At 65.1% G+C, this 55887-nt stretch carries 57 protein-coding genes and 1 tRNA gene (1 of these 58 only partly in view); 23 read left to right on the top strand and 35 right to left on the bottom strand.

Annotation, left to right across the window (positions count from 1 at the left end):
- Positions 1-769 carry the 5' portion of a fumarylacetoacetate hydrolase family protein gene (locus ACQR1D_RS07510; RefSeq protein ID WP_315803737.1) on the bottom strand. 26 nt of this gene lie to the left of the window's left edge, so the window shows 769 of its 795 coding nt (coding positions 1-769); the start codon lies at positions 767-769; its stop codon lies off the left edge, out of view.
- 950 nt (positions 770-1719) lie between these two features.
- On the opposite strand from ACQR1D_RS07510, the gene ACQR1D_RS07505 reads away from it, so the two are divergent.
- Entirely contained in the window at positions 1720-2331 is a 612-nt protein-coding gene (locus ACQR1D_RS07505) for an SOUL family heme-binding protein (RefSeq protein ID WP_434893860.1), read from the top strand.
- A 20-nt stretch (positions 2332-2351) separates the two neighbouring features.
- Here ACQR1D_RS07505 and ACQR1D_RS07500 read toward each other — a convergent pair whose 3' ends face one another.
- From ACQR1D_RS07500 to ACQR1D_RS07440, 13 genes are all read right to left on the bottom strand, one after another.
- Positions 2352-3128, bottom strand: a complete 777-nt coding sequence (locus ACQR1D_RS07500) for a cyclase family protein (protein ID WP_434837698.1) — start codon at positions 3126-3128, stop codon at positions 2352-2354.
- Complete coding sequence (locus ACQR1D_RS07495) at positions 3113-3358, bottom strand: fumarylacetoacetate hydrolase family protein (RefSeq protein ID WP_410051426.1); 246 nt, start codon at positions 3356-3358, stop codon at positions 3113-3115. The genes ACQR1D_RS07500 and ACQR1D_RS07495 overlap by 16 nt, the downstream gene beginning before the upstream one ends.
- 206 nt (positions 3359-3564) lie before the next feature.
- Entirely contained in the window at positions 3565-3912 is a 348-nt protein-coding gene (locus ACQR1D_RS07490) for a hypothetical protein (RefSeq protein ID WP_434837697.1), read from the bottom strand.
- 347 nt (positions 3913-4259) lie between these two features.
- Positions 4260-5651 carry a M20/M25/M40 family metallo-hydrolase gene (locus ACQR1D_RS07485; RefSeq protein WP_434837696.1) on the bottom strand — a complete coding sequence of 464 codons (1392 nt, stop codon included), beginning with the start codon at positions 5649-5651 and terminating at the stop codon, positions 4260-4262.
- A gap of 128 nt (positions 5652-5779) precedes the next feature.
- Positions 5780-6127 (bottom strand): RidA family protein, encoded by a 348-nt coding sequence (locus tag ACQR1D_RS07480; protein WP_434837931.1) that lies wholly within the window; start codon positions 6125-6127, stop codon positions 5780-5782.
- A 7-nt stretch (positions 6128-6134) separates the two neighbouring features.
- Positions 6135-7268 carry an NAD(P)/FAD-dependent oxidoreductase gene (locus ACQR1D_RS07475; protein ID WP_316179891.1) on the bottom strand — a complete coding sequence of 378 codons (1134 nt, stop codon included), beginning with the start codon at positions 7266-7268 and terminating at the stop codon, positions 6135-6137.
- On the bottom strand, positions 7265-8671 hold the full coding sequence (locus ACQR1D_RS07470) for an FAD-dependent oxidoreductase (RefSeq protein ID WP_434837695.1): 1407 nt from the start codon (positions 8669-8671) through the stop codon (positions 7265-7267). Before ACQR1D_RS07470 ends, ACQR1D_RS07475 begins: the two co-directional genes overlap by 4 nt.
- Positions 8668-8964 (bottom strand): (2Fe-2S)-binding protein, encoded by a 297-nt coding sequence (locus tag ACQR1D_RS07465; protein WP_315803744.1) that lies wholly within the window; start codon positions 8962-8964, stop codon positions 8668-8670. The genes ACQR1D_RS07470 and ACQR1D_RS07465 overlap by 4 nt, the downstream gene beginning before the upstream one ends.
- 33 nt (positions 8965-8997) lie before the next feature.
- Entirely contained in the window at positions 8998-10137 is a 1140-nt protein-coding gene (locus ACQR1D_RS07460; RefSeq protein ID WP_434837694.1) for an NAD(P)/FAD-dependent oxidoreductase, read from the bottom strand.
- An 8-nt stretch (positions 10138-10145) separates the two neighbouring features.
- Complete coding sequence (locus tag ACQR1D_RS07455) at positions 10146-10955, bottom strand: ABC transporter permease (RefSeq protein ID WP_315803746.1); 810 nt, start codon at positions 10953-10955, stop codon at positions 10146-10148.
- On the bottom strand, positions 10952-11833 hold the full coding sequence (locus tag ACQR1D_RS07450; protein WP_434837693.1) for an ABC transporter permease: 882 nt from the start codon (positions 11831-11833) through the stop codon (positions 10952-10954). Before ACQR1D_RS07450 ends, ACQR1D_RS07455 begins: the two co-directional genes overlap by 4 nt.
- Positions 11830-12873 (bottom strand): ABC transporter ATP-binding protein, encoded by a 1044-nt coding sequence (locus ACQR1D_RS07445; protein ID WP_434837692.1) that lies wholly within the window; start codon positions 12871-12873, stop codon positions 11830-11832. The genes ACQR1D_RS07450 and ACQR1D_RS07445 overlap by 4 nt, the downstream gene beginning before the upstream one ends.
- 117 nt (positions 12874-12990) lie before the next feature.
- On the bottom strand, positions 12991-14022 hold the full coding sequence (locus ACQR1D_RS07440) for an ABC transporter substrate-binding protein (protein WP_315803749.1): 1032 nt from the start codon (positions 14020-14022) through the stop codon (positions 12991-12993).
- A 221-nt stretch (positions 14023-14243) separates the two neighbouring features.
- Here ACQR1D_RS07440 and ACQR1D_RS07435 point away from each other — a divergent pair, with 221 nt between their 5' ends.
- The 10 genes from ACQR1D_RS07435 (at position 14244) to ACQR1D_RS07390 (ending at position 21908) form a co-directional block, all read left to right on the top strand.
- Positions 14244-15167 carry a LysR substrate-binding domain-containing protein gene (locus ACQR1D_RS07435; protein ID WP_434837691.1) on the top strand — a complete coding sequence of 308 codons (924 nt, stop codon included), beginning with the start codon at positions 14244-14246 and terminating at the stop codon, positions 15165-15167.
- 255 nt (positions 15168-15422) lie between these two features.
- A complete protein-coding gene (atpD, locus tag ACQR1D_RS07430; RefSeq protein WP_316179885.1) occupies positions 15423-16850 on the top strand; it encodes a F0F1 ATP synthase subunit beta in 1428 nt (475 codons plus the stop codon).
- A complete protein-coding gene (locus tag ACQR1D_RS07425) occupies positions 16847-17269 on the top strand; it encodes a F0F1 ATP synthase subunit epsilon (RefSeq protein WP_316179884.1) in 423 nt (140 codons plus the stop codon). The genes atpD and ACQR1D_RS07425 overlap by 4 nt, the downstream gene beginning before the upstream one ends.
- Complete coding sequence (locus ACQR1D_RS07420; protein WP_315803805.1) at positions 17269-17565, top strand: AtpZ/AtpI family protein; 297 nt, start codon at positions 17269-17271, stop codon at positions 17563-17565. Before ACQR1D_RS07425 ends, ACQR1D_RS07420 begins: the two co-directional genes overlap by 1 nt.
- Entirely contained in the window at positions 17562-17852 is a 291-nt protein-coding gene (locus tag ACQR1D_RS07415) for an N-ATPase subunit AtpR (RefSeq protein WP_315803753.1), read from the top strand. Before ACQR1D_RS07420 ends, ACQR1D_RS07415 begins: the two co-directional genes overlap by 4 nt.
- Complete coding sequence (locus tag ACQR1D_RS07410) at positions 17852-18538, top strand: F0F1 ATP synthase subunit A (protein WP_434837930.1); 687 nt, start codon at positions 17852-17854, stop codon at positions 18536-18538. Before ACQR1D_RS07415 ends, ACQR1D_RS07410 begins: the two co-directional genes overlap by 1 nt.
- Entirely contained in the window at positions 18535-18780 is a 246-nt protein-coding gene (locus tag ACQR1D_RS07405) for a F0F1 ATP synthase subunit C (protein ID WP_315803755.1), read from the top strand. The genes ACQR1D_RS07410 and ACQR1D_RS07405 overlap by 4 nt, the downstream gene beginning before the upstream one ends.
- Before the next feature lie 27 nt (positions 18781-18807).
- Positions 18808-19524: an ATP synthase F0 subunit B gene (locus ACQR1D_RS07400; protein WP_315803756.1), complete on the top strand. Its 717-nt coding sequence runs from the start codon at positions 18808-18810 to the stop codon at positions 19522-19524.
- The gene (locus tag ACQR1D_RS07395) at positions 19521-21053 is read left to right on the top strand and encodes a F0F1 ATP synthase subunit alpha (RefSeq protein WP_315803757.1); all 1533 of its coding nucleotides are present in this window, start codon (positions 19521-19523) and stop codon (positions 21051-21053) included. The genes ACQR1D_RS07400 and ACQR1D_RS07395 overlap by 4 nt, the downstream gene beginning before the upstream one ends.
- Before the next feature lie 3 nt (positions 21054-21056).
- A complete protein-coding gene (locus ACQR1D_RS07390) occupies positions 21057-21908 on the top strand; it encodes a F0F1 ATP synthase subunit gamma (RefSeq protein WP_434837690.1) in 852 nt (283 codons plus the stop codon).
- Positions 21909-22067: 159 nt separating this feature from the next.
- Here ACQR1D_RS07390 and ACQR1D_RS07385 read toward each other — a convergent pair whose 3' ends face one another.
- The 4 genes from ACQR1D_RS07385 to ACQR1D_RS07370 form a co-directional block, all read right to left on the bottom strand.
- Positions 22068-23075 carry an FAD:protein FMN transferase gene (locus ACQR1D_RS07385; protein ID WP_434837689.1) on the bottom strand — a complete coding sequence of 336 codons (1008 nt, stop codon included), beginning with the start codon at positions 23073-23075 and terminating at the stop codon, positions 22068-22070.
- Positions 23056-25260, bottom strand: coding sequence for a PepSY domain-containing protein (locus tag ACQR1D_RS07380; protein WP_434837688.1), 2205 nt, complete (start codon positions 25258-25260; stop codon positions 23056-23058). Before ACQR1D_RS07380 ends, ACQR1D_RS07385 begins: the two co-directional genes overlap by 20 nt.
- Positions 25261-25276: 16 nt before the next feature.
- Complete coding sequence (locus ACQR1D_RS07375) at positions 25277-25747, bottom strand: DUF2271 domain-containing protein (RefSeq protein WP_315803761.1); 471 nt, start codon at positions 25745-25747, stop codon at positions 25277-25279.
- A 238-nt stretch (positions 25748-25985) separates the two neighbouring features.
- Positions 25986-26402, bottom strand: a complete 417-nt coding sequence (locus tag ACQR1D_RS07370; RefSeq protein WP_434837687.1) for a PepSY domain-containing protein — start codon at positions 26400-26402, stop codon at positions 25986-25988.
- A gap of 156 nt (positions 26403-26558) precedes the next feature.
- Here ACQR1D_RS07370 and ACQR1D_RS07365 point away from each other — a divergent pair, with 156 nt between their 5' ends.
- Both ACQR1D_RS07365 and ACQR1D_RS07360 read left to right on the top strand, forming a co-directional pair.
- On the top strand, positions 26559-27221 hold the full coding sequence (locus tag ACQR1D_RS07365) for a response regulator (protein ID WP_434837686.1): 663 nt from the start codon (positions 26559-26561) through the stop codon (positions 27219-27221).
- Entirely contained in the window at positions 27218-28543 is a 1326-nt protein-coding gene (locus tag ACQR1D_RS07360; RefSeq protein ID WP_434837685.1) for an ATP-binding protein, read from the top strand. The genes ACQR1D_RS07365 and ACQR1D_RS07360 overlap by 4 nt, the downstream gene beginning before the upstream one ends.
- A gap of 159 nt (positions 28544-28702) precedes the next feature.
- On the opposite strand, the gene ACQR1D_RS07355 is transcribed toward ACQR1D_RS07360, so the two are convergent.
- From ACQR1D_RS07355 to ACQR1D_RS07320, 8 genes are all read right to left on the bottom strand, one after another.
- The gene (locus ACQR1D_RS07355; protein WP_434837684.1) at positions 28703-29215 is read right to left on the bottom strand and encodes a glycosyltransferase; all 513 of its coding nucleotides are present in this window, start codon (positions 29213-29215) and stop codon (positions 28703-28705) included.
- Between the two features lie 906 nt (positions 29216-30121).
- Positions 30122-30197 (bottom strand) — tRNA-Lys (locus ACQR1D_RS07350).
- 165 nt (positions 30198-30362) lie between these two features.
- Positions 30363-30962: a Spy/CpxP family protein refolding chaperone gene (locus tag ACQR1D_RS07345; RefSeq protein WP_434837683.1), complete on the bottom strand. Its 600-nt coding sequence runs from the start codon at positions 30960-30962 to the stop codon at positions 30363-30365.
- Positions 30963-31111: 149 nt separating this feature from the next.
- Positions 31112-32437, bottom strand: a complete 1326-nt coding sequence (locus ACQR1D_RS07340; RefSeq protein WP_315756319.1) for a TRAP transporter large permease — start codon at positions 32435-32437, stop codon at positions 31112-31114.
- Complete coding sequence (locus ACQR1D_RS07335) at positions 32434-33000, bottom strand: TRAP transporter small permease (RefSeq protein ID WP_315752772.1); 567 nt, start codon at positions 32998-33000, stop codon at positions 32434-32436. The genes ACQR1D_RS07340 and ACQR1D_RS07335 overlap by 4 nt, the downstream gene beginning before the upstream one ends.
- Positions 33001-33121: 121 nt before the next feature.
- Positions 33122-34138 (bottom strand): TRAP transporter substrate-binding protein, encoded by a 1017-nt coding sequence (locus ACQR1D_RS07330; protein WP_315803767.1) that lies wholly within the window; start codon positions 34136-34138, stop codon positions 33122-33124.
- Positions 34139-34428: 290 nt separating this feature from the next.
- A complete protein-coding gene (locus ACQR1D_RS07325) occupies positions 34429-36003 on the bottom strand; it encodes a 2-isopropylmalate synthase (protein ID WP_434837682.1) in 1575 nt (524 codons plus the stop codon).
- Between the two features lie 126 nt (positions 36004-36129).
- Positions 36130-36255: a hypothetical protein gene (locus ACQR1D_RS07320; protein WP_315803769.1), complete on the bottom strand. Its 126-nt coding sequence runs from the start codon at positions 36253-36255 to the stop codon at positions 36130-36132.
- An 882-nt stretch (positions 36256-37137) separates the two neighbouring features.
- Here ACQR1D_RS07320 and ACQR1D_RS07315 point away from each other — a divergent pair.
- Positions 37138-37872 (top strand): alpha/beta fold hydrolase, encoded by a 735-nt coding sequence (locus ACQR1D_RS07315; RefSeq protein ID WP_434837681.1) that lies wholly within the window; start codon positions 37138-37140, stop codon positions 37870-37872.
- Positions 37873-37881: 9 nt separating this feature from the next.
- On the opposite strand, the gene ACQR1D_RS07310 is transcribed toward ACQR1D_RS07315, so the two are convergent.
- Positions 37882-38376, bottom strand: a complete 495-nt coding sequence (locus ACQR1D_RS07310; protein ID WP_434837680.1) for a hypothetical protein — start codon at positions 38374-38376, stop codon at positions 37882-37884.
- A 140-nt stretch (positions 38377-38516) separates the two neighbouring features.
- On the opposite strand from ACQR1D_RS07310, the gene ACQR1D_RS07305 reads away from it, so the two are divergent.
- The 3 genes from ACQR1D_RS07305 to ACQR1D_RS07295 all read left to right on the top strand — a co-directional run bounded on the left by ACQR1D_RS07305 (position 38517) and on the right by ACQR1D_RS07295 (position 42142).
- Positions 38517-40076, top strand: coding sequence for a serine hydrolase domain-containing protein (locus tag ACQR1D_RS07305; protein WP_434837679.1), 1560 nt, complete (start codon positions 38517-38519; stop codon positions 40074-40076).
- A 235-nt stretch (positions 40077-40311) separates the two neighbouring features.
- Complete coding sequence (locus tag ACQR1D_RS07300) at positions 40312-41763, top strand: sensor histidine kinase (protein ID WP_434837678.1); 1452 nt, start codon at positions 40312-40314, stop codon at positions 41761-41763.
- A gap of 163 nt (positions 41764-41926) precedes the next feature.
- On the top strand, positions 41927-42142 hold the full coding sequence (locus ACQR1D_RS07295) for a hypothetical protein (RefSeq protein ID WP_434837677.1): 216 nt from the start codon (positions 41927-41929) through the stop codon (positions 42140-42142).
- A gap of 132 nt (positions 42143-42274) precedes the next feature.
- Here the strand turns inward: ACQR1D_RS07295 and ACQR1D_RS07290 are convergent, their stop codons facing one another.
- Together ACQR1D_RS07290 and ACQR1D_RS07285 are read right to left on the bottom strand one after the other, a co-directional pair.
- Positions 42275-42841, bottom strand: coding sequence for an HXXEE domain-containing protein (locus ACQR1D_RS07290; RefSeq protein WP_315803775.1), 567 nt, complete (start codon positions 42839-42841; stop codon positions 42275-42277).
- A gap of 127 nt (positions 42842-42968) precedes the next feature.
- Positions 42969-43259, bottom strand: a complete 291-nt coding sequence (locus ACQR1D_RS07285; protein WP_434837676.1) for a hypothetical protein — start codon at positions 43257-43259, stop codon at positions 42969-42971.
- A gap of 199 nt (positions 43260-43458) precedes the next feature.
- Here ACQR1D_RS07285 and ACQR1D_RS07280 point away from each other — a divergent pair, with 199 nt between their 5' ends.
- Entirely contained in the window at positions 43459-44046 is a 588-nt protein-coding gene (locus tag ACQR1D_RS07280) for a TetR/AcrR family transcriptional regulator (protein ID WP_315803777.1), read from the top strand.
- A gap of 6 nt (positions 44047-44052) precedes the next feature.
- Here ACQR1D_RS07280 and ACQR1D_RS07275 read toward each other — a convergent pair whose 3' ends face one another.
- The gene (locus ACQR1D_RS07275; protein WP_315803778.1) at positions 44053-44289 is read right to left on the bottom strand and encodes a hypothetical protein; all 237 of its coding nucleotides are present in this window, start codon (positions 44287-44289) and stop codon (positions 44053-44055) included.
- 123 nt (positions 44290-44412) lie between these two features.
- On the opposite strand from ACQR1D_RS07275, the gene ACQR1D_RS07270 reads away from it, so the two are divergent.
- Positions 44413-45138: a Crp/Fnr family transcriptional regulator gene (locus ACQR1D_RS07270; RefSeq protein WP_315803779.1), complete on the top strand. Its 726-nt coding sequence runs from the start codon at positions 44413-44415 to the stop codon at positions 45136-45138.
- A gap of 64 nt (positions 45139-45202) precedes the next feature.
- On the opposite strand, the gene ACQR1D_RS07265 is transcribed toward ACQR1D_RS07270, so the two are convergent.
- The 3 genes from ACQR1D_RS07265 to ACQR1D_RS07255 form a co-directional block, all read right to left on the bottom strand.
- On the bottom strand, positions 45203-45562 hold the full coding sequence (locus ACQR1D_RS07265; RefSeq protein WP_434837675.1) for a hypothetical protein: 360 nt from the start codon (positions 45560-45562) through the stop codon (positions 45203-45205).
- Positions 45563-45730: 168 nt separating this feature from the next.
- Positions 45731-46366: a CAP domain-containing protein gene (locus tag ACQR1D_RS07260; RefSeq protein WP_315803781.1), complete on the bottom strand. Its 636-nt coding sequence runs from the start codon at positions 46364-46366 to the stop codon at positions 45731-45733.
- 1 nt (position 46367) lies between these two features.
- A complete protein-coding gene (locus ACQR1D_RS07255; RefSeq protein WP_315803782.1) occupies positions 46368-46688 on the bottom strand; it encodes a hypothetical protein in 321 nt (106 codons plus the stop codon).
- Positions 46689-46893: 205 nt separating this feature from the next.
- On the opposite strand from ACQR1D_RS07255, the gene ACQR1D_RS07250 reads away from it, so the two are divergent.
- Together ACQR1D_RS07250 and ACQR1D_RS07245 are read left to right on the top strand one after the other, a co-directional pair.
- A complete protein-coding gene (locus tag ACQR1D_RS07250) occupies positions 46894-48141 on the top strand; it encodes a multidrug effflux MFS transporter (RefSeq protein ID WP_316179852.1) in 1248 nt (415 codons plus the stop codon).
- Positions 48142-48152: 11 nt separating this feature from the next.
- A complete protein-coding gene (locus ACQR1D_RS07245; protein ID WP_316217039.1) occupies positions 48153-48665 on the top strand; it encodes a DUF1833 family protein in 513 nt (170 codons plus the stop codon).
- Here ACQR1D_RS07245 and ACQR1D_RS07240 read toward each other — a convergent pair whose 3' ends face one another.
- Together ACQR1D_RS07240 and ACQR1D_RS07235 are read right to left on the bottom strand one after the other, a co-directional pair.
- Positions 48666-49061, bottom strand: coding sequence for a hypothetical protein (locus ACQR1D_RS07240; RefSeq protein WP_316217040.1), 396 nt, complete (start codon positions 49059-49061; stop codon positions 48666-48668).
- Between the two features lie 512 nt (positions 49062-49573).
- Positions 49574-51370, bottom strand: coding sequence for a ShlB/FhaC/HecB family hemolysin secretion/activation protein (locus tag ACQR1D_RS07235; RefSeq protein ID WP_434837674.1), 1797 nt, complete (start codon positions 51368-51370; stop codon positions 49574-49576).
- Positions 51371-51497: 127 nt separating this feature from the next.
- Between ACQR1D_RS07235 and ACQR1D_RS07230 the strand changes: the two genes are divergently transcribed.
- Together ACQR1D_RS07230 and ACQR1D_RS07225 are read left to right on the top strand one after the other, a co-directional pair.
- Entirely contained in the window at positions 51498-52751 is a 1254-nt protein-coding gene (locus ACQR1D_RS07230) for a FecR family protein (protein WP_434837673.1), read from the top strand.
- A gap of 149 nt (positions 52752-52900) precedes the next feature.
- Complete coding sequence (locus ACQR1D_RS07225; protein ID WP_434837672.1) at positions 52901-55666, top strand: EAL domain-containing protein; 2766 nt, start codon at positions 52901-52903, stop codon at positions 55664-55666.
- Positions 55667-55887 lie beyond the last annotated feature (221 nt).

Genomic DNA, 55887 nt, shown 5'->3' with positions numbered 1-55887 from the left:
GCAGGCCTTCGAGCTTGCACAAGAGCACGTCGCCCTTCACCACCGGGCCGACATTCTCCGGCGTGCCGGAATAGATGATGTCACCGGCCTTCAGCTCGAACGCCTCGGACAGTTTCGCGATCTGCTCGGCGACGTTCCAGATCATCTTGGTCAGGTCGGAGTTCTGCCGGACCGTGCCGTTGACCGCAAGCGAGATCGCGCCCTTGGTGAAGTGGCCGACCTTCGAGACCGGATGGATCGGGCCGAGCACGGCGGCATGATCAAAGCTCTTGCCGATCTCCCATGGCTTCTTCTCGGCGGCCATGCCGTTCTGCAGGTCACGGCGAGTCATGTCGAGGCCGAGCGCGTAGCCATAGACATGATCGAGCGCGGACTCGGCGGGAATGTTGGTGCCGCCGGATTTCAGCGCCGCCACCAGCTCGACCTCGTGATGATAGTTCTTGGTCAGCGACGGATAGGGATGATCGGCGACCTCGCCGATCGCGACGTTCTGGATCGCGTCGGTCGGCTTCTGGAAGAAGAACGGCGGCTCGCGGTTCGGATCGGAGCCGCGCTCGATCGCATGCGCCGCGTAGTTGCGGCCGATGCAATAGATGCGGCGGACCGGAAAAACGCCCTGCTCGCCGGCGATCGGAATCGTGGTCGCCGGCACGGCGAAGATCGGCTTCGGTCCGGCCTGAGCCGCAGCCGGATGAGTATCCGTCATGATCGCGGCCGCTGCAGCGGCGCTGCCGGCAACGAGAAGATTGCGGCGTGAGGTGTCTGCCATTGGGGTCCTCCTGGGGTCAGCCGTCGCGACTGGCGGCCTGTTGTTCTTGAGCGCTATCGGCGCCCCAACTGATAAGCATATCCAGTATGCCAGCGCCACCATGCGCGCACGCGCGGTCGCTCTCGCGACGCAACACGCGCCCGAAGCGATGCTCGAGACCCTCGCCGGAAGCGCGACGGCGCAGGGAAGGCCGGACCTCGACTGAGGCCCGTGGCCCGCCTGCGAAAAAAATGCAGGCGGCAGGAACCACAGGTTCAGCCGGACAGACCCGGCCTTCCCTGCGCGGTGGGTTGAACGTCTGCTCCGCGCTCTCCCCGGGGACCGGCTTGTTTGCCCCCGTCACCTGCGCAACCCGTCAGGTCGGCATCAGGCTTGGCGCCAGCATCGGGGCGCCAGGACCACACGGCTTGAACGTCCGCGAGTTGCCAATCGTCCAGCGCAACAGCACCTGACAGGCTCGCGGCCACCGCTCCCCGCCTCAACGTATCGTGACGACGCGTACGCCCCTCAGCATGAGGACGGGATGGAGGGAGGAGAGCATGTATTCCGATAAAACGAAAGAAGGAAATTTTTACGCCGAGATCTGGACAGAGGTGATCGTGTTGAACGCGCGGGCGATTTTTCGTTTTGGGCGCACACGCGATCTTCGATCATGAGAGGCGTTGCGGGCAGCGCTCTTGGCGGCGCCCGGGTCCGAGTCGCCCGACGGGCACGCATTGCCGGCAGCCCAGGCGCAGCACGGACGAGCGCAGCGTCACCCGGGGCGCTCCCCCACAACGCGTGTGATCCCAGATATCGCTGATCCGGATCCGCAGGCAGGGGTCGCGAAGGATCGCCCGCAGGCAAGCACCCGGCACGTGATCTGCCGAACCTTTGCTCGCGTTCCCTCGTTACTCAAACCTGACGGCGCAACCGCCATGACCGAAACGACACCACCAAGGAGGCGCCGCATGCTGATTGGGCTCACCAGCCTCCTCGTGCTCGTCCTGGCCGGCGCCGCCATTGCCGCGGGGCCGATCATGAGCCGGGTCGAACATCCCAAGTATGACGTGGTGAAGCGCGACGGCGAGTTCGAGATCCGCGCCTATGCGCCGATGATCATTGCGCAGGCCGAGGTGCAGGGTGCGCGCAAGCCGGCGATCGAGGAAGGCTTTCGCATCATCGCCGGCTACATCTTCGGCGCCAACCAGGCCAAGGCGAAGATCGCGATGACGGCGCCGGTGCAGCAGCAGGCCAGCGGCACACCACCGACGGATGGCGGGAACAGCGACCGGTGGAGCGTCAGCTTCGTGATGCCGTCGAGTTGGTCGCTGGAAACGCTGCCGCCGCCGGCCGACCGCAGGATCAAGCTGACGCCCGTCCCGGCACAGCGCATGGTCGCGTTGACCTTCTCGGGCTCCTATTCCGACGGCATCCTGGCCGAGAAAACCCGCGTGCTGCGCGACTACGCGCAACGGAAGGGACTGGCCGTGTCCGGCGCACCGCTGCTCGCCTTCTACAATCCGCCTTGGACCTTGCCCATGCTGCGGCGGAACGAGGTGATGCTGGCGTGTATTTGTTAGCTCTTCCCGATCGCCTCTCCTCACCCCTCGATGATCGCCACCGCCCGCGTCCATCCGGCCGAGGCGCGCTCGATCTTGACCGGGAAGCACGACACGGTGAACCCCGTGGACGGCAGTTGCTCCAGATTGTGCAGCTTCTCCAGGTGGCAATAGCCGATGTGGCGGCCGGCCTTGTGGCCTTCCCAGATCAGCGAGGCGTCGTGGGTCTCGGCATATTTCTGCGCGGTGAACACGAACGGCGCGTCCCAGCTCCAGCCGTCGGTGCCGGTCAGGCGCACGCCGCGCTCGAGCAGATACATGGTCGCCTCATAGCCCATGCCGCAGCCGGAATTGACGTAGTTGGCCTGTCCGAAGCGCGCGCCGGCCGAGGTATTGACGACGACGATCTCCAGCGGCGACAGCGTGTGGCCGATGCGCTCGAGCTCATCCTCGACATCCCTCGCGGTCACCACATAGCCGTCGGGGAAATGACGGAAGTCGAGCTTCACGCCCGGCTGCAGGCACCACTCCAGGGGCACCTCGTCGATGGTCCAGGCGCGCTCGCCGCGATTCATCGTCGGATGAAAATGCCAGGGCGCATCGAGATGCGTGCCGTTGTGGGTCGAAAGATTCACCTGCTCCACCGCCCAGCCCTGCCCATCCGGCAGGTCCTCGGCCTTCAGCCCGTCGAAGAACTGCAGCATGCGCGGCAGCCCCTGCTGATGGTCGATATAGGTGATGGTCGGATGATTGCCGGGCGGATCGGCGGGCACATCGTTCTGCAAGGGCACGGAGATGTCGATCAGCTTGCGGGCCATGGGCGGTCCTCTCTGATTGTCATTATTGGTTGTCGTCGTCGGCAACCGCAGCCATTGCCGACCGTGCCCGAGCCGATGAACTCGCCGGGCATCAGGGTCTCGTCCTTGCTGGTATAGGCGATCAGCTCCTCGAACGAAAACAGCATGCCGGCCGAGCGCGGCCGCGGTGAGCCGTTGCGGAGCCAGCTCAAACTGTTGAACGGCTGGGACGATCTGGACGGAACACCCATGGGGCCGATTGCGGGGCCAGAGCACCCGACCAGCCCCTGAAAGAAAGAGGCCGCCGACACAAGAAGTGCAGGCGGCCCAAGTCCAGGGAGGAAACGCCCCAAGAAGGGCTAGGTTTTACTTACTAGATCAGGAGAGTCGTGGGTATCCGGATGATACCGGAGGTTGTCATCGCGCTGCCGGGTTCCATATCCCTACCGAGATACCGTTAGACTACGCCGCCTGACGCTCCCGCACGCACGAATTCCGTGACCTTCCCGACATTGGAGTGGACCCACTCTGCCATCCGTTGCTCCAGCTGCGGCGACTGCTCGAGCGGCGCGGCGCAACGCGAGCAGCGACTTGTAGGTGGCGATCTCAAATAGTGGGCGATCTCAAACTGATCGAATGCGTCGGTGGCGAAGGTGTTCTTCAGGAACTCGTCGCCGAACGGCGCAAGTTCGATCTCCGCCAAGAACGGAACCTTCTCAACGCCACATCGTCGGTGTGACAAGATGCGCGCCATCGGACCGTTTCCGACCGAGAGCACCAGGGCTTTGTGCAGCCTGATCGACATTGGGCTCAGGTTCGATGGCGGGCGCGTGGTCGAGCTGGATCACAGCAACCGCGGCGGGGTGTTCCGGAGCGCTGCGCTGATCGCGCGCGCATGGCGAAGCGGAACTTGCCGAATCACTCGGCTGGTCAACGGGGTCGTGCATGTGGCAGCTCCGAGCCCTGAAGCGGCGTTTACTAATCCCTTCCGAGACTAGGCGATATCAACTGCGTTAATCCATGCGCGATCTCGCCGCGTGCGGCCGATTCGCCCGCAACGCGACGGACCAGCGTGTGCTTGCCATCCGTTCGTGGCCGCGCGATGACGTCTCCCGCACTGCACGCGGGATCGTGATGGACGTTCCGCCGGCATCAGCGCTCGCGCGCGCCGACGCGGTCGAGCAGTGCCGCACCGGTGCGGATGCCATTGTAGAAGCAGTCGATCGTCATGTTCTCGTTCGGCGCGTGATTGGCCTCATCGGCATTCGCATAGGGAACGACGAAGGCGGGAACGCCGAGGATCTTGGTGAAGACGTAGTCCGGCAGACTGCCGCCGGTGCACGGAAATTCGAGCGGTGTGACGCCCTGCGCGAGCGCGATGGCATCACGCACGATCGCGCCAAAGGGCGAATCGAGCGGCACGCGCGACGGCAGCATGCCGCCGCGCCGGATGAACTCCACCTCCGGCGCGTGGCGCTTCACATGCGCCTCCACCTTCGCCAGCACGTCGTCCGGCGTCATCGCCTCGACCAGGCGGATGTCGCATTTGACGAACGCCTCGCAGGGCAGCACCGTCTTGCTGCCCGGTCCGCCATAGCCGCCGTGCAAGCCGTTGATGGTCAGCGTCGGATGGAACATCAGGCGTTCGTAGTAGCCGCGATCGGGCGGCGCATCGAGATGGCTGAGACCGAGGCTCGCCTTGGCGGCATCGAGATCCAGCGGCAGGCGTTTCACGGCCGCAATGTCCAGCTCGCTCGGCGGCACGATCGCATCGTGCAGACCGTCGATGGTGATCTCGCCCGCGGCATTCTTCATCGTCCCGAGCAGGTGGACCAACGTCCAGATCGGATTCGGCACGATGCCGCCGAGATTGCCGGAATGCACGTCGCGGCTGGCGTGCCTGGCGCGCAGCTCGAACGAGCACATGCCGCGCACGCCATAGGTCATGGTCGGCCGCCCCGAAGGGTGCATCGGCCCGTCCGCGGTGACGACGAAGTCGGCTTTCAGCCGGTCCCTGTTGGCGGCGACGAAATCGGCGATGCGCGGGCTGCCGATCTCCTCCTCGCCTTCGAGCAGAAAGATCACATTGCAGGGCAGCTCGCCATGCACTCGGAGATGAGATTCGATCGCCATGAGCTGCGCGAAATGCTGGCCCTTGTTGTCGCCGATGCCGCGCGCATAGATGCGGCCGTCGCGAATGGTCGGCTCGAACGGCGGGCTCAGCCACAGCTCCAGCGGATCCGGTGGCTGCACGTCGTAGTGGCCGTAGAGCAGCACGGTCGGTGCGCCCGGCTTCTTCTGCCAGCGTCCGAGCACCATCGGATGTCCTGCCGTCGGCACCGTCTCGGCGTCGAGCCCGAGCTCCCGCAGCATCCTCACCAGCAGCGCGGCGACCTCGGCGATGCCGACATTGTGAGCGCTGATCGAGGGATGCCGGACATAGTCCATCACGCGAGCCAGGAAATCCTGCTTTTGATTCTCGATGTGAGCGAACACCGCCTTCAGGCCAGCAGATGGACGCGGCAGGCTACGCTCTTCATTCATGATGTCGGCTTTCGGCGCGTGCAATGGAAGGACAGGCTCATGTTCGGTCGAATTGGACCGAAAAGCAAATCACGCGCGGAGCGAGCCCCGCGCGCGTGATCGATTGACCGCTCGATGCGGCGCGATGCTCAACCCTTGACGGCCGTGACCACGATCTCGATCAGCGCGCCGCCGCCGAGATCGGAGACGCCGACCGTGGCGCGGACCGGCAGGTCGTCACCGAAGAACGCGGTCCAGGCCGCATCCATCTCCTTCTTCTTCGACAGGTCGGTGACGAAGATCTGGCCGGAGACGACGCGCGTCTTGTCGGTGCCGGCCTCCTTCAGGAAGCCGTCGATCTTGCCGAGGATGTTGCGGGTCTGCTCGCCCATCGACACCGAGGTATCGTCGGCGATGGTGCCGCCGATGAAGACGAAGCCGTTGGCCTCGACGATGCGGTGATGAATGGCGGAGCGGATCTTGCGGGTGATCGTCATCATGTCCTCATGTCGTTGATGAAAGAGTGGACGTCTGAAAGCGCGCGATGCTGAGACCGCCGATGCGCGTCTGCGTGCCGCCATGGGCGATCAGCTCGGCCATCACGGCGCCGGCGCCGGGGCCGAGCTGGAAGCCGTGCGCGGAGAAGCCGAACTGGTGATACAGCCCGTCGTGAACGGCGCTCGGCCCGAACACCGGAATGTCGTCGCGCATGCGTGCCTCGATGCCGGCCCAGGCGCGCACGATGGTCGCGCTGCGCATGACAGCGAACAGCTCCGCGACGGTGCGCGCGCTCTCCGACAGCTTGCGCCAGTCGAGCACGGTCTCGTTGCGGTCCTGATCGGGGATGGCGAGGTGTCCACCGCCGATCAGCACCGTGCCGTTGGGGAACTGCTTGAACGACAGCTTGCGGCCGCGCAGGATCACGACGGGATCGATGAAGTGCGCCACCGGCGAGGTGATCATCAGCATCGGCGCGATGGTCTCGACCGGCACCGGCTCGCCGAATTGCGCGGCGATCCGTCCGGCCCAGGCGCCGGCGGCGTTGACCAGCACCGGGGCGGCAAACGTCTCGGAGCCGACGTCGACAAGCCAGAGCTTGCCGTCCTTGCGGATGTTCGCCGCAGCCACGCCCTCGCGAATGAGCGCGCCGAGCTGCTCCGCCTTGCGGCGGAACGCCGTCGTGGTGCGCGCAGGCTGCGCCGCGCCGTCCCGGCGAGATACAACGCCGCCCGGACAGCTCTCCGCCACGGCAGGCACGAGGCGACGCAATTCCGAGCCGTCGATCAGCTCCTCATGGCTGAAGCCGCGTGCGTTGAGATCGGCGACGCGGACGCGGCAGGCGTCGAGCTCCGAATCGTTCTCGGCGACCAGCACCTGGCCAAAACTCTCGAAACCGCAATCATCGTCGACGAGGTCGCTGATGGTCTCCCAGATGCCCATCGAGCGGATCGACAGCGGAATCTCCGCGACGTCGCGCGCGAGCTGCCGCACGCCGCCGGCGTTGACACCGGAGGCGTGGCGGCCGGCATAATCCTTCTCGATCAGCACCGGCTTCAGCCCGGCGAGACACAGATGCAGCGCGGTGGAGCAGCCGTGGATGCCGCCACCCACGATGATGGCATCCGTCTTCACGGTCATCCGCGCACCACGGCCTTGGTCGCCTCTTCGGTCTTCGGTAGGCCTGCCAGCTCGGACAGCATGATCGGCTTCACCGGCGCGCGCAGCCGGTAGTAGCCGATCTCCTGCGGGGTCTTGCCGCGCGCCTGCGCCATCAGCTCGGTGACCGTGAGGCCACACAGCCGGCCCTGGCACGGCCCCATGCCGGTGCGGCGATAGGCCTTGAGCTGGTTCGGTCCGGTGGCGCCGATCGCGACGGAGTCGAGCACATCTCTGGCGGTGATCTCCTCGCAGCGGCACACGATGGTGTCGCCTTGAGGAATACGGAACTGCTTTGCCGGCTGGAATAGAACGTCGAGGAAGGCGCGAGCGCGCTCGGCACGTTTCAACTGCGCTGAATGGTCCAGAACCTGTGCCTGGGGCCGCAGCGCCTTGATGGCGCTTGCTGCCGCGATACGGCCCCGCCACAGCGCCGCCTGCGCGCCGCCGATGCCGGCGCCATCCCCGGCAATGGCGATGCCGGGAATGGAGCTGTTACCAAGGGCATCCAGCACCGGAGTCCAGCACAGTTGCAGCTCGTTCCAGCGATGCTCCACGCCGGCGGCCATCGCGAGATTCACATTGGGGACCACGCCCTGATGCAGCAGCAGCAACTCGGCCGCCAGCGTCTCGCGCTTGCCGCCCGCCGTGGCGTAGCTGACCGCCGAGAGCTCGCCATCGCCCTCTGCCACGAGCTCGGTCACACCGCTGGTGATGCGCACCTTGGCTCGCACCTCACGCATCATCGCAAGCCCCTTGCCGAAATAGGGCGAGGTCAGGAACGCGAAGGCATGCGGCAGCGCCGCGATGTAGTTGGCACGCGGCGTGGTGTCGAGAATGCGGTCGATGCGGCCACCGAGGCGCAGGATCTGCGCCGCGAGCAGCCACAGCAGCGGCCCCTGCCCGGCGATCACGGTCGGACCATCCGGCACCAGCCCGGACGATTTCAGCATCGTCTGCGCGGCACCGGCCGTCATCACACCGGGCAGGGTCCAGCCTTGTATCGGGAACGGCCGCTCCTGCGCCCCGGTCGCGATGATGACTCGCCTCGCCTTGATGAAGGCCGAACCGCCGCCGATGGAAACACCGAGTTCGAGATTGCGATCGAGGCTCCACACCGTGGCGCGAGGGATGATCTCGGCGCCGCTGGTCTCCGCGGCTTTCGCGATCTCGGCGCCCGACCAATAGTCGGTGCCGAGCAGCGCCTCGCGCTTCACCGGCGTCGCATGGATCGCGCGCCAGACCTGCCCGCCCGGGCCCGCATTCTCGTCGAGCAGCAAGGTCGACAGGCCGGCGCCGGCGGTCGCGGCCGTCGCGGCCAGCCCGGCAGGACCGGCGCCGATCACCACGACGTCATATTCATCATGCTTCGGCGCCGCGCTCATTTGCCGATCTCCCGCTTGCCCTTCTGGATCTCGATCTGCATGCCCTCGGCGACCGGCACGAGACAGCCTTGCCGGTTGCCGACGCCATCGATGGTGACGAGGCAGTCGAAGCACACGCCCATCATGCAATAAGGCAGGCGCCTTGCGCCGCTCACCGCAGTGGCGCGCCGGACGTCGAGGCCGGAGGCGAGCAGCGCCGCCGACACGGAGTCACCCTCGCGCGCGGCAATCGGCTGGCCCTCGACATGGATCGTCACCGATCCCCTCGCATCACCCTCAGTTCGTTTGAACATCATCGTCTCCATGGCGCCCTGCGCCGTCATCTCTCAGTAGTAGCCACTGCCGCCCGCTCCCGCTTCGCTGTCGAAGCGGCGGGCTGTGAACGCGCCGACCAGCTCCGGCTCCAGCGCGCCGTCCTTGACCATGCGCGCGATGTCGAAGGCGTGGTTCGCCGCGAGCGTCACGCCGGAATGGCAGCAGGCGACGAAGGCGCCCGGGTGGGTCTCCGACTGCTCGTAGATCGGAAAGCCGTCCTTCGGCATCACGCGGATGCCGGTCCAGCTTCTGACGACGTTGAGGCGCGCCAGATGCGGGAAGGTGCGCTGGGCGCGATCGGCCATGACCGCGTTGACGGAAAAGTTCTGCACGCGGTCGTCGAGCTCGTCCTCCTTGCTGTCGCCGATCATCACCGTGCCCTCGTCTGTCTGGCGGATCGTGGTCAGCGGATGCGGCAGGAACGGCATCGTGCGCTCGGTCACGACGATCTGGCCGCGCGTCGGCCCCATCGGCGCGGACAGCCCGACCATCGGCGCCAGGGTCTGGTTGGCATTTCCTGCCGCGAGCACGACCTTGGTCGCGCGGATCTCGCCTTGCGCCGTCGTCAGCCTGAACTCATTGCCGTCCCGCGCGATCGCACCGACCGCGCGCTCCGGCAGATAGTCGACGCCGAACTGCCTCATGCCGGCGTGCAGGGCGCGGAAGGTGCGCAGCGAATTCACATGACCGTCATAGGGACAGAAGCTGCCGCCGGAGACCTCCGGGCCGATCAGCGGCAGCATCTTCTTCACCTCGGACGCCGGCAGCATCTCCATCTGATAGTCGGCGGCACCGACCTGGTTGTGCATGCGCGCGACGAGCTGGGTGCGCTGCGCGTACTCGGCCTCGCCGAGGGTGAGATGAAAGCCGCCGTTCTGCTGCAGCACCACGTCGAGCCCGGTCTGCGCCTTCAGCTCTTCGGCGAGCTTCGGCCACGCCTTGGAGCCGCGCACCGTCCAGCCGGTGTAGGCCGGCATGCCCAGGCCCTTGCTCTGCACCCAGACCAGCGCGAAGTTGGCGCGCGAGGCACGCTTGGCGATATCGCCCTCGTCGAGCACCGCGACGCGCTGGCCGAGCCGGCCCAATCCCCAGGCAATCGCAGAGCCGAGCAGGCCGCCGCCGACGACGGCGACGTCATAGCCTTTGGTCATAAGGTCTCCTATCGTCCGGCGTCGCCGCCTTTGGCGGTCAGCACGCGGTCGAGCCCGTAGAAGCGATCGAGCAGGATCAGGACGGTCATGGTGACGGCGATGACGCTTGCCGACACCGACGTCACCAGCGGATCGATGTTGTCCTGGATGTAGAGGAACATGCGCACCGGCAAGGTCTCTGTGCCGGGCGTCGCCAGGAACACGGTCATGGTCAGATCGTCGAACGACTGGATGAAGGCGAGCATCCAGCCGCTCACGATGCCGGGCAGGATCGCGGGCAAGGTGACGCGGCGAAACATGGTCCAGCCGTCGGCGCCGAGCGAGATCGCGGCCATCTCGATCGACCGGTCCATGCCGGTCGCGGCCGCAAGCGTCAGCCGCAGCGCGAACGGAAACACCACGACGACATGGGCGATCACCAGCGCTACGAACGTGCCGCCGATGCCGACGGAGGTGAAGAAGCGCAGGAAGGCGATGCCGAGCACGACGTGCGGGATCATCAAGGGTGACAGGAACAGCGCCGACAGCGCGTCACGGCCGCGGAAGCGATAGCGGCTGATCGCCAGCGCCGCCGGCACCGCGAACAAGAGCGCCACGCACGACGACAGCGCGCCGAGCCACAGGCTCACGCCGAAGGCGTGGACGAATTCCGGATAGTCGGCGAGCGCCCTGAACCAGCGCAGCGAGAAGCTGGTGATCGGGATCGACAGGAAACCTTCCGGTGTGAACGCGACCCAGCACACGACGACGATCGGCGCCACCATGAAGACGACGAAGACGGCATGGAAGATCAGCGCCAGTGGGCCGTTCCTGCTCATCGGAACACCTCCTGGTAGCGGCGCTCGATCAGCGCGTTGGAGCCGACGACGATCAGGACGAGCGCGATCAGCAGCAGCACGGCAACCGCGGCGCCGAGCGGCCAGTTCAGCGTATTGAGGAACTCGTCATAGGCGAGCGTCGCCGCGACCTTGAGCCTGCGGCCGCCGATGATCGCCGGCGTCGCAAACGCGCTGGCGGACAGCGAGAATACGATGATGGCGCCCGACAGCACGCCCGGCATGATCTGCGGCAGCACGATGCGGCGGACCACCGTCAGCGAGCTTGCACCCAGCGACAGCGCCGCGTTCTCGACCTGCGGATCGAGCCGCTGCAGCGCGGTCCATACCGCGAGCACCATGAACGGCATCATCGCATGCGCCAGCGCGATCACCATGCCGGTCTCGGTGAACATGAACCTGATGGGTGACTCGATCAGGCCGAGCGTCATCAGCAGCTTGTTGGCAAGCCCGTTGTTGCCGCCGAACAGGAGTGCCCAGCCGAGGGTGCGCGCGACGACCGAGATCAGCAGCGGGCCGATGATCACCAGCAGGAAGAGGCCCTTCCACGGCCCCTGCATGCGGTTGAGGATGTAGGCCTCCGGCACGCCGAACACCGCCGTGATCGAGGTCGCCAGCACCGCGACGCGGAAGGTGCGCCAGAACATCTCCGCGTAGTAGGGATCCTCCACGATCTCGCGCCAGTTCTTCAGGATGAACACCGGCTCGATGCCCTTGTACTGGCCCCAATCGTGGAACGACAGCATCACGGTCATCGCCAGCGGGATCACCACGACGCCCAGGAACAGCATCAAGGCCGGCAGCGCCAGCGACAGGCCGGCGCGCGTCTCCGACGGGTTGGACGCGATGGTCGCGCTCATGCTGCGGCCTTCGCGGCGCGCAGGCTCATGTCCGAGACCTGCCAGACGAGATGCACCGCGGCGCCCTGCTCCGGCTGCGGCAGGCCGTCATTCTGGCGGATCACGATCGCCGGCCCGCATTCGGTGTCGCATTGGAACAGCCAATGATTGCCCTGGAAGATGCGGCTCGTGATGCGCCCCGCAAGACCGGCGTCGCCGAAGCCGATGCGCTCGGGCCGGACGCTGACGGCGACGGAGCCGGCCACGCCGGCCGGCGCCGGCGCGCTCCACGATCCCGCGACCAGCCTGGCCTGCCCGAAGGCGCAATCCACAGTCGCGGCAAACTCGTTGGTCTTGCCGAGAAACTGCGCGACGAAGACCGAGGCCGGCTGCTCGTAGACCTGCTGCGGCGTGCCGATCTGCTCGATCCTGCCCTTGCTCATCACCACGATGCGGTCGGACAGCGACATCGCCTCGATCTGATCATGGGTGACGAGGATGGTCGTAGTGCCGAGGTCGCGCTGGATCTGGCGCAGCTCGATCTGCATGTCCTCGCGCAGGCGCGCATCGAGATTGGACAGGGGCTCATCGAGCAGCAGCAGGCTCGGCCGGATCACCAGCGCGCGCGCGAGCGCAACGCGCTGCTGCTGGCCGCCGGACATGCGGCGAGGATGACGGTCCTCATAGCCGGCAAGGCCGACCAGCGCGAGCGCCGATCGTACGCGCTCCTCGCGTTCCTTGCGCGCGACTTTGCGCATCTCCAGACCGAACGCGACGTTCTCGGCGGCGGTCATGTGAGGAAACAGCGCGTAGCTCTGGAACACGATGCCGAGGCCGCGCTTCGCCGGTGGCACCGCGACGAGATCCCTGCCCTCGAGGCGGATCGCACCATGTGAGGGATCGAGGAAGCCCGCGATCATCTGCAACGTGGTGGTCTTGCCGCAGCCGGAGGGGCCGAGGAACGAGATGAACTCGCCCTTGGCGACGCCGAGGCTGAACTCTTCGACGGCCGTGTTGGGGCCGAAGGACTTGCCGACGCGGTCGAGTTCGAGGAGGGACATGCTTTGGATCCAGATGGGCGAGGAATACTGGCGCTCCGCGCACGGTGCACCTCCCTTCCCCTTTAGGGGAAGGGAGAACACCGCCGTCAACGAGAGAGGCTCGCAACAAGCAACCGGTTAGCGCTCGACCTCGCGATTCCAGCGCTTGGTCCATTCCTCGCGCTTCTCGTTGACCACGCTCCAATCGGGCGCATAGACCTTGGCGGCGCGTTCGCCGATCGGCGCCATCGCGCCCACGCCCTCGGGGATCACGACGGATTTCACGACCGGGCCGTAGCCATATTCCTTCAGCATCGTGAGCTGGATCTTCGGATCGAGCAGCAGCTTGATGAAGCTCGAGGCCAGCGGCGAGACCGACGGCTTGGCGATCGGACACGCCGTCGTCAGCAGGCTCACGGCACCTTCTTTCGGATAGACGAAATCGACCGGAAAGCCGGTGTTGGCGAAGCTCTGCACGCGACCGCTGCCCCACACCGCGATGACCGCCTGCCCCGATTGGAACAGCTCGGTCATCTTGCCGGGCGACGGCTCGTAGGCCAATACGTTGGGATTGATGTCATTCTTGAAGATCTTGAAACCGGCATCGACATTGCTCTCGCTGCCGCCGTTCATCTTCGCCAGCATCAGAAGCACGTTGAGGCCGTAGGTGTTGTTGATCGGCGGAATGACGAGCAGTTGCTTGTATTTCGGATCCTTGAGATCGTTCCACGAGGTCGGCGCGGCCCAGCCTTTCTCGGCAAACACCTTCTTGTTGTACATCAGGCCGGTGGCGACGAGGCCGATGGCGACCGCCTTGTCATCCTTGAAGCGCGCGACCTCCAGCAGATCGCCGGGCAGTCCGGTGACCTTGTCGCAGAAGCCGAGCTGGATCGCCTGGTACATCGGGCCGTCATCGACGATCGCGACGTCGATCTGCTGGTTGCCCTTCTGCGCCTGCAGCTTGGCGAGGGTGTCGGTGGAGTTGCCGGCGACGTATTCGACCTTGACGCCGTTGGCCTGCTCGAACGGCGGGATCACCTCCTCGCGGATCGTCTTCTCGAACGAGCCGCCATAACCGGCGACATAGAGCGTCTTCTGCTGAGCCCAGACCTGCGAGGCCGAGGCCAGGACGGCGACGCTGACCGCCATCAGGAGTTTAGGGTGCTTCATTGGACCGATCTCCATCATCTTGGATACGAGACGGTATAAAAAAACCGCCCCAGGGAGATCGGCTTGCCGGATGGCATCCGCAGATCCAGGAAACCCGGAGCTGAAGAGCCTAAAAAACGAGCCTTCCCTCACCCTGCCAAAAAAGATCGCAGCAGAGGCTTTGATCGTCCAATGAATAATGGCACCCTATTCATACGTAAATGTTATGGATGTAAGGACGTATGGCGCGGATCAACTCGCGGCAGGTCGAAGCCTTCCGGGCGATGATGCTGAGCGGCAGCGTCACCGAGGCAGCCAAGCTGATGGCGGTGACGCAGCCGGCGGTCAGCCGGCTGCTGCGCGACCTGCAGGCGCTGCTCAAGATGGAGCTGTTCGAGCGGCGCGGCACCGGCCTGGTGCCGACCGCGGCAGCGACGGCGCTCTACATGGAGGTCGAGCGCTCCTTCGTCGGGCTCGATCGCATCACCGCGGCCGCTGAGGAGATCCGTGGCCGGCGCACCGGGACGCTGCGCATTGCCGCGCTCCCCGCGCTTGCCAATGGCTATCTGCCGCGGCTCGCAGGCCACTTCCTGCAGGAGCGCCCGAACCTCAACCTCGCCTTCTTCGGCGTGATCTCGCCGATCGTGATCGACTGGGTGCTGAACGCGCAATGCGACGTCGGCTTTGCCGAGGTGCCGATCGCCCATGCCGGGCTGCCGAGCATCAAGCTGCCGGCGCTGCCGCGCGTCGCCGTTCTCCCGGCAGGCCACCGGCTTTGCGCGAAGGCGATCTTGGTGCCGCGCGACTTCGATGGGGAGACCTTCATCTCGCTGTCGTCTGGCTCCACCAGCCGGCATCTGATCGATCAGATCTTCCATCGCGAGGATGTCAGGCGCGTGCTGCGGGTCGAGACGACCCTGTCGGAAATCATGTGCGGGATGGTGTCGTCGGGACTGGGCGTCTCGATTTGCGATCCGTTCACCGCGCGCGAATTCGACGGCCGTGGCGTGGTGATGCGGCCCTTCGCGCCGCGCATCGACTTCGAATTTGCCGCGGTGTTTCCGCCGCAGCGCAGCCCCTCGCCGGTGGCGCTGGACCTTGTCCAGTCGGTGCGACAGGCCCTGGAAGAGCTCGGCCGGTCGTCGATCCCTGGAGAAACCGGGTGAGGCCTGGTGGGCGAACCTAGGACCCGCGGATTGTGATCGAGAGTTCTGCCGGTTTGACGGCAGGATTTGATTGCATCGGAATCTTCGTCAGCTCTGTCATGATGCTTCTAGTTGTACGCCCTGACGTTGTTCGACGCAGTTCGATCAAGATCATGTGTGCCCAAGAAAGGGGGAGTCGCTCGTTGATTCTGATCAAGGCTGAGAGCCGTCAGCGCGGTAGCAACGTGCAAGACTGACATTTTCCGACGGATCACCATGGCGCTTTCTATACAATCAGAAGGCCGGGTACTCGCGGTCCGCGGCGCCGTGGTTGACGTGGAGTTCCCCGCCGCCGAGCTCCCCAAGCTAGGCGACGCGCTTCTGGTGGATTGGGACCTGCCCGAAATCCTGATCGTTGAGGTTCAGGCCCACCTGGACGAGACGACGGTGCGCGGCGTCGCCTTACAGGCAACTGCCGGTCTGAAACGGGGTGCGCGGGTGCAATCGACAGGTGGACCGATCAGCGTTCCCGTCGGCGACGCAGTGCTCGGGCGCCTGCTCGACGTGACCGGGCGCACGCGGGACAACGGCCCCGCATTGCCCGACGATCTGGCGCGCGCGCCGATTCACAATCCCGCACCGCCACTCGGCGAACGGAGCCCGGCCACGGCGATCTTCGAAACGGGCATCAAGGTCATCGATCTTCTGGCGCCGCTTCCGCAGGGTGGTAAAGCCGCAATGTTTGGCGGCGCCGGCGTCGGCAAGACCGTGGTGGTGATGGAATTGATCCACGCCATGGTTCAGAGTTACCAGGGCATTTCCGTGTTTGCCGGGATCGGCGAGCGCTCCCGCGAGGGGCATGAGCTGCTGTTGGAAATGCGCCGATCCGGGGTGCTCGATCGCAGCGTGCTGGTTTACGGCCAGATGAATGAGCCGCCGGGTGCCCGCTGGCGTGTCGGGCTGACGGCGCTGACGATCGCCGAATACTTCCGCGACACGAAGCGTCAGAACGTTCTGCTTCTCATGGACAACGTGTTCCGGTTCGTGCAGGCCGGGAGCGAGGTGTCCGGCCTGCTCGGGCGCTTGCCGTCGCGCGTCGGTTATCAGCCGACCCTTGCCACGGAAGTCGCCGCGTTGCACGAACGCATCGCCTCGGTTTCGGGCGTCTCGGTGACCGCCATCGAAGCGGTCTACGTTCCGGCCGACGACTTCACCGATCCGGCGGTGACCGCGATCTCAAGTCATCTCGACAGCATGATCGTGCTGTCGAGAACGATGGCCGCCGAGGGCATGTATCCCGCAGTCGATCCCTTGAACTCGTCCTCCATCCTGCTTGATCCGACTGTGGTTGGCGACGAGCACTATCGGATCGCCGAAGAGGTGCGCGAGACGATTGCACACTATCGAGAACTTCAGGACATCATCTCGCTGCTCGGAATCGAAGAGCTCAGCGCTCAGGACCGGCTGGCTGTTGCACGTGCCCGACGCCTGCAGCGTTTTCTCACCCAACCGTTTTCCGTGACCGAGGCGTTTACGGGTGTGCCTGGCCGCTCGGTTCCCCTGGCAGAGACGCTCAAGGGCTGTCAGGCGATCCTTGGCGGTGACTGCGATCAGTGGACAGAGAGCTCGTTCTATATGATCGGCGGCATCGACGACGCGAGGGCCAGGCAGCCTCAGGAAAAGTCCGAGGAGCCGGCGAGATGAGGCTCCTGATCACCACACCGACTGCAATCGTGATCGACGAAGCAAACGTTTCGAGCGTTCGCGCCGAGGACGACAGCGGCAGCTTTGGAATTCTCGCAGGTCATGCCGACCTTCTTACTGCTCTGAACATCTCGGTGGTCAGTTGGCAAGGCGCCGACAGGCGCCTACGCTACTGTGCGGTGCGGCGGGGCGTGCTCTCCGTGACCGGCGGCGCCGAGATCGCCATCGCCACACGCGAGGCGATTGCCGGCGACGATCTCGATCGCCTTGAAGTGATCGTGCTCGATGAATTTCGCAAACGAAGCGAAACCGAGCGCGCGTCCCGAACGGAGAATCTCCAACTGCAGATGAAGGCCATCCGGCAGATCGTCCACTACCTGCGTCCCGACAAGCGCAGTTTGATGGAGGGCGGCTCGTGATGGTCGGTTCGAAGCCGAACGGCGATCCCACTCCTGATGGATTGACCAAGGCGGTCCGCGACCGACGCGCGCGATGGGAGTCTTGGCGTAGCGATGGCGACTCATCGGTGGTGCGATTTGTCGGCCAGATCGGCGTGCTCGGCTGGATCATCGTCGCACCTACGCTGATTGGCCTGTTCGTCGGCCGCTGGATCGACCGTTGGCTCGGGACAGGCATCTTCTGGAGCGCGCCGCTCCTTTTGCTCGGGGTGGCGGCCGGCTGCTGGTCGGCCTGGCGATGGATGCATCAGCAATGAGCCATGCCGTCATGCACGACTATCTCTTCATTGCTGAGGCAGCTGGCTGGATTGGTGCTGGTGGCCTGCTGGGGCTGCTGCATTTCGCCTCCTTGCGATGGAACGTACGCTTCCTCATCGGTGGCCAGCCATTCTCTTCGCTCGGACTGCAATTGCTTCGTTTCGCTGCGACAGGTGGAGCCATGGTGCTCGTCACCAAATCGTTTGGAGCGATGCCCCTCCTTGCCGGGACCCTCGGCCTCCTGACCGCGCGAAACGGACTTCTTCGGCCGGAGACGCGACGATGATCGGTTCACCCCTGACCGCAAAGGTCGTGTTCACGATTGGGCCAGTCGCAGTCACCGAGCCCGTCGTCGTGACCTGGGGGCTCATGGCCATCCTCGGCGTGGGTGGCTGGCTCGCCACGCGCTCGCTCTCGCTGCGGCCCACCGCTGCCCAGGCGATCGTCGAGACGGTTGTCGACGTCATCGAAAATCAAGTCCACGAGACCATGCGCGTGGCGCCGGCGCCATATGTCCCGATGATCGGTACGCTCTTTCTCTTCATTCTGGCGGCAAATTGGTGCTCGCTGATCCCCGGTGTCGAGCCGCCAACTGCGCATATTGAAACAGATGCGGCGCTGGGGCTCATCGTGCTCGTCGCCATCTTCTACTTCGGTGTTCGGGCACGGGGGCTGGTCGGATATCTCAAGACCTTCGCCGAGCCCACCTTCATCATGGTTCCCCTGAACATCGTCGAAACGTTCACGCGAACGTTTTCGCTGATCGTGCGCCTGTTCGGAAACGTGATGAGCGGTGTTTTTGTCGTCGGCATTGTTCTGTCCCTTGCCGGTCTACTCGTGCCTATTCCGCTCATGGCGCTCGATCTCCTGACCGGCGCGGTTCAGGCATACATTTTCACCGTTCTCGCCATGGTATTCATCGGCAGCGCGTTGAACGAGGGACGCGCTCCCACGAAAGGGAAGTCATCATGAACTGGATCGAGATTGTCAGCATCTTTGCAGCGGCCATGGCGGTCTCTTTTGGAGCGATTGGGCCGGCACTTGGCGAAGGTCGCGCGGTCGCCGCAGCAATGGATGCCATCGCCCGGCAGCCCGAGGCGGCGGGGACGATCTCGCGCACCCTCTTCGTCGGTCTTGCCATGATCGAAACCATGGCAATCTACTGTCTCGTCATCGCGCTGCTCGTGTTGTTCGCCAACCCCTTCATCCATTAGGCCGATATGCATATCGACTGGTGGACGTTGGCGCTCCAGACCGTCAATGTCCTCATCCTCATCTGGATCCTGGGCCGGTTCTTCTTTCGTCCGGTCGCCGATCTCGTAGCGAAACGGCGAGAAGAGGCGGCTAAGCTCCTTGCGGACGCCGACGCGGCTCGAAAGGAGGCCGGGGACCTTCGCGCCGAAGCAACGACACTCCGCGCCGGGATCGACGCGCAGCGCGATCGCTTGCTCGCACAGGCCCGCAAGGACGCGGAGGCCGAGAAAGCGTCCGCGCTCGCCCAACTGTCGAGCGAGCTCGATCAGCACCGAAAGGATGCGGCAGTCGCGATCGAAAAAGAGCGCATCGCCATGCAGCACGCTGTGCTCGATCGAGCGAGCGAGCTCTCGGTGCGGATTGCACGCCGACTACTAGAACGGCTTCCAGCAAGCGCTGCATTCTCCGCTTTTCTCGATGGTCTTGGTGCTGAACTGGGCCGGCTGACGGTGGACTCGCGCAATCGCCTTGCGGGATCGGATCCGGCTCACCCGCTCGACGTCGTCGCAGCGGCGAAACTGGATGACGAGCAGGCGGCCAGCTTGCGGGAGACGATCCACGCAGCGTTCGGCAGTGAGCCACCGATACGTCTCTCGTGCGATTCCAGGCTCATCGCTGGTTTCGAAATCAGAGGCCGGAATATCGTCGTGCGCAACAACTGGCAGGCCGACCTCGAGATCATTCGAAGAGAGCTGGACCGATGACGGCCATCGCCCCTCTCGACAGCTGGCTACGGGAAGCCGAGGCGCGCGTTGATGCTGCGACGCTTGCACCGGTAACCGAGCAGATTGGCTGCGTGGAATCCGTTGCCGATGGGATCGCATTGGTGTCAGGCCTGCCCGATGTGCGTCTTGATGAGCTCGTACGCTTCGAGCACGGACAGGTCGGCTACGCCACCACGCTCGACCGCGATCTGCTGGGATGCGTCCTGCTCGACGACCCCACAGGCCTCAAGGCGGGCCATCAGGTGCACGGCAGCGGCGAAGTGGTCCGCGTCCCCGTCGGACCTTCTCTGCTCGGCCGGACGATCGATCCGCTGGGGCGTCCTCTGGACGGCGGAGCACCGATCGAGTCGGGCGCATATGAGCCGATCGAACGGCCGGCACCGTCGATCATCGATCGCGACCTTGTCAGCGAGCCCCTGCAGACCGGAATTCTTGTGCTGGATTCGATGTTCGCGCTCGGCCGCGGCCAGCGCGAGCTCATTATCGGCGATCGCGCAATCGGCAAGACGGCAATAGCGATCGACTGCATCATCAATCAGAAGTTCAGCGACATCGTTTGTGTCTACGTCGCTATCGGTCAGAAGTCGTCGACCGTGAAGCGGGCGATACAGGCGATACAGGCACACGGCGCTCCCGAGCGATGCATTTTCGTCGTTGCCGGCGCTTCCGCTTCGCCCGGCCTGCAATGGATCGCCCCTTTCGCCGCTTTCACCATCGCCGAATACTTCCGCGACCGTGGCCAGCATGCGCTGGTGGCCATCGACGATCTGACGAAACATGCGGCCACCCATCGGGAAATCGCCTTGCTGACGCGCCAACCGCCCGGTCGCGAGGCCTACCCCGGCGACGTCTTCTATGTTCATGCCAGGCTGCTGGAGCGGGCGGCAAAGCTTTCCAAGGCGGCCGGGGGAGGTTCGCTGACCGCGCTGCCCATCGCTGAACTCGATGGCGGGAATCTCAGCGCCTACATTCCGACCAACCTGATATCGATTACCGACGGCCAGATCGTTCTCGATGCGCGTCTTTTCCACGAAGGTCACAAGCCGGCCGTCGATGTCGGCACAAGCGTCAGCCGAGTGGGTGGAAAGACTCAGGCTCCAGCCTTGCGCGAAGCCGCGCACGCTCTGCGCCTCGACTACGCGCAATTTCTGGAACTGGAAATGTTCACGCGCTTTGGCGGAGTGACCGACACCCAAGTCAAGGACAAGATCGCTCGCGGGCGACACATCCGGAGCATCCTGGCCCAGCCACAATATTCGCCGGTTCGTTTGGCGGACGAGGTCGCGCTCGTCACGGCGCTGCAGACCGGCATTCTTGACCGCGTGGCGTTGGACGACATCGCAAGGTTTCGCACCGAACTCTCGTCCTGGATCGACAAGGAGGCAAAGGAGGCCGTGGCGGCCATCGAGCGGACAGGCGAACTCGATGACCCGCAGAGAGCAGCCATGACAGCGGCGCTCACGGGGCTTGCCGCCAAGTGTGCCCGACCGCGCGCCGATCGGATCTGAATGATGGTGGAACGGCTCGCTGAGATCTCCGCCCAAATCCAGAACGTCCGTCAACTGGAGGCCGTGGTCACTGCCTTGCGCGGCATCGCCGCGTCGCGCGCGCAGCGAGCACGCTCCCTCCTTGACGGCATCGATTCCTACAGCGCTGTCGTTTCCCGGGCCATCGGACAGGCCCTGACGCTGCTGCCGGCAGATTTTCGACATCTGCCGGAAAGAAGAAGAGCGACAACCGGCGTGATCCTCTTTTGCGCGGAACAGGGCTTCGCCGGCGCGTTCAGCGAGCATGTTTTGAACGCTGCAGGGGGCGATCTCGCAAACGCAACGACATTCCTGATTGGAACGCGTGGCCTTGTCATCGCCCGCGAGCGTGGGTTGAACCCGTCCTGGTCGACTCCGATGGCCAGCCACGTGGATGCTGTTCCTTCACTTGCGAACAACATCGCCGACGCGTTGTACGCGCAGATCGCAAGCGGTACGCCATCAACCGTTCAAATGATCGTGCCGCGATCAATCTCCGGCGTCGGCGTCCAGATTGAACGCTACTCGCTGCTTCCACTTGATCTTGCGCGCTTTGCCGGTGACTCCGAGACTCTGCCGCCGTTGACAACACTCGAGCCGCGGGAATTGCTCGAACGACTCACGGCCGAGTATGTCTATGCCCGGCTTTGCGAGGCAGCCATGCATTCCTATGAAGCCGAAAACCAGGCACGCATGATGACGATGACGGCAGCCCGGCACAACATCGGGACCCGCCTCGTCACGCTTGGACAGCGTGAGCAGCAGCTCCGGCAGGAAGAGATAACAAATGAGATCGTCGAGCTCGCCGCCGGAGCCGAGGCGCTGGCGGATCGCTGAAATGAACGACGCATTTTGAAAGGGACAACTGGCCCCGCGATCAAACGGCCCCCTTTGGCATCGTGGAGATGGCGGCCGGCCTGAGCTCTCGCCCGCAATGGCCACCATGCGCACCGGGAGATCCTTGTGGCGGGACATCGGCGCCACCGTCCGGCCGTTTCAGAAAGCCGGCACTCGTTCGTGCCGGCTCATTTCCTGCCGCGCGCCCCGAGGCTCATGGAACAAGGGACCGACAGGAATCTCTGAGAACGTCTCGTTTTGCCGCTGGATCAGCAGCGCATCGAGGCCTTGCTTCAGCGCCAGGGCCTTGCCTCGCTCCGGACCGAGAACCATGAGCGCAGTGGCCCAAGCATCGGCATCCATGCAGCTGGCGGCAACGACTGAAACCGACGCAATTCCATTGTCTACCGGGCCGCCGCGCGATCGGTCCATCGCGTGAGAGAGGCGCTTTCGCCCGATATCGACCCAGCGCCGATAGTCGCCCGAGGTCGCGACCGCCGCATCACGCAATTCGATCACGCCGAGCGGACCGCGCAGTTCATAGTCAGGCGCTTCCACCGCTACTCGCCACGAGGATCCGTCTGCCTTGGCGCCTCGCGCTTTCAACTCTCCATCGAGACCGAGCAGCGCATTGGAGACGCCGAAGCACTCGACCACGCGCATCATCTCGTCCACGGCGAAACCCTTGGCGATACCCGAAAGATCGAGGGCGAAGTGGCTGTGCTTGCGCGCCCTTCGTTCCGGCACATCCAGTTCAAGAACAGTGTGGGTTGGTGGCAGCCGCTCGCGAAGAGCCGCGCGAAGCGCTTGCGCGTCTGTCGCCGAACAGGGAGGTCCGAAACCCCAGGCATTGACGAGAGTTCCGAGCCCGACGTCAAAGGCTCCGTCCGAGGCGCGTCCGATTGCAACTCCCCGCTCCAAGACCCGCATGAGTTCAATCGGCAAGGATTCCCAGGTGCCCGGCGACGCTGCATTGAAACGCATCAGGTCGCTGTCCGGCTTCCATGTGGACATCTGATGGTCGACGCAATCGACGGCGTGAGCCAATGCGGTTTCCAGCGCGGCAAGATTGGTCGACGGCGGTGCATAGAGCAGCGCCGACCAGCGCGTTCCCATGGTGGCGCCGCTCAATACATGACGGTGCAGGTCAGTAGACATCTTCAACATACCTCCCTTGGGCTTTGAGTGCGACAGGCGTCAGACCCAGGGGCGCCAATACGTCCGCCACCGCCTGCATGACGTCCGCTGCCATGTCGCGCCCGCCACAGACCATGATCTGTGCTCCGTTGGTGATGAGCGCGCGCAGGCGATCCGCGTCACCGCGCAGGCGATCCTGCACATAGCCGCCGCCCTTCACGCGCGAGAAGGCAGTGGTGAGGCTCGTCAATCGTTTCTCACCGAGCCAGTCATCGATATCGCGCTCATAGAGAAAGTCAGAGGCTGGATCGCGCCCGCCGAAATACAGATGCATCGGCTGGCACCCGCCGTTGGCACGAACAAATCCTGCCAGCGGACCTATGCCGGTGCCAGCGCCGATCAGGATCACCGGCTTTCGTCCATGTGCCGGACGGAAAGCGGGATTTGCCTTCACGAAGGCCTCGATCTTGTCGCCCGGCTGAAGGCCGTGAAGCAGACCAGAGCAAAGTCCGCCCGGATGCTTGCGGACGCAGATCTCGACGAAGCCATCACGGGTCGAACTTGCCAACGAATAGTAGCGCGGCAAGTTGCAGTCTGGCGGCAGAACCGCGATCAGGTCGCCTGCGGCGAAGCGCGGCCAGCCATGCCCCATGAGGCGCGCGAACATGCCGCGTCCTGGCAGCGCGAAGCGCAGCACGCAGGTGGGCGCCTGCACCTCCGCGCCGTAATCGATGCGTTCGATGAGCGTCAGCATATCAGTACGCGGCCGCTCCGGCACATGGATCAGCACAAGGTCCTCACCCATGACGTCCGACAGGGCCTTGCCCCACCGCGCAAACTCTTGCGCAGACTGGCGGTCGATCGTGTCCAGCGGAATCAACGATCGCGAGCCTTTACGCGCCAGGGCCGCCTCGACGTCGCGGGCGAATTGACAGAATTGCGGGAATTGCCGATCACCGAAGCCGAGGACTGCGACCGGAAAAGGCGGTGGCGCGGTGATCGCGTCGAGGCGTTTGAGGAATGCGCCGGCTGTCGCCGGCGCTGCGCCGTCGCCATAGGTTGCCGTCAGCACGAACATGCGCTGGGTCGACGGATAGGATCGCAACAAGCTGTCCATTGGAGCGACGTGAACCCTGTGCCCGTTGGACGTCAGCGCGGCATGCAGCGTGCAGGCGAAGCCCCATGTGCTGCCGCTTTCACTGCCGACCAGGATCACGGTGTCGGCATCTTTGGCAGGAACGTTGTCGCTGATGGGAGCGTGAGCGTGCTTCCTGCTCGACCACACCACGGCTCCGCTCAACCCGAGCACCGGCACACCGAGGGCACTGACGCCGAGCAGCAACCCAAGCCACCAGAGCCCTTGCCCGGTATGTAGCATGTAGATGAATTCGTAGATCTGCCGGGCGACCGAATTGTCCTGCCAGCCCAGCATCTCTCCGCTGGCCGGGTCGACGTAGCCCTCGCCTGCAGCGGTAACCAGATGGAAGAGATCGTTCGGATTCGCGGCGTTGGGAAACGTCAATTCACGCAGTTGAGAAAGATCGATGCCACGCAAAGCCTCGATTTGCTCGACCGGAAGAGCCGGGCCGCTGCTTGTCACGCTCGGGAATGCGGACAGCTGCGCCGTGCCGTCCGGGATCAGTCCGAACGTCGTGAGCGACAGATAAAGCGCCGTCATCGCCGACAGCACGAGCCCGACGGCCGCCAGCCGACCGAGATCGGTATGCAGGCGTTGCATGCCGCCGCCACGGGAGCGGCCGAGAACATGCCGCCACCCTCCCATGCGCCGGGCCGTCATCTGCAGACCGGACAGCGTCAGGACAAGCATGGCGAATGCGCTCGCGCCTGCGGCCATGCGTCCGCCATCGCTCAGAAAGAACGAGCGGTGCAGGTTTGTCATCCAGCGCTCGAACGGGGAGCGCACGTAGTCCGAAAACGGCTCGCCGCTGGAAGGATCCACCACGCTCGCGGCCGGGCCGGCTGGTCCGGAGTAGAAGGCGATGATTTTGCCGGAGGTCAGTCGCTTGATCTGCTCGACGCCAGGATATCTGTGGGCGATCCGGCCGGCGAGGTCGGCGACGCTCATGCTGTCTGGCGATATCGCCCCAGCTCTTTCCCAAGCCGGGATCACCGACAGCACGGCGCCGCTTAGGACAAGCACCATCAGCGGCAGGACGACGGCAAGGGCCAGGCCCCTGTGAATCAAGCGCAGCATCACACCCATCCCAAGGCTACTTGTCGTAAGTGAACGAGCGGATGTAGCTGCGCCCTGCCAACGGCCGGCCCGCGCCCGCGGATGTCAGCGGAACCACCACCTCGGACGGGCTGTCGCGCATGTCCTCGGCGGCGGCGTCGATATGCAGCTTGTAGCCCGCATCGAAGAGCGCATCCGCAAGATCGAGCGTGATCTTCAGCGTACGGCCGGCTCCGACGCTTGCGCCGGTGATGCCGTTGATATCTGCAAGGTTTCCACGAGAACTGCGCTCCCAGCCGCTGAGATGGCTGTAATATTTGGACTTGGAGCCAGCCATCCACAGCGTGCCTTTGTAAGCTCCGGTCGCGTCGGTCACGTAAAGCGCCAAATACGCGCCGTTCCCGCCGTAGTTATTAAGCGTCGTGGTCAACGTGACAGGTCGCGCCATGGCCAGCCCGGGGGCGGTCAGCGCGGTGGTCACGGCTAGGGCGGCAATCATCGATTTCATTTTTGTCTCCGACAGTGGCGCTTCTATCGCGCCCTAACTGAATGGCGCGGCTGACGTGCTCCTGAAGGTCGATCCGATTCTGCTTCAGGTCGTCGTCAGGTTGGCGCTCTCCCCAAAAGAAAACGCCCCGCACGAGGCGGGGCGCGCTTGAACGCGATGTCGCGTTCACTCGATTCAGGCGACGTCCGTCGGTCAGGCCGGCCTTTTGCGTCCCAGGATGCTCGCGGCTTCCGGACCCTTATTGAACCTGGACCTTGGGAGCCGCGCCGCCCTGAATAAGTCCGTTGGTGGGCGGCGCCGTAGGCGCGGCTGCTCGTCCTGGTCCCGACTGATCGCCTCGCCGCTCTCGGTCACCTTGATCATGATCCTTGTCGTGCTCTCCGCGCTTTTGCTTCGCGCGGATCACAGCCAGAGATGCAGGATCAACCTTTGCCTCGATGGCGCGACCGGCTTCGTCCTGTCCCCTGATCTCATAGCATCCATCGTCGATCTTGATTCTGCGCACGGTCCAGCCGCGCGCCTTCGCCATCTGCTCGACCGCTTCGCGCGGCTGCCACTGCGCCATGGGCACGTTGCAATCGTCATCATCGGCCAGCGCCATGCCGGGGATCAGCGCCCCCAGCAGAATGGCGGCAATCAACACTGTCCTGTTCACGTTCTCTTGCTCCCGCTTCAAGGCTCCTGCCCGTCTTCTTCTTGAGCCGGTTTCCTGACGTTGGCCTGAAGACGCCGCGACTTTTGCTTCAGGTCAACGTCAGGATCTCCTCTATGATTATCGCTTACAGGTCGACGGGCTGGGCGGAATGACCCGATGCGGATATTGCTGATCGAAGACGACACGATTCTGGGGGCGGCAGTACGCGACCAGATTGTGTCGGATGGCCATTCCGTGGACTGGGTGACCCGCCTGGATGCGGCAAGGGAATATCTTGACACCGCGGCCTATGACCTCTTGCTCCTGGATCTGATGCTGCCGGATGGCCGCGGTATCGGACTGCTGCGAGATCGACGCGCCAAGGGCGACGTGACGCCGGTCATCATCCTGACGGCGCTCGATCAATTGTCCGACCGGATCGAAGGGCTCAACGCCGGCGCAGACGATTACATGATCAAGCCCTTCGATCTTTCGGAGCTTACGGCGCGGCTGAATGCCGTCGCTCGCCGCTATGCCGGCAATCCGAACCCGCTGATCCGAATTGGCGATATTCAGATCGATCTGGCCGCTCGGTCGATTGCGCGTGCAGGAAAGAACATCGCCCTGACGGCGCGGGAATGGGTGCTGCTCGAGACTTTCTTGCAGCGTCCGCGACAGGTTTTGTCCAAGTCGCTGCTCGAGGAACGGCTCTATTCCTTTGGCGAAGAGATCGAGAGCAACACCATCGAGGTACATGTCAGCCGGCTTCGCAAGAAGCTCGGACACGCCGTCATTGAGACCGTGCGAGGTCTCGGCTATCGGCTGGGAATCGCCTCATGAAAGGCCCGCGTAGTCTGCAGTGGCAGATATCGCTATGGCTCGGGCTTGGCGTCGCGCTCCTTTGGATTGTTGCAGCCGTCGTGACCGGCCAAAGGCTGCGTCACGAAATGAACGAGGTATTCGATAGCGCGCTTGAGGAGACGGCTCAGCGGATTCTTCCGCTTGCGGTGCTCGAGATCCTCGGCCGTGAGGCAGACGGCACGTCTCAGCGTATCGCCACGCTCAGGCAGCACGACGAGTACTTCACCTATGTGGTCCGCGACGACCGCGGCACCGTCCTGCTGCGCTCGCACGGCGCCGATGACGCGATCTTTCCTCCTTTCTCCAGAATGGGGTTTGTCGACACCCCAACCCATCGAATCTACTTCGACACTGCAGTGCGAGGTACGATGACGATCGCGGTGGCGGAGCTGCTGACACATCGTCGCGAGGTCGCGAACCAGGCGCTCCTCGGGCTTGCCTGGCCGCTGGGATTGCTCATTCCCCTCAGTCTTCTCGCCGTATGGGGCGTCGTGCGCGTTTCGATGACCCCGGTCAGGCGCCTGCGAGGCGACATTGAAGCGCGCGGCACCGGCGACCTGTCTCCGGTTCCAGCCGCGGGACTGCCCTCTGAGATCGGGCCGATCGCCGACGCCGTGAACGGCCTGCTGGAGAAGCTTCGGCGCGCCCTGGAAGCCGAGCGAAGTTTCACGGCCAATTCCGCGCACGAACTACGTACGCCGGTGGCTGCCGCGCTCGCGCAGACGCAACGGCTCATCGCCGAGACCCGGGACACCGCAGCCCGAACCCGGGCCCAGCAGATCGAGGTGGCGCTGCGGCGGCTTTCGCAACTGTCTGAAAAGTTGATGCAACTCGCGAAGGCGGAGGGTGGACGGCTTCAGGGCAAGGAGACGACTGACATCGCATCGGTGCTGAAACTGGTCATCGGGGAGATAATGCGCGATCCGGCTGCGGCCGGTCGACTCGCTGTCAACATTCCTGCGACGCCGGTTCTCTTCGATATTGATACGGATGCCTTTGCCATTCTAGCGCGCAATCTCATTGAGAACGGCCTCAAGCACGGAGCGTCCCACGCGCCAGTCGTTGTAACTCTTTCCAACACTGGCGTGCTGACCGTTACAAATGAGGGAACAGCCGTTCCGCCGGAGTTGCTGGAACGCTTGTCTCGCCCGTTCGAGCGCGGCAGCACCGATGCTGACGGCTCGGGGTTGGGCCTCGCCATCGCAAAAGCTATCGCCTCCGGAGTTGGTGCCGAGCTCGTCCTGACGTCGCCTTTGCCTGGAGCGCAGGGCGGCTTCCAGGCGAGGTTTTCCGCGCAGTGAGTTCATCGGCGGCCAGTCGATGATTTTTCGAGAAATTGGGAGCAGATTGGGACGTGGCAATTGCGGCCAATTAGCAGGCCGGGGGGCGAATCATGCGCGCGTGGCGACCAAGCTCTTCGATAAGCGCTACGGTAGCCGCTAGGCTTCGGCTCGGCGGCGTCATCTGATTGGCCACCTCGCGCGCCCGAGTGGGCATCCCGGCTCCAGAACGGTCCGCAGTTCATGGCGAAGGGTCGCTTGCGTCGTTGCCGAAAAACGACGCGAGGTGCCGATACCCAGGCGTCTGATCCGTGTCGCCCATACCGGCTGGTCGGCGCCGATCCAGAGGACAAGAGTTGGGACGCCGGAGCGAACGCTCGCGGCCGTGGTGCCGGAGCCGCCATGGTGAACGATGGCCCGGCAGCGCGGCAGGACAGCGGCGTGATCGGTCGCAGGCACGATCATGACGTCCTGCGTGGGGACCGTGTCTTCAAGCCGCAGGACTCCCGAACAGATCAGCGCACGCTCGCTGAGTTCGCGGCAAACATTTGCGATCATCGCAACGGTCTCCGCCGGTCTGTCGACCGGCATGCTGCCGAACCCGAAGTAGATTGGGGGGCGGCCGGCGCCGATCCAGGAAATCACGGACTCATCGAAGTCGGTGGCGGATTCCAAGGTCATGGTGCCGACCAATGGTCTCTCCCAGTCCCATCGCGCCTCGAGTCCGGGAAAAACACCTTGTCATAGGCTTGAATCTCCAGCGCGCCCGATTCGACGATACGGCGCACGGCGCTAATTCTGGAGTCCGGAAGCCGCAGAACCCGGCGCTGTTGATCATAGGCCGGCCTCAATAGGCGCCAGTGCGACCACTCGGCGACTGACCACAAGGATTCGACCAAACTCGGGGGCAACCGAATCGGCAGGATATGGTTGTTCGCCCTGACGGGGAAGTAATGCAGGGCGGCAAGCGGCACCCCCTGGGCCTCGGCCACGGCGGCGGCCAGCTCCTGATAGGTCGTACCGCTCAGGATCACTCGGCACCGACGGCTCGCAACCATCCGCGTACACCGGCGTGCGCGAGCCGAACGATATCGTCCGACAGGACGCGTTGGGCCATACATGTGACGAAGTGAACGCGAGCGGGTCGAACGCCCTCGTGTACGCAGGCCTCCTGGACAACGGCCGTCAGCGCCTCGACCATCCGGCGTGGCGTTGGCCGCTCCGGTCAGCCCGGCGTCCTCCATCTCCATCAAGCGATGGGCAGCAAAGCCGATCACTCGCGCAGAAGATCGGTGTCCGGGGCCTTCTCCGCGAGCACGCGAAGGGGAGCGCGCGGGCGAACGGCTTTACTCTACCGAGTTACACCACGCCCGGGGACCCGACCGCAATCCACAATCTGACAGACGCCGAGCTGCGTGTCGCGGGCCGCCACTGCTCAAGTCGACAGCTACCGACCTATCCAGAACGGACCCGCAAGCAGTTGATCTCAGGTCGAAGAAGCGGCGGCAGGAGCAAACAGAAGCAACCGGCGTGTCGGAATAGCCGCTGACCCGCTTGTCGGAATGGCTTTGCAGATTAGCCATACATCTTTGGAAGGCTTGGTGGGCGCACTAGGGCTCGAACCTAGGACCCGCTGATTAAGAGTCAGCTGCTCTACCAACTGAGCTATGCGCCCGGATCTTGCATCCGGAGAAAGCCTTCCGCGAGAGCCGGTCGTTTAGCAAAGCGATTCCGGGATGTCCAGCGATCCATGACGATTTTTCGTCACTTTCGATGCAGAAAAACCGCCGGCGGGCGGCGGTTTTCCCCAAGTGAAATCAGAAGGATCGTTAACCGGCGCTCAGAGCCGTCCGGACTCGCGTTCCTCCTCGGACCAGCCCATGTGGCCCATCGGTCCCGGGCCGAAGCGATGCCCGCCGAAGCGCGGACCGTCCTCCATGCCGCCCTCGCCGCGCTCCATCCAGCGGTGATGGCGCAGACCGTCCGTTCCCATCATGCGCCCCATCGGCCGGGTGAGCATCGACAGCCGGCGCTTCTGGCCGTCGTCGAGCGTCTTGTAGAGCGGGTCGGCAGCGTCGGCGACCTTCTTCATCCCATCCGCGGTGACCGCCATCGTATCGGCACGCTCGCGCAGCCGCGCCACGGGATCGATGTCCTTGTCCTGGGCTGCGTCGGTCATCCGCGCATTGGCGCGGTCGAACCGCAGCTTGGCGAGATCGCGCACCGCGCTCTCGACCGGCGGCCACAATTTCTCCTGGTCCGCCGTCAGCTTCAGGCCGGCATGGACGGAAGCGATGCGCGCATCGAGCATGGCGGCGCGATCTTCCGGATTCATGCGCGCATGATGCATGTGATCATGAAACCAGCCGCGCTGGGCGTAGACCGCGGTCGAGCCGGCGATGGCGAGCACGGCGACAGCGGCGATGGTGAACCTTCTCATGCCAACCTCCTTGGAAAGTCGGATCAGCATGAGCCCGCCGTTCCGCACCTTCAACTTACAGTTTGGACAGAGTGTACGACCTTACGAAGATGTAATTGCTTCAAATACCTTTCTGTTTTTGCAATTCGGTGTCATTTCATGTCTGCGCCTCAAAGCATCCCCAGCATGCGCGGCAACCACAGCGAGATTTCCGGCACGTAGGTGACGAGCGCGAGGAAGCCCAGCATCGTCAGCAGCCAGGGCATGACGGCGATGGTCAGCTCGGTGATGCCCATCTTGGCGATGCCCGAGGCGACGTAGAGGTTGAGCCCGACGGGCGGGTGACACATGCCGACCTCCATGTTGACCACCATCAGGATGCCCAGATGCACCGGATGGATGCCGAGCTTGACCGCCACCGGGAACAGGATCGGCGCCATGATCAAGACGATCGAGGTCGCCTCCATCACGTTGCCGGCGAGCAGCAGGAGGATGTTGACGACCAGGAGGAACACGATCCAGTTGACGCCGGCCGCCGCCATCCAGTTGGCGATCTGCTGCGGGATGTTCTCGTTCGCCATCAGGAACGAGAACAGCACGGCGTTGGTGATGATGTAGAGGATCATCGCGCTCATGTTGGCCGAGCCGAGCAAGACCTTCGGCACGTCCTTCAGCGACATATCGCGATACACGAACACCGCGATGACGAAGGCATAGACGGCGCTGACGGCCGCGGCCTCGGTCGGCGTGAACTTGCCGGTGTAGATGCCGCCGAGCACGATCACGATCAGCAGCAGACCCCACACGCACTTGCGGAAGGCCGTGAAGCGCTCGGCCCAGCTTGCCCGTGGCATCCGGGGGTAGTCGTTCTTCCAGGCCCGGTAGAAGGTGGTGAAGCCGAGCAGGCTCGCCAGCATCAGGCCGGGGATCACGCCGGCGATGAACAGCTGGCCGACCGAGGCCGAGGACACGCGGTGGCCGGCCGGATCGAGCGCGATGCTGCCGCCGGTCGCGACCGCATAGACCACCATCACGATCGACGGCGGGATCAGGATACCGAGCGCGCCCGAGGTGGTGATGACGCCGGCGCCGAAGCGCTTGGGAAAGCCCTGCTTGACCATTGCCGGCAGCATGATCGAGCCGATCGCGATCACGGTCGCCGGCGAGGAGCCGGAGACGGCGGCGAACAGCGCGCAGGCCACGACGCCGGCCAGTCCGAGGCCGCCATACCAGTGCCCGACCATCGAGGTCGCGAAGTTGATCATCCTTCGGGCGACGCCGCCATGGGTCAGGAAATTGCCGGCGAGGATGAAGAACGGGATCGCCATGATCTCGAAATTGTCGATGCCGGTGAACAGCTTCAGCGCGACCGATTCGGTCGGCACGTTGGTCATGAAGAACACGAACGACAGCACGGTGAGGCCGAGCGCGATCGAGATCGGCATGCCCGTCAGCATCAGGAAGATGAGCAGGCTGAAGATGAGGAGGCTGCTCATCGCAGCGCCTCCGTCGCCGTCGGGTCGACGCCTTCGACATAGGCGTGGTCGTGATGCGGCAGCTCGTCATGGCGAAGATAGTGCCAGGCCACCTGCAGGAAGCGGAAGCACATCAGATAGGAGCCGAGCGGGATGCAGAGATAGACCAGCCAGCTCGGCAGCTCCATGTCCGGCGTCACCTGGTCGGTCTGCGACAGGCCGTAGACGAACTTGGCGCCCATGGTGCCGATGATGGAGGTGAACAGCGCGCCGCAGAGCAGGCCGAACAGGATCGTCACCTTGCGCAGCGACGGCCGCATCATGTTCACCACGACGTCGACGCCGACATGGATGCCGGTGCGCACGCCATAGGCGGCGCCGAACTTCGCCATCCACACGAACATGTAGATGCAGAGCTCCTGCGCCCAGGACAGGTCGATCGGAAACAGGATGGGATAGAGGAAGGGCACGCCGACCAGATAGCGGTGCAGCACGGCCACGAAGATGATCGAGGTCGCCGCCGCGATCAGAAATGCGATCAGGATCTCCTCGAGCCGATCGAGGATGCGCAATAGAAAGCCCAAGTCCCCTCCCCCACAATCAAACGTCCGCGGCGCTTGGCTGCGCCGTCTGCCTTCTTGCGCGCCGAGTGCGTCGCCCCCTCGGTGCGCGGACCATGGCCCGCGCACCGCTCGCCTCACGCCATCAGTTGGTCGAGCCGCGCGTCTCCTTCAGGAACTCGTCGATCAGCGGCTGGCCGACGCGCCCCGCGACGTCCTTGTACACCGGCATCATCGCCTTGCGCATCGCCTCGTCCTGGGCCGGCGTCAGCTTGACCAGCTCGCTCTTGCCGGACTTGCGGATCTCCTCGAGCGCGTCGTCGTTCTCCTTCGCCGACTGGCTGTTGCCGTAGGCGGTCGCTTCCTTCATCGCCTTCTCGCAGGCGGCACGGATATCCGGCGGCAGGCCGTCCCAGAACTTCTTGTTCACGACCACGACGTAGCCGATGTAGCCGTGATTGGTCAGCGTGATGTACTTCTGCACCTCGTGCATCTTCTGGGTATAGATGTTCGAGGGCGTATTCTCCTGGCCGTCGACGACGCCGGTCTGCAGCGCCTGGTAGACTTCCGAGAACGCCATTACCTGCGGGATCGCGCCGAGCGTGCGGAACTGCGCATCCAGCACCTTCGAGGACTGGATGCGGAACTTCAGGCCCTTGTAGTCGGCGGGATCGACGAGCTTCTTGTTGGCGCTCATCTGCTTGAAGCCGTTGTCCCAGTAGGCCAGCCCGATCATTCCCTTCGGCTCGAGCAGCTTCAGCAGCCTGGCGCCGAGCGGGCCGTCGGTCACCTTCCGCAGGGTGGCGAGGTCGGGCAGGATGTAGGGCAGATCGAACACCTCGAATTCCTTGATGCCGATCGGGCCGAACTTGGAATTCGACGGCGCCAGCATCTGCACCGCGCCGAGCTGCAGCGCCTCGAGCTCTTCCTTGTCCTTGTAGAGCTGCGAGTTCGGGTAGACTTCGACCTTGACCTTGCCGTCGGTGTACTTCTCGGCCAGCTCCTTGAACTTGTCGGCGGCGAGGCCCTTCGGGGTGTTCGAGGCCACCACGTGGCTGAACTTGATCACGATCGGATTGTCGGCGGCCAGGGCCGGGCCGGCCAGCGCGAGCACCGCGAGCGAGGCGGCGGTGGCGATCACATGGCGAAACTTGAAGTGCAAGGTGTCCTCCCGACGTTTCGGGGGACATTGCAATGACGCCCCCGCTTTGTATGCCAAGGACATTGTTAGCGAGTCGCCGGCCGGAATGCCATTGACCGTTAGCCGCAGAGGCGGGGATTCCCGTGCTGCAATGCACCATCTTTGCGTCGTTCCGGGGCGGCGCGAAGCGCCGAGACCCAGATGCGCAATTGCGCATCGGGGAATCTCGATATGGCCAGAGCAAGGTGCAAACCAAGCTCCGGAGTCCGGGTGCAGCCGCTCTCGCGGTTGCCCCGGAATGACGTTGTCGATCAGCCCGCCGCCGCCGTCGCGCCCTGCCCCTGCGCTACGTCGCGCTGGCGCTTCATGACCAGCTTGTTGAGCGCCCCCAGATAGGCCTTGGCCGAGGCCACCAGCGTATCCGGATCCGCCGCGCGCGCGGTCATCGAGCGGCCGTCCTGCGACAGCCGCACCGAGACCTCGGCCTGCGCGTCGGTCCCCTCGGTCACGGCATGGACCTGGTACAATTCCAGCTTGGCCTCGTGCGGCACCAGCGACTTGATGCAGTTGAACACGGCATCGACCGGCCCGTTGCCCTCGCTCTCCTCGATCTTGGTCACGCCGTCGACGTCGAGCTTCATGGTGGCGCGCTGCGGACCGCGGGTGCCGGCGATCACCGACAGCGACAGCAGCTTGATGCGGTCATGGGCGCTCACCATGCCCTCGTCGATCAGCGCCTCGATGTCCTCGTCATAGATGTGCTTCTTGCGGTCGGCCAGCGCCTTGAAGCGGACGAAGGCGTCCTCGACCTGGTTGCCCGCCAGCTTGTGGCCCATCTCCTCCAGCTTGTGGACGAAGGCATGACGGCCGGAATGCTTGCCCATCACCAGCGAGGTCTGCTTCACGCCGACCGTCTCCGGCAGCATGATCTCGTAGGTCTGCGCGTTCTTCAGCATGCCGTCCTGATGGATGCCGCTCTCATGCGCGAAGGCGTTGCGGCCGACGATGGCCTTGTTGTACTGCACCGGGAACGAGGTCGCCGCCGACACCACCTTCGAGGCGTGGGTCAGCTGCGTGGTGTCGATCTTGTTCCAGTACGGCAGCTTGTCGTTGCGCACGCGCATCGCCATCACGACCTCTTCCAGGGCCGCATTGCCGGCGCGCTCGCCGATGCCGTTGATGGTGCATTCGATCTGGCGGGCGCCGGCGCGCACGCCGGCCATCGAGTTGGCGACCGCCATGCCCAGATCGTTGTGGCAGTGCACCGAGAACACCGCCTTGTCGGAGTTCGGCACGCTCTCGCGCACGCGCTTGAACAGGTCGTAATACTCCTCGGGCACGGCGTAGCCGACGGTGTCCGGGATGTTGATGGTGGTGGCGCCGGCCTTGATCGCGGCCTCGACGCAGCGGCACAGGAAGTCGAACTCGGTGCGGGTGCCGTCCTCCGACGACCACTCGACGTCGTCGGTGTGGTTGCGCGCGCGCGTCACCGAGGAGATCACCAGCTCGAACACCTGCTGCGGGTCCATCTGCAGCTTGTACTTCATGTGCACGGGCGAGGTGGACAGGAAGGTGTGGATGCGGCCGCGCCTGGCCGGGCGGATCGCCTCGGCGCAGCGGTCGATGTCCTTGGCGCCGGCGCGCGACAGGCCGCAGACCACGGCGTTCTGGGTGCGCTTGGCGATCTCGTTGACGGCCTCGAAGTCACCGTCGGAGGCGATCGGGAAGCCGGCCTCGATGATGTCGACACCCATGTCGTCCAGCATCGCCGCGATGTTGAGCTTCTCCTCGAACGTCATGGTGGCGCCGGGGCACTGCTCGCCGTCGCGCAGGGTGGTGTCGAAAATGACGACGCGGTCCTTGTCGGACTGAACGGGATTGGACATTGGCTTTCCTCGAAGTCTGAAGGTGGTGCGCTTGGCTGCCAGGATCTCTGAACATTGGGCGCTGAAGGGTGTTTCGGTGTCGAAGCAGCCCCCTGAGTGCCCAGGCGCATCCCGCCCAGCCGGCCCTCAGGGGCAGCTAAGAAGCAGAAGCTCGAGCGCGCCGGTCAGGCCGCGAGCCGGCAGCGGGGCGAGCGCGATCGACCGGGCGTCTGCCCCGGCGATGGCCTCGATCTCTGCGCTGCGAATCAGCATTGCCAAACCCTTTGCGAAGACACGAAAATGGTGCGGCAAAACCATTGATGGAGTGTTGCCGAGGTGCCCTCGACAGCGCTTTTACCGGGAATAGGAGGGCCTCGCAACGCCGAATAAGGGTCAGAATGGGTGACGTATTGAGGACTGCTGCCCACGCTGCTCCCCACATCAACGGCGTCATCCCGGGCAAGGCCGCCAACGCGCCAGCGTTGGTGGCCGCTGACTCGCGATCCATACGCCGCGGCGGATCTGGCTGGGCGGGATGGAGCGGCCATTGTGCCTCACAGGTCTCCATGGGGTTATGGATCCCGGATCTGCGCGCGCGTGACCGCGCGCTTGTCCGGGATGACGGTGAGGGTGTGGTTGGCGGCGTCAACATCTGCATCAGCACGCACCTCATCATTCCCGCGACACCATCGTGCCCAGGCTGATCATCAGCATCGCCCCTCGCCAATCGAGGGTGCAGGGAAGGCCGGGCGTCTGCCGACACCCGCGGCCCCCGTGCGGAAAGAAGTGCACGGGGCAGGAACCACAGGATCGGCCAGGACATCCCGGCCTTCCCTGCGCAACGGCTTTACGGCTTACTTCGCGCTCTCCCTGGGGATCGGCGTTCTTGCCCCCATCGCCCGCGCGTGCCCATAAGCAACGACCGCGAACTTGACCTCAGCGACGAGAGGCCAGGACCACACGACTTCGCCGTCCGCAACGCGCCAGTCGTCCACCGGCGCCTCACGGCCATCGCTCCCCGCACTCCACGTATCGTGACGACGCGTACGCCCCTCTTCGATGAGGCGGGATGAGGTAGAGAAGCATGTTTTCTGAAAAAAGGAAAGAGGAAATTTCGCCGAATACGAAGATTCGCGCATGTGCTAGGATCGCATCATGAGCAACCGCCTCCTCCTCCATGGCGTCCCCGATACGCCCGCAATCTGGGGGCCGCTGATCGCGGCGCTCGGCGAGACCGTTGCCGTCCCCTGCCTGCCCGGCTTCTGCGGCGAAACCCCGGCCGGGTTCACCTGCATCAAGGACGCTTACGCCGACTGGCTGGTCGCGCTGATGGACGCACAGCATGCGGCGGTCGGGCCGCTCGACCTGGTCGGGCATGATTGGGGGGCGCTGCTGGTGCTGCGCGCGGCGTCGCTGCGGCCCGAGCTGGTGCGAAGCTGGGCTGTCGTCGGCGGCGTGCTCGATCCCGCTTATCGCGGCCATCGCATTGCCCGGATATGGAACACGCCCGTGCTCGGCGAGATCGTCATGGCGCTGTCGACGCCGCGGATGATGGCGCGGATGTTTCGCCAGAGCGGACTGCCGGCCGAGCTCGCCGCGGGTGAAGCCGCGGCCTGGCAGGCGCCGATGAAGCGCGCGATCCTCGCGCTGTATCGCTCGGCGAACGGGCTTTGCTTCGGCGGCGACTGGATCGAACGGCTGGCCCGGCTGCCGCGGCGCGGCCTCGTGATCTCAGGCACGCAAGACCCTTACGTGCCGCTCGACACACTCAGCCGCTTCGCACAGCGCCACGGCGCATCCCTTCACGTCGAGCAGGACGCCGGCCATTGGAGCCTCGTCGAGCGGCCGCAGAGCATCGCGGCGGCGCTGCGGGAGCATTGGATGGAGTGAGCACCAGTCCTATTGCGAGAGGGCTGCCATCAGCGCGTCCCGAACCTGATCGGCAATCTCCTCATCGTAGCCCTGGTGCGCATTGAACACGTATTGTTGCCCGACGAGTTGCTGTCGCTTCTCGACGTTCCAAATCCGCAGACTGACTTTGTGCCGGCCATCGCTGAGGACCGCTGCGTTGCCGACCAGAACGAGATCGAAATGCAGATCGCGCAACTGCTCGAATTTCGGCAGCAGAATATCCGGACGATCTGGATCCACCAAAGGGACCGGTCGATCGACGAGGCGGAGCGACGGCAGAGCCTGGAAGCGCACGCGTAACGCACTCGTCATAAGGTCCGCTTCGTCTCTCGCTTCGGGCGTCATCGCATGCAGTTCGGGCACCGCGATCACGCGATCGCCCTCAGCGAAGGCAGGTAGAGCAACGACCGTGAGCAGAACCGTGACGGCCCATGCGACCACAAGAAAGATGCGGCGGATACGTCGAAGCATGACCGTCTGCATGACTACTTGACTCCCGGCTCCAATCTCAACCCGAGCAACCAGCCCATTTTGCGGCGTGCGCATCGGCCATCACACAATCTTTGATAGATTGCCATCCCCTGATACCATATCCTGAAAGTCGCTCATCGGAGACATTCGACATGGCGCGTTTCAGGACTGGCCTCTGGTTTTTCTCGGCGCTGCTGGCGGCGCGGCTGTTCACCAGCGCTGCGTTGGCCGAGGACGCCGGCCTCGCCCCCTTCCCCCATCCCGACTGGACGGCCGCCACGCCCGAGGACGAAGGCATGGACTCCGCGGGGCTGGCAAAGCTGGTCGCGATGGGCAAGGCGATGCGGTTCGACAGCCTGCTGATCGCGCGCCACGGCAAGGTCGTGCTCGACGCGTCCTACGCGCCTTACAGCGCCAACGAACCGCACATCATCAATTCCTCGACCAAGGCGGTGGTCGCCACGCTGATCGCGATTCTGCTCAAGGACGGCATGCTCGACAGCCTCGATCATCCGGTGCTCGACTTCTTCAAGGATCGCAAGATCGACAATGTCGATGCGCGCAAGCAGGCGCTCACCGTGCAGCATCTGCTCAACATGACCTCCGGATTCGACTGGGACGAGGGCTATAATGGCGGTGCCGAGACGTCGCTGTACGAGATGGGACGAAGCCCCGACTGGGTGCAGTACATTCTCGACCGTCCGATGGCGCATGCGCCCGGCGAGACGTTCTACTACAACAGCGGCAACTCGCATCTGCTCTCCGCCATCGTCACCAAGCTCACCGGCAAGAGCGCGGAGGATTTTGCCCGGGAACGACTGTTCGCGCCGCTTGGCATCACCGAGCACGCCTGGTTCAAGGATTCCAAGGGGATTTCCGGCGGCGGATTCGGGCTCGCGCTGAAGCCGCGCGACATGGCGAAGATCGGCTACCTCTATCTGCGCCGTGGCCGCTGGGGCGAGCAGCAATTGCTGCCCCTCGACTGGATCGAAGCCGTCAACCACGCCACCGTCAGCATGAACGCGACGTTCGATCCGGGGCTCCGCTATGCCGATCAGTTCTGGGCCCTGCCGGAGCGGAACGTCTTCATGGCCGTCGGCTATCACTGCCAGGTCATCATGGTGCTGCCGGACCCTGACATCGTGGCCGTGATGACCGCGCGCAATTTCTGTCCGTTCCGCAAGCTTGCGAATGAGATCCTGGCCACGGTGAAATCGAATGAGGCCCTGCCCGCTGCTGATGGAGCCAAGGAGGCTCTGGCGGCCGCCATCAGCGAGGCCGGGACGGAGACGCGAGGCACGGTCGGCAGTGTCCCGGATATCGCGGCGACGATCTCGGGCAAGACCTACACATTTCCGCCCGGCCCGCTCGGCATCAACACAATCACCCTCAGCCTCACCGGACCCGAGCCGCAGGTCACCTGGGACATCCCGTCGCGAGACCGCAACGGGGGAACAGTTCATCTGCAGAGCCCGATCGGCCTCGACGGCCTCTATCGAGCGACTGCGCAACCTCACCCCTGGCAGCCCTACGTCTACCGCGCCATGAAGGGCAACTGGGTCGATCCGACGACCTTCGCGATCGACGTGCAGTTCATCGGCCAGGGCGAGGAGCGCAACTGGCGGCTCACCTTCGATGGCGACAAGGTGATGTTCAGAACCAAAGGCCGCTATGGCAAGGATCTGGCGATCGAAGGTCAGGCGGCGCCATGAGTCCCCGATCGGCTCCGCCAAACTCCTGATAGCAGCGGAGTCCGGATGCCTTGGTGCTGACGGACCGGCAGACCGGGCCGGAAACAGTTTGGAACAGTTCTAATAACCTTCCGCGTGCCGCAGGCCACGGCTGCGATCTCCCGTCGTTTTCGCGAGCAGCTCATCTCGTGTATGTCTGCCCTCCCGCCGCGGCTCGTCCTGCGGCGGGGGATCGTTTTTCGATTGCGGTGGCATAATGTTGGGATTGCTGGAGCGGCTGGGGCTGCGTTTCGAGGATGCCGTGGAGGAGCGGCGCTTCGTTGATCAATTTGTTCATGGCAATACCGCCTGGACGCAGATCGCGATGCTGCTCGGTGCGCTCACCTTTGCCGGCTACACCTTGTGGGACTTCGTGCTCTATCCCGAGATCGTGCCGACGACGCTCGCGATCCGCGGCGGCACCGCCGTGCTGGTGCTGCTGCCGCTGACGGCGCTGCTGTCGACGCCGGCGCGCCGATGGGCGGAGCCGATCCATCTGGTCTATTGCGTGATCCCCGGCTGCGTGCTGCCGACGATCTACTGGGTGCTGCCGTCGGGCTTCACCTACTCCGCGGCCGGCATGATCATTATCATCCTGTTCGTGTCCACCATGCTGCCGCTGCGCACCGGCTCCTACGCGATCTTCTGCGCGACGAGCTGGAGCGCGCTGGCGGTCGCCGAGAGTCTCGCGACGGAGCCGCTGCCGCCGGGCCTGCGCTTCATCGATCATTCGCTGGTCGGCAATGCCTGCCTGCTCTCGCTCTATGCGGTCGGGGCGCGGGAGTACCAGGCGCGCAAGCAGTTCCGCACTGCCGAGGCACTGCAGCGGGAGAAGGAGCGCTCCGAGACCTCGCTGCGCGATCTGCATGCCACGCAGGCCCATCTCGTGCAGGCAGAGAAGCTGGCCTCGCTCGGCCAGCTCGTCGCCGGCGTCGGCCATGAGGTCAGCACGCCGCTTGGGCTGGCGCTGACCACGTCGACGGCGATGGAAGGCGACGTCCAGGCGATCACGCGCATGCTTGGCGGCGGCCCGGTGCGGCGCTCGGATCTGGCGCGGGGCGTCGCGCGGCTGCAGCAGGGTCTGCACCTGACGACGCAGAGCCTGCATCGTGCCTCCGAGATGGTCCACAGCTTCAAGCAGGTCGCCGTCGACCAGGCCAACGAGGCGCTGCAGACCTTCGAGTTGCAAAGCTGGATGACCGATCACGTCGCCAAGCTCCGCCCGCTGCTGGTGCGCCAGGGACTGACGGTCGTGCTGTCCTGCCCGGAGGGCATCGTGCTCACCAGCTATCCCGGCGCACTCGGGCAGGTCATCAGCATCCTCGCCTTCAATGCGGCGACGCATGCCTATCCTGGCGACAGCAGCGGCGTCTTCACCGTGGAGGTCGCACAGCCCAGCGATGAGTCGGTGCGCATCGTCTGCGCCGATCAGGGCGTCGGCATGCGCGACCAGGTGCGCGGCCGGGTGTTCGACCCGTTCTTCACCACGCGCCGCGAGAAGGGCAATGCCGGCCTCGGCCTGCACATCGCCTTCAACCTCGTGGCATCCACGCTCGGCGGCCGCATCGAGCTCGACAGCCGGCCGCAGCAGGGCACGCGCATCACGCTGGACATTCCGCTGATCGGGCCGGGCAAGCCGGCCGAGCTGGAGCTCGCAGCGGCGCAATAATCCCGATGATCGCGCGCATCGAGGCTCGCCGCGGAACTGTCCCCGCGCGATGCATCGCGGCGATCAGGCAAGGAACCGTCGCACCGCTCTGCCGCCGTCACGAACGAGCGATCGCACGAGCAGATGAGAACCTCCCTGTGCCCCGCACGGCCTGCGCTCCAGCATGCGCGGCTGCTCATGCGTCTTGCGGCCGCCGCGCATCAAGGCCAAGGGCGACGGCTCGGGCGCGATGACCGACCTGCAGGAGGACCCGGTCGGCGAGAACATGGTGCTGTCGAACCGCGACAAGACCGAGAGCTCGCGCGAGTGCGGCCAGGACGGCCGCTGCGTCGAGACCGAGCAGTATCAGGACCACAACGACAACAAGGGCCGCGGCTGAGAACGTCGTAACGTGGCGTCGTAGGGTGGGCAAAGGTGCGCCGTGATGTCGCGGATCAATCCGCGCTGTGGCGCGCGCGGTGGCATCACGGCGCGCCTTTGCCCACCCTACATGTCAGATGCGCTCGGCGCTCTAGGCCTTGGCCAGACCGGCGCCGCGGGCGCGACGGATCGCGTTGGCGGCGATGATGATATGCAGCAGCAGCGACAGGCCGAAGCCAAGGGCATGCTGCGCCGCTGTGGCCGGGATCGTCAGCACGGTGACGAGGCCGAGCGGAATGAACAGGACGATGCCGGTGACGAGGCCAGGATTGTAGCCGCGAAAACGCAGCGCCGGGCCGATATGGCCGAGCGCGTTGACGAGCATCAGATAGGGCGCGACCAGCGCCCAGGCCGGGCCGGCGATCCAGGCGACGTAGAGCGCAATCAGGTCGATGCCCCAGACCGCGCCGCAATTGACCCAAAGCACGTCGCCGGTGGTCAGCGCCTCGCGGCCGCCGAACATCACGGTGTTGACGAAGCTGCGGAAGCGGTCGCCGGTGTGCTCCTCGACCTGGTGGATCATGTAGCCCGGCGAATGCAGGAAGATCAGCAGCAGCGCGAGCGGCCAGTCCGCCGCCAGCAGCGGCACCAACGCCAGCAGCGCCGCGGCCATGAACACGGCGCCGGCAACCCAGTGACGGGTGAGAAGCTCCAGCATCACCTAGTGATGCGCGAGTCGGCTGAACTTGCCAAGCCGGGTTGCCCCGGAGCGACGCCGCCTGCTCCGGGAGGCTGCGGCCTGATGTCCCATCGCAGCCTCCAAACCTTGCGGGGCGCGGCGCGACCTACTTCAGCAGCACCAGGCATTCGCCGGCCGGCGTGGCGTTGGCGCGGGCGGTGTCGCGATCGAACCTTCCGGCCATCACCAGCGGCCTGACACGCTCGACGATGACGTCCTTGACGACGCTGTCCGGGCCGATGGCCGGCGCAGACGCGTCGTAGATCTGCTTCGCCACCGGCGACAGCTTGGCGGCACAGCTGTCGGCGGCGGCGCGGTTGCCGGCCAGCGCGGCCTGCGACGGAAGACATTGGGAGACGGCGATGAATGTGACAAACGGGAATGCGACGCGCAGCATGGCAATCAGTCCTTCGTTCAAATGAGGTTCAGCCCGGCGCAAGCAGGCCCGGTCCGGAGCACATCCACTCATTGTCCGGCAGCCTGCATGCGGGCTCTGATCTAACCCGAGCCGGCAGCAACGCCTACTCGATTTCGCCCGTCCGCCAGCCGAGGTCCAGACCGTGCAGCAAGCTCCTGAAATACTTCGAAAAACCCCGGTGCAGAAGCGCACGCGGCAGACCCTCGACGTGATCTTCGAGGCAACCGCTCAACTTCTGCAGAGCGGCGGCGGCAAGGGCCTGAGCACGAACGCCATCGCCGAGCGCGCGGGCTTCTCGATCGGCACGCTCTACAGCTATTTCAGGGACAAGACCTCACTGTTGCGTGCGCTGGTGCTGCGCGAGTTCGCTCGCCAGGAGGCGGAGTTCGGGGAGGCGCTGGAGGCGCATCGCGGGCTTGGACGCGAGGCGATCGTGCGCGCAGCGGTGCGCCAGGGCTTCGCCCCGTTCGCCGGCCGCCACCGTGTGCGGCGCTATCTGCTCGGCCTGCTGGGCAATGACGCGGAGCTGCAGAAGGCGCTGCACGAGATGGTGGACCGCATGACCGAACGGCTGATCCAGACGGTGGGTTTGCGGAGCGAGGCGATGCCGGCCGCGCGCCGCTTCATCCTGGTCCGCGCTGCGCTGGGCCCGATCCGGGCTGCCCTCATGCGCGAGCATCGCCTCGTCGGCACGCGCGAGCTCGAGGACGAACTGGTGCGGCTGATGCTGTTCCTGCTGGAGCCGGATCCCGCCAGATCGTCATGAGAGCCGTCACGAGGGGCGGTCGGGCTTCGCGGCCGCCAGCCGCTCCGCGAGCTTCCTCAAGGCCTCCTCCGAGGCCGGCCGGCTCTGGAACTCGCGGATCGCGCGCGACAGCTCCTGATCCGACATCGGATGCGCCGGCTGCTTGATGCGGCCGTCGGCGAGGGCAGCTGCGATGGTTTCGATATGCGGCCCCGTGCCACCGAACAATTGGCGGAGCCGGGAGAGGAACGCGATGTGGGGCACGGCTGTTCTCCCGATGCGGCGACCGGCAACCTTCGACCGCATCTGCTGAAAGCCACCTTAGTCGGCATCGCCGGCTCCGTCGTCTCATTTGATACAAAACAGCGCCCGGACGGTACGATTTTCATGGATGCGGACCGGATCGTCACCGAGAAGCTCAGGGAGCATTCGAAGCTGACCGGCGAGGACATCGCCGAGATCCGGCATTTCAGCTTCGCTTTGCGCGAGCTTGCCGATCAGGAGGACCTCATCCGCCAGGGCGACGAGCCGGACCGTTCCGTCGTCGTGATCTCCGGATGGGTGGCGCGCTATCACCTGCTGTCCGGCGGCCAGCGGCAGTATCTCTCCTTTCACATGCCGGGTGACTGGCCCGACGCCCAGGCGATCTTCCTCGACCGCATGGATCACGCCGTCTGCGCGATCGGGCCGGCGGTGGTGGCGAGCATTGCGCACAAGGAGCTGACCCGCGCGATCAGCCGGCGGCCGACGCTCGGCTTTGCGATCTGGCGCGAGACGCTGATCGATGCGTCGATCTTCCGCGAGGCCATCACCAACAACAGCGCGCGGAGCAAGCCGGCGCGCATGGCGCACATGTTCTGCGAACTGTTCTATCGCGCCCGCGCGCTCGGACACGTCCGGGACGATCAGTTGCAGTTGCCGGTCAGCCTCGTGCAGCTCGGCGAGGCGCTGGGCATGGCGATCGCGACGGTCAACCGCACGCTGCTCGAGCTGCGCGCCAGCCGCGCGGTCGATTTCCGCAGCGGCATGCTGACGGTGCACGACTGGACGCGGCTATGCGCGATCGGCGAGTTCGATCCCGGCTATCTGCACCTGAAGAAGCAGCCGCGCTGAGGCACAGGTCTCAGCGCGGCGAAGTACGTGGGCTCGTCGAGCCCACCTCTCGCGCCGCCTCAGGTCAGGCGGCGACCTTGGTGATCAGCTTGACCGCGTAGGCGTAGGGCCCGTTCGGGCTCTTCTCGGCGATCCAGGCGCAATGCCAGTCGGAGCCGTAGCGCAAGCCCGTGTCCCATCCCGAGCCGCCGCCGTGCTCGTTGTCCCACGACCAGGCCTTGCGGTCCTTCTGAGGATCGGAAGGGAAGCTGCTGCCGCTGTAGACGGAGATCTGCCCCTGCTGCGCGCGGAACGGCGCGTTCGTGCTCCACTTGAGCCACAGATTGCCCTGCTCCTCGTAGGACGTGAGCGACCATTGGTAGGGCGCCGAGACGGTCTGCGGATTAGTGCTGGTGGTGGCCGATGTCTGCTCAATGACTGCCATGATGGTCTCCGTTCAAAATGAGATGAAAAATCTTCACGATACTGGCTGTCCAAAAGACAACCATTGCTTGCATATCCGATGAAACTCGCCTCGGCAACAAGCCTCCCTCGCACAACGACGTGATCGCGCGGCGGGCGTCGCGTTCAGCAGCGGCCGCAGGCCCTGCGCTCAGATGCAGAGACCGATGACCTTGATGCTGAGGTGGCAGTCCTTGGCGGAGGACGTTGGCGGCTTGGCGCCCCAGCGCGTCGCCGGCCTGGCGTCGCCCTTCCCGGATCGTGTCGCCGTCTGCGCGACCACGGCCTTGCCCTTGCTCTTCGGAGCGCCCTTCGGCTTGTCGGCGTCGTAGTCGCCCGCGATCACCATCGCCCAATAGGTACGCTTGCCGCTCGCATTCCTTGCGCTGGCGATACCGACCTTGGTCGCCTTGGGCAGCAGCAGGTTCTTGCGGTGGCCCGCCGAGTTGATCCACTGCCCCAGCGTCTTGTCGAAATTGTCATAGCCATAGGCGATGTTCTCGGCGGCGCGGCCGGCCTTCGACGGCGCGACACGCCGGGTGAAGGGAGCGAGCACCTCGTGGCTGAGGTCGTCCTTGTCGGCCATCGCGCGCGCCTGCTCCATCGCGATGCGGTCGAGCGTCGCGTCGCGCGTCACGCGGCCTTCGCCATGGGCGAGCCGGAACGCCGAGATCTGGTCGGCCGGCGCGGCGTCGCCGGCCCGCGCCGCGGACGCTGCGGTCGTGGCGAACAGCGCCGCGATCAGGAGAGTGCGGAAGCCGCGCAGCATGAGATGAAGCATCGGCATGCTAGTCCACCCTCTCGAGCGCATAGACGTCGATCGTCGGCTCCTCATAGGGATGCGCACTGCGGATCGCCTGGATCACGGACCTCAGCCTGTCCCCGGCGCACACGGCCTCGATGCGCTCCTCCTCGACCGTCTCGAGCCGGCCGACCGCGCCGATCGCCGGGTTGGCGCCGGCGAGCGGGCGAAACCGGCCGGTGCCCTTCGAGGTAAACGAACAATGATCATAGTTGCCGATGCGGCCGGCGCCCGCCTCGCCCATCGCGTGGCGCACGGCGTCACCCGCCGCTTCCGGGACATGGACGACGATCTTGTAGGTCTTCATGCGGGCCTGGATCCGGACGTCGATCACACGGCCGTTACCATCGCGGCGCCGCCGGCGCAATTTTCAGCGGCTCACGGGCAGTCACAATCACGCCAACGCCGGCACCGGTGAGCAGCCATTCCGAAACACGCCTTGTGCGACGCAGCAAACCCGATATCTATCGGTGCTCTCTCCCGCATTCCCAACACCGTGGAAGGCCCGCGCCTTGGCTGATACCAGTGCCGACACCATCGAGATCGTCCGCCACCGGCCGATGGGCTTCACCGAATTCGTCATCGTGGTCGCGGCGATCATGGCGCTCAATCCGCTGGCGATGGACATGATGCTGCCGGCGCTGCCGAACATCGGCGCCTCGTTCCATATCGACATCGCCAACCGGCTGCAGACGGTGCTGTCGGCCTTCGTCATCGGCTTCGGCCTCGGCCAGTTCGTGATCGGCCCGCTGTCCGACAGCTTCGGCCGGCGCCCGGTGCTGATCGGCGGCATGGTGCTGTATGCGGTCGCCAGCCTGCTCGCGATCGCCGCCCCGTCCTTCGAGATGCTGCTGCTGGCGCGCGCGCTGGAAGGCCTCGGCACCGCGGCGACGCGCGTGATTGCGACCTCGATCGTGCGCGACTGCTATGCCGGCCGCCGCATGGCGAGCGTGGTCTCGCTGGCGATGATGGTGTTCATCGCCATTCCCGTGATCGCACCGTCGTTCGGCCAGGCCGTGATGCTGCTGACGCAGTGGCGCGGCATCTTCGTGGTGCTGACCTTGTACGGCATCGTCACCTTGCTGTGGACCGCGATGCGGCTGCCCGAGACGCTGCCCGAGAGCGAGCGCAAGCCGTTCTCGGTCAAGGAGATCATCGCGGCCTTCCGCAACACCCTCACCAACCGCCAGACACTGGGCTATGCGCTCGCCGCGAGCGGCATCTTCGGCGCCGTGCTCGGCTATGTGCTGTCCTCGCAGCAATTGTTCACCGGCGTCTATCATCTCGGCCGCTACTTCCCGCTCGCCTTCGCGGCGATCGCGGTGACCATCGCGGTCGCCGGCTTCCTCAATGCCCGCCTCGTCGGGCGGCTCGGCATGCGCATGATCTCGCATGGCGCGCTGGTCGGCAGCGTCGTCATCGCGCTGGCCTGTTTCAGCGCGGCGGTTCTCGGCATGCTGCCGCTGTGGCTGTTCATGCTGCTGTCGGCGGGCATGATGTTCACGTTCGGCCTGATGTTCGCGAACTTCACCGCGCTGGCGATGGAGCCGCAGCGCGCCAATGCCGGCACCGCGTCCTCGCTCTACGGCTCGATCACGACCCTGCTCGGCATGGCCGCCGGCGCCGTCGTCGGCCAGGCGTTCGACGGCACCCCGCTGCCGTTCGCCGCGGGCTTCCTGGCCTGCACGTCGAGCGCGCTCGTCATCGTCCTGATCACCGAGAAGGGCCGGCTGTTCCACGGCCATGGCAAGCCGGTCTAGATCTGAGGCACTTGATCGAGACCCGAGCGCCAACCGCGATCTCCTCTCACCTCCGCTCCGTCGGAAGAGGTCGGCGCGTCGCGCCGACCGAGGGGCCCAGTCCCTCGGCACGGAGGCATCCGTCCTTCGCGCAGGCCGCGCGCGTGGTCGCCAACGTCGGCGATGACATGAGCTACGGCATCAAGGCCGGTGCGCCGCGTGACGCCAGAAGCACGGTGACCTTCGTCGCCTGTCCGTTCCAGGCCGACCATCCGGCGCAGCGCGAGGCGCAGCCGCCGTCCTGCCGAATATCGATCGACAATATCGCGCGCGAGCTGGTGCCGCAGATCCGTGCCGCGCTCGGCGTACGCGCCTATATCGACGTGCTCTATCGCGAATATCTTGGCAGCGATCTGACCAGGCCGGCCTGTGGCCGCGTCCATTTCGAATTGCGCAATGTGCCGATCACCGGGACGACGCTGACGGCATGGTCGTGGATCTCGAAAGACTACACATATCAGCAGTTTCCGAGCCTGTTGCCTTGATCATAAAAACGAGATGGCTCGAAAGAAATAGCCTGCGATGCATCCATAAGCGACAACGAACAGAACGGCTTTCAACAGGAACAGGACGTTCATGGGAAGGTCGAGCAGCGGCGTGTGACCGATATCCTTATCCTCTTTGGTGCCTAAGATTTCCTGCTTCCGATAGTACAAGAACCAGATGATCGCTCCCAGGAAATACTGCAGCAGATCAGCCAGTAGACCGGACGCAATAAGAAGGAGCGGCAGCAGAAGCTCGCTCGGAATAGCGGATTGTCCGGCGACCTCCTTTTTGAAGGTCCAAATGATTACAACGCCCGTCAGACCCAGGTGACGACAGATGTCGCTCACCTTGGCGGTATACATCGTGAACGCGTCGCGGTAGCCCTGAAGCTTCATCGCATGTTCGAGGAACGGCTGAAAAGCCTCGCCAGACTAATAAGCTTCGCCTCCTTCGGAGGGGCACTGGGTGCTGCAGCGCCAGTTGAGCTTGTCTTGGCCCTGAGGAATTCTTTCCACCACAATTCCGCGGGGAGCTCGTGTTCCGCCGTTGGCTCTTCCGCTGGGGGCGTCGGTGTGTCGGACTTAGGTTCGTCGGCCATTACACAACCTCCAATTGCAATAGAAAATATGGCAGCGTTGCAGAGAAAGTTCAACTGAGATGGGATGCAACGAGCGGGCGAAGTTTCTCCCCCCCGATCAGCTGGCAGTCGCGCAACCGCTGGACCTTGCGTGTCATGTCCAGCGCGAGCTGTTCGGCCGCGCGCTGCCAGAGGTGGGCGCGCCCGATGGCTTCTCGCGACGCTGGATGCTGGATGAGTTTGCCGGCTATCCGGAGCGCGCGAGGTCGCGCAGGCGCGCTCGCCCAACGGGAGAGCGGACATCCGGCGCCGCACCGATCCCGCCAGTTCTCAGATGCAGGGGCCCTGCCCGCGCTGCGGGCACAGCTTGAGCACGCTCGACAGCGTCAGAAGCAGGCGCGCGCTGCGCGTTGTGTTGTCGGGGGCACGGTAGCTGAGCGGCGCGGCGACGCCGAGGTCGGCGCGCCAGTCGTTCGGGAAGGTGAAGCGGATCCCGGCTCCCGCCGAGGTCAGCGCCACGCCGTCCGACGGCCGGAAGCCGTCGTTCCAGGCGAGCCCGGCATCGAAGAAACCGTAGAGCTGGTAGCTCGTGAGATATTGCCAGTTCGGCTTCTGCTCGAAGCGGACCTCGAACGTGCCGGCGACGCCGTTGTCGCCGCTGATCTCGGCGCTGCCATAGCCGCGGCCATAGGCGAGGCCGCCGAGATAGAACTGCTGCGAATTGTACAGCGGACCCGAAGCGAGCTGGCCGGCGGCCGCGAGCTTCAGCGACCACGCCTCGGACAATGTCTGATAGCGCGCGAACCAGCCGCTGAAGACCGAGAAGCTCGGCGAGGCGCCCGCGCGCGATGCGAGGGGATCGTCGAGCGGCGTCGCCCCGAACGCGTTCAGGCCCTGCCGGTACGCCGCCGTCAGGTAGCTGTCGCCGCCGACATCATCCTTCCAGCGGTAGTCGGCAGTGAAGGTCAGCGTCCTCACGCGATCGCGATACCAGATGCCGAACAGGTCGCGCTCGGTCACGTCGCTGAAGGCGGCCGCGAGATTGAGCTTCAGCGAGGCGCGCTGCGACTGGATCGGCACGAGGCCGCCGCGCAGCTCGAGCGTCTCGGTCACCGTGTTGTCGTTGAACAGCCGTCTCCGGTCGCCCGGCCGCACCTCGCTGTACAGCGCGGAGGCGCCGACATAGGCGCCGTCGGTGCCGACCGGCACCTCATAGGACAGCCGGCCGAAGGCGAGCTGGCGCGGATCTCCCGGCGTCGTCGACAGGTTGGCGGTGAGCGTGTCGCCCGGCAGCAGATAGGAGTTGAAGGCGGCCGTGGCGTAGTTCTGCCAGGGACCGACGGTCGACGAGCCCAGATTGTCGACGCCGGCGAAGCCGTAGACGTGCCAGGTCTGCAGCTCGATCACCAGGCGGAACCGACCGGTGGTGCCGCCGATCTCCTCCAGCGCGGAATCGACCAGACGGACGCCGCCGCGGCCGTTGATCAGCAGCAACTGCCGCTCCAGCGTCTCCAGCCGTGACGGCTGCTCGGCCAGCATGGGGGCGAGCATCGGCCGGATGCCGAACTCTTCCGCGCCGGCGCCCTTCAAGGTCACCTCGGTGATGCTGCCTTCGAGGATCTGGATCCGCACCCGGCCATCGCGGATGTCCTGCGGCGGTACGATCGCACGGCTGAGATGATAGCCGGCGGCGCGGTACTGATCGCTGATCGCGGTCGTGATCGCGGCGAGGTCGGCCTGCGACACCGGCTTGCCGAGATAGGGCTGATAGCTCGCGGCGAGCTGCTCGGCGGGCAGCGCGGACGCCCCCGTCAGCGTGACGCCGCGCATGGTGAACAAGGGCTTGCGATCGCCGCCGCCCTGAGGCGCGAATTGCGGCGCACGCGGCCGCGGCGGCGGCTGCGTCAACCGCGACTGCTGCTCGTCGAAATATCGCTCGGTCTGCCGCGGATCGAAGCCCGGCTGGCTGACCTGCTGCGCGTGAACCGTTGCTGCAAACAGCAACGCGGACAGGGAAATGCCGGCGGCGATCGCGGCTCGATGCAGCCGTCGCGAGCCGTGCGGTCCGGCCGCGACGTCGCGCCAACCCGCAGTCCTCCCAGTTCCGTCGACACAACCAGCGCGCATGCCTCGTTTCTAGTTTGTTAAGGTCAACGAAGCGTAAATGCGTGAGGGAAACGCGGCTGCAACTCCTAAGGGTCTCTTGAAACATTTCGATTAGTTTCAAAAGCCGCCAACGACGCGAGTTCGTGCCATGTCATCCAAGCGCTTCCTGATCCCGGGACTGATCGCCGCGTGCCTTTTCGGGGCAACGCCGGCCGCATTCGCGGCCGACGGTGAGCCGTGGCTGGTGAGCAAATCGTCCGGTGAGGTCTGGGTCACCACCCAGGGCGCAGCGCAGGTGTCGCTCGGTCGCGAGGACCCGCTCAAGCCCGGCGATACGATCCGGACCGGGCCGACCGGCCGCGTCCGACTGACCCGCGGCGCCGAGACGATCGTGATCGCGCCGAACTCCGAAGTCGGCCTGCCCACCGCGGCCAGGGACGGCATGGCGACGACCATCCTGCAGCGCGCCGGCTCGATCCTGCTCGACGTCGAGAAGCGCAACGTCCAGCATTTCGAGGTCGAGACGCCCTATCTCGCCGCCGTCGTCAAGGGCACGCAGTTCAGCGTCACGATCTCCGGCCGCAGCACCAAGGTCGAGGTCAGCCGCGGCCAGGTGCAGGTGTCGGATTTCAAGACCGGCCAGATCGCCCAGGTGATGCCCGGCCAGGCCGCCACCGCCTTTGCGACCGGCCGCTCCGGCCTCAGCCTGTCCGGCGCCGGCAGCTTCAGCCCGATCGAGCAGGGCCGCCCGCGCGCCTCCACGATCGATCGTGTTCCGGTGCCGCGCGACGGCCTGCAGGCGCCGCGCGAGGCCAAGGGCAGCGTGATCCACGCGCTGAACGCCAACGGCCCGGCCGCGCGTCCGAGCACCACGGTCGCCGCGCAGCAGCATTCCGCGACCGGATTCGGCGGCGCGAAGCCCGGCGTGGTGCGGATCTCGTCATCGATCGGCGAGGTCAACCTGAACATCCAGAAGGCGACACGCGGCCTCGCCCATGGCGCCCACGCGCCGGCCGCCGGTGGAGGACGAAACGCCGCCTGGAATGACGCGCGCGGCAACAGCGGCAATGCGACGAGCAATTCGGCCACCGCGAGCGGCACGTCGGGAGATTCCTCGATCGCAGCTGCCGTCACCGCGGCGGTCGGCTCGCCAAGCGGATCCGCCAGCGCCAATGCAGCCGGCAATGGCGACGCCGGCAACGGCAATGCCAATGGTGGCAGCCGCGGCAGCAACAATGGCGGTAACGGCAACAACGGCCAGGGCAACGATAGCCAAGGCAACAACGGCAATGGCAACGGTAACAGCGGTAACGGAAATAGCGGCAACGGCAACAGCGGCAACCATGGCAACGGCAACCATGGCAACGGCAATGCCTACGCCTACGGCCACAGCAAGAACTAGGGAGTCCCGATCGAGCGTCACGCCTGCGTCATGCGCCGTCATGGGGGAGCGCGGGCTCGCAGGGTTCCATGGCTCTGCGGTCGGAGCGGGATGAGGTCGGGATCGGGAACGCGGGCATCGACGTGGCACGCAGATATTCGGGAGAGGGCATGTTCAGGCGGTTCATGCCGCATATTCTGGTCGTTGTTGCGCTGCTGACGGTCGGCCTGTCGGGGGCCCACGAGCTGTTGAGCAACGCCCTCGTCGATCTGCGCTTACGCCTCGACACCCGCCCCGCCAGCGGCGAGATCGCGGTGGTCGCGATCGACCCGCGCTCGATCGAAGCCATCGGCGTCTGGCCGTGGCCACGGACCCAGCATGCGCGCCTGCTCGAGCAGTTGCAGCGCGCCGGCGTCCGCGACGTCGCCTTCGACGTGGATTTCAGCACACCGTCCGACGCGGCCGGCGATCAGGCGTTCCTGACCGCGCTGCAGAATGCCAAGAGCTCGGTCGTGTTGCCGGCCTTCAGGCAGCTCGATGCGGCCGGGAAGGACACCGCCGTTCACCTCAACCGGCCGCTGCCGCAATTCGAGCAGCTCGCATGGTCGGCCTTCGTGAATATCGAGGTGGCGCGCGATGGCCGCGTCAGAAGCTATGCTTTCGGCGAATATTGCGAGACCGGCGGGGGCAAAACCTTCCTGCAGTCCATGGGCGCGTTCCTCGCCGGCAGCGATGCGGTCAAGGACAGCTCCTTCCTGGTCGACTACGGCATCGATCTGTCGTCGCTGCCGCGGGTGTCGTATGTCGACGTCCTCCGTGGCGACGCGGCGGCGCTGGCCCGGATCAAGGACAAGCGGGTGATCGTCGGCGCCACCGCGATCGAGCTCGGCGACTATTACAGCGTGCCGAACGGCCGCGTCCTGCCCGGCGTCATGCTGCAGGCGCTGGCGGCCGAGTCCATCATTCAGCATCGCACGCTGCTCTCGACGTCGACGGCCGCCACCCTGGGCGGCCTGCTGCTGATCGTCATCATCATGCTGGCGAGCTGGCGGCACCTCTCGGCGGCGCGGCGCGCGCTGCTGATCGCCATGATCAGCGTCCTGATCGAGGCCGTGGCGCTGCTGCTGCACGACCGCTACGCCCTGGTGCTCGACACCTCGATGCTGCAGATCGCGCTGGTCGCCTATCTCGCGGCCACGGCCCTCGACGAGATCGACTTCCGCGGCCTGCTGCGGCACGTCGCCGAGAGCCGTTTCGAGCGGATCGCGATGTCGATCGGCGACGGGCTGGTCTGTACCGACCGCGACCGGCGCATCACGGTGTGGAATCCGGGCGCAGTCGCGATCTTCGGCTACGGTGCCGACGAGATCATCGGCCAGCCCTTTGCGCGTCTGCGCGCCGACGGTAGCGACACCCATGACCTGTTTCCGCAGCAGGAGGCGGCGCTGCCGGCGACGTTGATGCCCGACGGCTCCACGATCGAGTTCGACGGCAGGCGCAAGGACGGCCAGGTATTTCCGGTCGAGGCGAGCTTCTCCGCCTGGCAGGGCGCCGACGGCCTGCAATATGGCGTGATCCTGCGCGACATCTCGGCGCGCAAGCGCGAGGCCGAGCGCATCCGCTACCTCGCCGAGCACGACACGCTGACCGGCCTGATCAACCGCAACACGCTGCAGAGCGAGCTCGCCGCCATGATCGCGACCGCGGATGCCGCGTCCGACCGCGTGGCGCTGCTGGTGGTCGGGCTCGATGCCTTCCAGCGCATCAACGACATGCTCGGCCACGCCTTCGGCGACGGCGTCTTGCGCGCGGCGGCCGAGCGGCTGCGCACCGAGATCGGCAGCATGGGCCGCGTCGCCCGGCTCAGCGGCGACGAGTTCGCCGTCGCCATTCCCTGCTCCGCCATCGGCGGCACGGTGGCCGAGCTCGCCGATCACCTGTCGCATTTGTTCGAGGCGCCGCTGGACGCGGGCACGCGCCAGCAGCGCGTCAAGGTCACCCTCGGCGTCGCGGTGCATCCCGAGGGCGGGCACTCGGCAGACGAGTTGCTCAGCAATGCCCACCTTGCCCTCTGTCGCGCCAAGATGGACCGGCGGGGCGGCCATGTGCTGTTCGAGAGCGCCATCCGCCACGAGCTCGAGCAGAGATTGACGCTGGAGGCGGAGCTTGCGCTCGCCGTCGAGCGGAACGAATTCGAGCTGTTCTACCAGCCGCAGGTGGAGCTGTTGGACGGCCGCGTGATCGGCGCCGAGGCGCTGATCCGTTGGCGTCACCCGACCCGCGGCCTCGTGCCTCCCGGTGATTTCATTCCGGTCGTCAACACCTCGCATCTTTCCGAGGCGGTTGCGACCTGGGTCATGGCCACCGCCTGCCGGCAGGCGCGGGACTGGCAGCTCGCCGGCCACGACATTCGCGTCGGCGTCAACCTCTCGCCGTCCCAGTTCCAGTCCGGCGACCTCGCGGCCTTCGTCAGCAAGCTGCTCACCTCGACCGGCCTGTCGCCGCATCTGCTCGAGCTCGAAGTCACCGAGGACATACTGCTGCACGACGAACCCGGCGTGCTGCAGACGTTCAACCGGCTGCAGGCACTCGGCGTCAGCCTGGTGTTCGACGATTTCGGCACCGGCTATGCAAGCCTGAGCTATCTGAAGAAATTCCCGCTCGACGGGCTCAAGATCGACCGCTCCTTCGTGCGCGACGTGCTGACCCAGGCCGACGACGCGGCCATCGTCGGCTCGACGGTCAGCCTGAGCAAGCAGCTCGGCCTGTCGGTGATCGCCGAGGGCATCGAGAACGCGGCGACGGCCGAGTTCCTGCTGCGGCTCGGCTGCGAGCAGGGACAAGGCTATCACTTCGGCAAGCCGATGCCGGCAGCGGATTTCACGCAGCGGTTCCTGCAGGTGCACGAGGATACACGCCAAGCCGGCGCGGCGTGAGGTGAGATGGCGGGATTGATGCGAGCGGATGGGCCATGCGTGTGCACGCCCGCATCTCTCGCGTGTCGAGCACTAATCCACCGTTATGTCCGGGCGCCCAGTTCAAGGTTGGGCCCATGCGAGCGCCTGACTCACTGATCCGTCATGGCCGGGCTTGACCCACGGCTGTCCGGTTCAGACAGACTGGACATGGTGCATGGCGTGGATTCTTCTGCGGTCTT

The organism is Bradyrhizobium sp. HKCCYLRH2047, from assembly GCF_051168175.1.
In the GTDB taxonomy this organism is placed as follows: Bacteria; Pseudomonadota; Alphaproteobacteria; order Rhizobiales; family Xanthobacteraceae; genus Bradyrhizobium.
This window is presented reverse-complemented; position numbering and strand designations above follow the sequence as displayed.

Bases quoted from the DNA above. Each gene is read 5' to 3' on its own strand.
- ACQR1D_RS07505 (WP_434893860.1), top strand. From the start codon at position 1,720: ATGCTGATTGGGCTCACCAGCCTCCTCGTGCTCGTCCTGGCCGGCGCC.
- ACQR1D_RS07500 (WP_434837698.1), bottom strand. From the start codon at position 3,128: ATGGCCCGCAAGCTGATCGACATCTCCGTGCCCTTGCAGAACGATGTG.
- ACQR1D_RS07495 (WP_410051426.1), bottom strand. From the start codon at position 3,358: ATGGGTGTTCCGTCCAGATCGTCCCAGCCGTTCAACAGTTTGAGCTGG.
- ACQR1D_RS07490 (WP_434837697.1), bottom strand. From the start codon at position 3,912: ATGTCGATCAGGCTGCACAAAGCCCTGGTGCTCTCGGTCGGAAACGGT.
- ACQR1D_RS07485 (WP_434837696.1), bottom strand. From the start codon at position 5,651: ATGAATGAAGAGCGTAGCCTGCCGCGTCCATCTGCTGGCCTGAAGGCG.
- ACQR1D_RS07480 (WP_434837931.1), bottom strand. From the start codon at position 6,127: ATGACGATCACCCGCAAGATCCGCTCCGCCATTCATCACCGCATCGTC.
- ACQR1D_RS07475 (WP_316179891.1), bottom strand. From the start codon at position 7,268: ATGACCGTGAAGACGGATGCCATCATCGTGGGTGGCGGCATCCACGGC.
- ACQR1D_RS07470 (WP_434837695.1), bottom strand. From the start codon at position 8,671: ATGAGCGCGGCGCCGAAGCATGATGAATATGACGTCGTGGTGATCGGC.
- ACQR1D_RS07465 (WP_315803744.1), bottom strand. From the start codon at position 8,964: ATGTTCAAACGAACTGAGGGTGATGCGAGGGGATCGGTGACGATCCAT.
- ACQR1D_RS07460 (WP_434837694.1), bottom strand. From the start codon at position 10,137: ATGACCAAAGGCTATGACGTCGCCGTCGTCGGCGGCGGCCTGCTCGGC.
- ACQR1D_RS07455 (WP_315803746.1), bottom strand. From the start codon at position 10,955: ATGAGCAGGAACGGCCCACTGGCGCTGATCTTCCATGCCGTCTTCGTC.
- ACQR1D_RS07450 (WP_434837693.1), bottom strand. From the start codon at position 11,833: ATGAGCGCGACCATCGCGTCCAACCCGTCGGAGACGCGCGCCGGCCTG.
- ACQR1D_RS07445 (WP_434837692.1), bottom strand. From the start codon at position 12,873: ATGTCCCTCCTCGAACTCGACCGCGTCGGCAAGTCCTTCGGCCCCAAC.
- ACQR1D_RS07440 (WP_315803749.1), bottom strand. From the start codon at position 14,022: ATGAAGCACCCTAAACTCCTGATGGCGGTCAGCGTCGCCGTCCTGGCC.
- ACQR1D_RS07435 (WP_434837691.1), top strand. From the start codon at position 14,244: ATGGCGCGGATCAACTCGCGGCAGGTCGAAGCCTTCCGGGCGATGATG.
- atpD (WP_316179885.1), top strand. From the start codon at position 15,423: ATGGCGCTTTCTATACAATCAGAAGGCCGGGTACTCGCGGTCCGCGGC.
- ACQR1D_RS07425 (WP_316179884.1), top strand. From the start codon at position 16,847: ATGAGGCTCCTGATCACCACACCGACTGCAATCGTGATCGACGAAGCA.
- ACQR1D_RS07420 (WP_315803805.1), top strand. From the start codon at position 17,269: ATGGTCGGTTCGAAGCCGAACGGCGATCCCACTCCTGATGGATTGACC.
- ACQR1D_RS07415 (WP_315803753.1), top strand. From the start codon at position 17,562: ATGAGCCATGCCGTCATGCACGACTATCTCTTCATTGCTGAGGCAGCT.
- ACQR1D_RS07405 (WP_315803755.1), top strand. From the start codon at position 18,535: ATGAACTGGATCGAGATTGTCAGCATCTTTGCAGCGGCCATGGCGGTC.
- ACQR1D_RS07395 (WP_315803757.1), top strand. From the start codon at position 19,521: ATGACGGCCATCGCCCCTCTCGACAGCTGGCTACGGGAAGCCGAGGCG.
- ACQR1D_RS07390 (WP_434837690.1), top strand. From the start codon at position 21,057: ATGGTGGAACGGCTCGCTGAGATCTCCGCCCAAATCCAGAACGTCCGT.
- ACQR1D_RS07385 (WP_434837689.1), bottom strand. From the start codon at position 23,075: ATGTTGAAGATGTCTACTGACCTGCACCGTCATGTATTGAGCGGCGCC.
- ACQR1D_RS07380 (WP_434837688.1), bottom strand. From the start codon at position 25,260: ATGCTGCGCTTGATTCACAGGGGCCTGGCCCTTGCCGTCGTCCTGCCG.
- ACQR1D_RS07375 (WP_315803761.1), bottom strand. From the start codon at position 25,747: ATGAAATCGATGATTGCCGCCCTAGCCGTGACCACCGCGCTGACCGCC.
- ACQR1D_RS07365 (WP_434837686.1), top strand. From the start codon at position 26,559: ATGCGGATATTGCTGATCGAAGACGACACGATTCTGGGGGCGGCAGTA.
- ACQR1D_RS07360 (WP_434837685.1), top strand. From the start codon at position 27,218: ATGAAAGGCCCGCGTAGTCTGCAGTGGCAGATATCGCTATGGCTCGGG.
- ACQR1D_RS07345 (WP_434837683.1), bottom strand. From the start codon at position 30,962: ATGAGAAGGTTCACCATCGCCGCTGTCGCCGTGCTCGCCATCGCCGGC.
- ACQR1D_RS07340 (WP_315756319.1), bottom strand. From the start codon at position 32,437: ATGAGCAGCCTCCTCATCTTCAGCCTGCTCATCTTCCTGATGCTGACG.
- ACQR1D_RS07325 (WP_434837682.1), bottom strand. From the start codon at position 36,003: ATGTCCAATCCCGTTCAGTCCGACAAGGACCGCGTCGTCATTTTCGAC.
- ACQR1D_RS07320 (WP_315803769.1), bottom strand. From the start codon at position 36,255: ATGCTGATTCGCAGCGCAGAGATCGAGGCCATCGCCGGGGCAGACGCC.
- ACQR1D_RS07315 (WP_434837681.1), top strand. From the start codon at position 37,138: ATGAGCAACCGCCTCCTCCTCCATGGCGTCCCCGATACGCCCGCAATC.
- ACQR1D_RS07310 (WP_434837680.1), bottom strand. From the start codon at position 38,376: ATGCAGACGGTCATGCTTCGACGTATCCGCCGCATCTTTCTTGTGGTC.
- ACQR1D_RS07305 (WP_434837679.1), top strand. From the start codon at position 38,517: ATGGCGCGTTTCAGGACTGGCCTCTGGTTTTTCTCGGCGCTGCTGGCG.
- ACQR1D_RS07300 (WP_434837678.1), top strand. From the start codon at position 40,312: ATGTTGGGATTGCTGGAGCGGCTGGGGCTGCGTTTCGAGGATGCCGTG.
- ACQR1D_RS07295 (WP_434837677.1), top strand. From the start codon at position 41,927: ATGCGCGGCTGCTCATGCGTCTTGCGGCCGCCGCGCATCAAGGCCAAG.
- ACQR1D_RS07290 (WP_315803775.1), bottom strand. From the start codon at position 42,841: ATGCTGGAGCTTCTCACCCGTCACTGGGTTGCCGGCGCCGTGTTCATG.
- ACQR1D_RS07285 (WP_434837676.1), bottom strand. From the start codon at position 43,259: ATGCTGCGCGTCGCATTCCCGTTTGTCACATTCATCGCCGTCTCCCAA.
- ACQR1D_RS07270 (WP_315803779.1), top strand. From the start codon at position 44,413: ATGGATGCGGACCGGATCGTCACCGAGAAGCTCAGGGAGCATTCGAAG.
- ACQR1D_RS07265 (WP_434837675.1), bottom strand. From the start codon at position 45,562: ATGGCAGTCATTGAGCAGACATCGGCCACCACCAGCACTAATCCGCAG.
- ACQR1D_RS07260 (WP_315803781.1), bottom strand. From the start codon at position 46,366: ATGCCGATGCTTCATCTCATGCTGCGCGGCTTCCGCACTCTCCTGATC.
- ACQR1D_RS07255 (WP_315803782.1), bottom strand. From the start codon at position 46,688: ATGAAGACCTACAAGATCGTCGTCCATGTCCCGGAAGCGGCGGGTGAC.
- ACQR1D_RS07240 (WP_316217040.1), bottom strand. From the start codon at position 49,061: ATGAAGCTTCAGGGCTACCGCGACGCGTTCACGATGTATACCGCCAAG.
- ACQR1D_RS07235 (WP_434837674.1), bottom strand. From the start codon at position 51,370: ATGCGCGCTGGTTGTGTCGACGGAACTGGGAGGACTGCGGGTTGGCGC.
- ACQR1D_RS07230 (WP_434837673.1), top strand. From the start codon at position 51,498: ATGTCATCCAAGCGCTTCCTGATCCCGGGACTGATCGCCGCGTGCCTT.
- ACQR1D_RS07225 (WP_434837672.1), top strand. From the start codon at position 52,901: ATGTTCAGGCGGTTCATGCCGCATATTCTGGTCGTTGTTGCGCTGCTG.